The organism is Moorella mulderi DSM 14980, assembly GCF_001594015.1.
Classification (GTDB): domain Bacteria; phylum Bacillota; class DSM-521; order Neomoorellales; family Neomoorellaceae; genus Neomoorella; species Neomoorella mulderi.
This window is the reverse complement of sequence record NZ_LTBC01000001.1, coordinates 229624-287294: the sequence shown is the minus strand read 5'-3', so window position 1 is coordinate 287294 and position 57671 is coordinate 229624. Positions and strand designations below refer to the sequence as shown.

At 56.9% G+C, this 57671-nt stretch carries 57 protein-coding genes and 4 tRNA genes (2 of these 61 only partly in view); 41 read left to right on the top strand and 20 right to left on the bottom strand.

Features of this window, described 5'->3' with window-relative positions; genetic code table 11:
* A protein-coding gene (locus tag MOMUL_RS01400; RefSeq protein WP_084785387.1) for an S-layer homology domain-containing protein crosses the window boundary here: on the bottom strand, positions 1-1404 show its 5' portion. The gene continues 12 nt to the left of window position 1, outside the view; 1404 of the gene's 1416 nt are visible here — the first part of the coding sequence; it begins with the start codon at positions 1402-1404; the stop codon falls past the left edge of the window.
* A 54-nt stretch (positions 1405-1458) separates the two neighbouring features.
* Positions 1459-2655 (bottom strand): outer membrane protein assembly factor BamB family protein, encoded by a 1197-nt coding sequence (locus tag MOMUL_RS01395; RefSeq protein ID WP_062280599.1) that lies wholly within the window; start codon positions 2653-2655, stop codon positions 1459-1461.
* 136 nt (positions 2656-2791) lie between these two features.
* Between MOMUL_RS01395 and MOMUL_RS01390 the strand changes: the two genes are divergently transcribed.
* Together MOMUL_RS01390 and MOMUL_RS01385 are read left to right on the top strand one after the other, a co-directional pair.
* Positions 2792-3109, top strand: coding sequence for a type II toxin-antitoxin system Phd/YefM family antitoxin (locus MOMUL_RS01390; RefSeq protein WP_084785385.1), 318 nt, complete (start codon positions 2792-2794; stop codon positions 3107-3109).
* Positions 3106-3519 carry a putative toxin-antitoxin system toxin component, PIN family gene (locus MOMUL_RS01385; RefSeq protein WP_062280594.1) on the top strand — a complete coding sequence of 138 codons (414 nt, stop codon included), beginning with the start codon at positions 3106-3108 and terminating at the stop codon, positions 3517-3519. Before MOMUL_RS01390 ends, MOMUL_RS01385 begins: the two co-directional genes overlap by 4 nt.
* A gap of 31 nt (positions 3520-3550) precedes the next feature.
* On the opposite strand, the gene MOMUL_RS01380 is transcribed toward MOMUL_RS01385, so the two are convergent.
* From MOMUL_RS01380 to MOMUL_RS01350, 7 genes are all read right to left on the bottom strand, one after another.
* Positions 3551-4162 (bottom strand): TetR/AcrR family transcriptional regulator, encoded by a 612-nt coding sequence (locus MOMUL_RS01380; protein ID WP_236712937.1) that lies wholly within the window; start codon positions 4160-4162, stop codon positions 3551-3553.
* A 77-nt stretch (positions 4163-4239) separates the two neighbouring features.
* Positions 4240-5439, bottom strand: coding sequence for an ABC transporter permease (locus MOMUL_RS01375; protein WP_062280591.1), 1200 nt, complete (start codon positions 5437-5439; stop codon positions 4240-4242).
* A gap of 13 nt (positions 5440-5452) precedes the next feature.
* Positions 5453-6592 (bottom strand): ABC transporter permease, encoded by a 1140-nt coding sequence (locus tag MOMUL_RS01370; protein WP_062280588.1) that lies wholly within the window; start codon positions 6590-6592, stop codon positions 5453-5455.
* Positions 6585-7292, bottom strand: coding sequence for an ATP-binding cassette domain-containing protein (locus MOMUL_RS01365; RefSeq protein ID WP_062280586.1), 708 nt, complete (start codon positions 7290-7292; stop codon positions 6585-6587). Before MOMUL_RS01365 ends, MOMUL_RS01370 begins: the two co-directional genes overlap by 8 nt.
* Positions 7293-8405, bottom strand: a complete 1113-nt coding sequence (locus MOMUL_RS01360; protein ID WP_062280583.1) for an HlyD family secretion protein — start codon at positions 8403-8405, stop codon at positions 7293-7295.
* 507 nt (positions 8406-8912) lie between these two features.
* Entirely contained in the window at positions 8913-9200 is a 288-nt protein-coding gene (locus tag MOMUL_RS01355) for a hypothetical protein (protein ID WP_062280580.1), read from the bottom strand.
* A gap of 27 nt (positions 9201-9227) precedes the next feature.
* Entirely contained in the window at positions 9228-10352 is a 1125-nt protein-coding gene (locus MOMUL_RS01350; protein ID WP_062280578.1) for a FliH/SctL family protein, read from the bottom strand.
* A gap of 162 nt (positions 10353-10514) precedes the next feature.
* On the opposite strand from MOMUL_RS01350, the gene MOMUL_RS01345 reads away from it, so the two are divergent.
* From MOMUL_RS01345 to MOMUL_RS01295, 11 genes are all read left to right on the top strand, one after another.
* On the top strand, positions 10515-10976 hold the full coding sequence (locus MOMUL_RS01345; RefSeq protein WP_062280576.1) for a MarR family winged helix-turn-helix transcriptional regulator: 462 nt from the start codon (positions 10515-10517) through the stop codon (positions 10974-10976).
* Positions 10948-12651, top strand: coding sequence for a DHA2 family efflux MFS transporter permease subunit (locus tag MOMUL_RS01340; protein ID WP_236712935.1), 1704 nt, complete (start codon positions 10948-10950; stop codon positions 12649-12651). The genes MOMUL_RS01345 and MOMUL_RS01340 overlap by 29 nt, the downstream gene beginning before the upstream one ends.
* 63 nt (positions 12652-12714) lie before the next feature.
* Positions 12715-13410 (top strand): HlyD family secretion protein, encoded by a 696-nt coding sequence (locus tag MOMUL_RS01335; protein ID WP_062280565.1) that lies wholly within the window; start codon positions 12715-12717, stop codon positions 13408-13410.
* A 34-nt stretch (positions 13411-13444) separates the two neighbouring features.
* Entirely contained in the window at positions 13445-14641 is a 1197-nt protein-coding gene (locus tag MOMUL_RS01330; protein ID WP_062280563.1) for an efflux RND transporter periplasmic adaptor subunit, read from the top strand.
* A gap of 113 nt (positions 14642-14754) precedes the next feature.
* Positions 14755-15075, top strand: a complete 321-nt coding sequence (locus MOMUL_RS01325; protein ID WP_054937527.1) for a hypothetical protein — start codon at positions 14755-14757, stop codon at positions 15073-15075.
* Complete coding sequence (locus tag MOMUL_RS01320) at positions 15068-15412, top strand: toxin-antitoxin system TumE family protein (protein WP_236712934.1); 345 nt, start codon at positions 15068-15070, stop codon at positions 15410-15412. The genes MOMUL_RS01325 and MOMUL_RS01320 overlap by 8 nt, the downstream gene beginning before the upstream one ends.
* 234 nt (positions 15413-15646) lie before the next feature.
* Positions 15647-15952, top strand: a complete 306-nt coding sequence (locus tag MOMUL_RS01315; RefSeq protein WP_062280557.1) for a nucleotidyltransferase domain-containing protein — start codon at positions 15647-15649, stop codon at positions 15950-15952.
* A gap of 73 nt (positions 15953-16025) precedes the next feature.
* Positions 16026-16343, top strand: a complete 318-nt coding sequence (locus MOMUL_RS15500) for a HEPN domain-containing protein (protein ID WP_201786447.1) — start codon at positions 16026-16028, stop codon at positions 16341-16343.
* Positions 16344-16534: 191 nt separating this feature from the next.
* Positions 16535-16786, top strand: coding sequence for a permuted SH3 domain-containing protein (locus MOMUL_RS01305; RefSeq protein WP_062280554.1), 252 nt, complete (start codon positions 16535-16537; stop codon positions 16784-16786).
* 330 nt (positions 16787-17116) lie between these two features.
* Complete coding sequence (locus MOMUL_RS01300; RefSeq protein WP_062280551.1) at positions 17117-17461, top strand: nucleotidyltransferase family protein; 345 nt, start codon at positions 17117-17119, stop codon at positions 17459-17461.
* Positions 17458-17985: a ribonuclease toxin HepT-like protein gene (locus MOMUL_RS01295; RefSeq protein WP_062280549.1), complete on the top strand. Its 528-nt coding sequence runs from the start codon at positions 17458-17460 to the stop codon at positions 17983-17985. The genes MOMUL_RS01300 and MOMUL_RS01295 overlap by 4 nt, the downstream gene beginning before the upstream one ends.
* A gap of 7 nt (positions 17986-17992) precedes the next feature.
* On the opposite strand, the gene MOMUL_RS17755 is transcribed toward MOMUL_RS01295, so the two are convergent.
* Complete coding sequence (locus tag MOMUL_RS17755; RefSeq protein ID WP_407937683.1) at positions 17993-18205, bottom strand: DUF815 domain-containing protein; 213 nt, start codon at positions 18203-18205, stop codon at positions 17993-17995.
* A gap of 57 nt (positions 18206-18262) precedes the next feature.
* Here MOMUL_RS17755 and mntA point away from each other — a divergent pair, with 57 nt between their 5' ends.
* The 8 genes from mntA (at position 18263) to fdhF (ending at position 28598) form a co-directional block, all read left to right on the top strand.
* A complete protein-coding gene (gene mntA, locus MOMUL_RS01285; protein WP_062280544.1) occupies positions 18263-18712 on the top strand; it encodes a type VII toxin-antitoxin system MntA family adenylyltransferase antitoxin in 450 nt (149 codons plus the stop codon).
* 1 nt (position 18713) lies between these two features.
* Positions 18714-19136, top strand: a complete 423-nt coding sequence (gene hepT / locus MOMUL_RS01280) for a type VII toxin-antitoxin system HepT family RNase toxin (RefSeq protein WP_062280542.1) — start codon at positions 18714-18716, stop codon at positions 19134-19136.
* Positions 19137-19177: 41 nt separating this feature from the next.
* Positions 19178-20929 (top strand): FAD-dependent oxidoreductase, encoded by a 1752-nt coding sequence (locus MOMUL_RS01275; protein ID WP_153018188.1) that lies wholly within the window; start codon positions 19178-19180, stop codon positions 20927-20929.
* A 122-nt stretch (positions 20930-21051) separates the two neighbouring features.
* Positions 21052-22200: a S41 family peptidase gene (locus MOMUL_RS01270; RefSeq protein WP_062280538.1), complete on the top strand. Its 1149-nt coding sequence runs from the start codon at positions 21052-21054 to the stop codon at positions 22198-22200.
* A 44-nt stretch (positions 22201-22244) separates the two neighbouring features.
* Positions 22245-23279 (top strand): alpha-hydroxy-acid oxidizing protein, encoded by a 1035-nt coding sequence (locus MOMUL_RS01265; protein ID WP_062280535.1) that lies wholly within the window; start codon positions 22245-22247, stop codon positions 23277-23279.
* Positions 23280-23414: 135 nt separating this feature from the next.
* Entirely contained in the window at positions 23415-23894 is a 480-nt protein-coding gene (nuoE, locus tag MOMUL_RS01260) for an NADH-quinone oxidoreductase subunit NuoE (protein WP_062281407.1), read from the top strand.
* Positions 23895-23971: 77 nt separating this feature from the next.
* Positions 23972-25825, top strand: coding sequence for an NADH-quinone oxidoreductase subunit NuoF (gene nuoF, locus MOMUL_RS01255; protein ID WP_062280533.1), 1854 nt, complete (start codon positions 23972-23974; stop codon positions 25823-25825).
* Between the two features lie 76 nt (positions 25826-25901).
* Positions 25902-28598: a formate dehydrogenase subunit alpha gene (gene fdhF / locus MOMUL_RS15490; RefSeq protein ID WP_084785382.1), complete on the top strand. Its 2697-nt coding sequence runs from the start codon at positions 25902-25904 to the stop codon at positions 28596-28598.
* A 59-nt stretch (positions 28599-28657) separates the two neighbouring features.
* On the opposite strand, the gene MOMUL_RS01240 is transcribed toward fdhF, so the two are convergent.
* Together MOMUL_RS01240 and MOMUL_RS01235 are read right to left on the bottom strand one after the other, a co-directional pair.
* The gene (locus tag MOMUL_RS01240; RefSeq protein WP_153018187.1) at positions 28658-29455 is read right to left on the bottom strand and encodes a hypothetical protein; all 798 of its coding nucleotides are present in this window, start codon (positions 29453-29455) and stop codon (positions 28658-28660) included.
* 27 nt (positions 29456-29482) lie between these two features.
* A complete protein-coding gene (locus MOMUL_RS01235) occupies positions 29483-30754 on the bottom strand; it encodes a sigma-54 interaction domain-containing protein (protein WP_062280522.1) in 1272 nt (423 codons plus the stop codon).
* A gap of 4 nt (positions 30755-30758) precedes the next feature.
* Between MOMUL_RS01235 and MOMUL_RS01230 the strand changes: the two genes are divergently transcribed.
* From MOMUL_RS01230 to MOMUL_RS01190, 9 genes are all read left to right on the top strand, one after another.
* Positions 30759-31415, top strand: coding sequence for an SLC13 family permease (locus MOMUL_RS01230; RefSeq protein WP_161484947.1), 657 nt, complete (start codon positions 30759-30761; stop codon positions 31413-31415).
* Between the two features lie 132 nt (positions 31416-31547).
* Entirely contained in the window at positions 31548-32546 is a 999-nt protein-coding gene (locus tag MOMUL_RS01225) for a DMT family transporter (RefSeq protein WP_084785380.1), read from the top strand.
* Between the two features lie 198 nt (positions 32547-32744).
* Positions 32745-34133, top strand: coding sequence for an NAD(P)/FAD-dependent oxidoreductase (locus tag MOMUL_RS01220; protein WP_062280513.1), 1389 nt, complete (start codon positions 32745-32747; stop codon positions 34131-34133).
* 100 nt (positions 34134-34233) lie between these two features.
* Entirely contained in the window at positions 34234-35517 is a 1284-nt protein-coding gene (locus tag MOMUL_RS01215; RefSeq protein ID WP_062280511.1) for an adenylosuccinate synthase, read from the top strand.
* A gap of 441 nt (positions 35518-35958) precedes the next feature.
* The gene (locus MOMUL_RS01210) at positions 35959-37734 is read left to right on the top strand and encodes an L-lactate permease (protein WP_062280508.1); all 1776 of its coding nucleotides are present in this window, start codon (positions 35959-35961) and stop codon (positions 37732-37734) included.
* Between the two features lie 229 nt (positions 37735-37963).
* Complete coding sequence (locus tag MOMUL_RS01205; protein WP_236712931.1) at positions 37964-39319, top strand: (Fe-S)-binding protein; 1356 nt, start codon at positions 37964-37966, stop codon at positions 39317-39319.
* A 31-nt stretch (positions 39320-39350) separates the two neighbouring features.
* Positions 39351-39914, top strand: coding sequence for a LutC/YkgG family protein (locus MOMUL_RS01200; RefSeq protein ID WP_062280505.1), 564 nt, complete (start codon positions 39351-39353; stop codon positions 39912-39914).
* Positions 39904-42069 carry an L-lactate dehydrogenase (quinone) large subunit LdhH gene (ldhH, locus tag MOMUL_RS01195; protein WP_062280502.1) on the top strand — a complete coding sequence of 722 codons (2166 nt, stop codon included), beginning with the start codon at positions 39904-39906 and terminating at the stop codon, positions 42067-42069. The genes MOMUL_RS01200 and ldhH overlap by 11 nt, the downstream gene beginning before the upstream one ends.
* 50 nt (positions 42070-42119) lie before the next feature.
* A complete protein-coding gene (locus tag MOMUL_RS01190; RefSeq protein WP_062280499.1) occupies positions 42120-42821 on the top strand; it encodes a FadR/GntR family transcriptional regulator in 702 nt (233 codons plus the stop codon).
* Between the two features lie 70 nt (positions 42822-42891).
* Here MOMUL_RS01190 and MOMUL_RS01185 read toward each other — a convergent pair whose 3' ends face one another.
* The 5 genes from MOMUL_RS01185 to MOMUL_RS01165 all read right to left on the bottom strand — a co-directional run bounded on the left by MOMUL_RS01185 (position 42892) and on the right by MOMUL_RS01165 (position 43846).
* Entirely contained in the window at positions 42892-43176 is a 285-nt protein-coding gene (locus MOMUL_RS01185) for a DUF2442 domain-containing protein (protein WP_054937553.1), read from the bottom strand.
* Between the two features lie 14 nt (positions 43177-43190).
* On the bottom strand, positions 43191-43451 hold the full coding sequence (locus MOMUL_RS01180; RefSeq protein WP_054937554.1) for a DUF4160 domain-containing protein: 261 nt from the start codon (positions 43449-43451) through the stop codon (positions 43191-43193).
* 155 nt (positions 43452-43606) lie between these two features.
* Positions 43607-43683 (bottom strand) — tRNA-Asp (locus tag MOMUL_RS01175).
* Positions 43684-43688: 5 nt separating this feature from the next.
* A tRNA-Glu gene (locus MOMUL_RS01170) sits at positions 43689-43763 on the bottom strand.
* A 7-nt stretch (positions 43764-43770) separates the two neighbouring features.
* A tRNA-Lys gene (locus MOMUL_RS01165) sits at positions 43771-43846 on the bottom strand.
* A 268-nt stretch (positions 43847-44114) separates the two neighbouring features.
* On the opposite strand from MOMUL_RS01165, the gene MOMUL_RS01160 reads away from it, so the two are divergent.
* The 8 genes from MOMUL_RS01160 to MOMUL_RS01130 all read left to right on the top strand — a co-directional run bounded on the left by MOMUL_RS01160 (position 44115) and on the right by MOMUL_RS01130 (position 50454).
* Positions 44115-44918, top strand: coding sequence for a DeoR/GlpR family DNA-binding transcription regulator (locus MOMUL_RS01160; protein ID WP_062280496.1), 804 nt, complete (start codon positions 44115-44117; stop codon positions 44916-44918).
* Entirely contained in the window at positions 44911-45057 is a 147-nt protein-coding gene (locus MOMUL_RS16500) for a hypothetical protein (RefSeq protein WP_161484946.1), read from the top strand. The genes MOMUL_RS01160 and MOMUL_RS16500 overlap by 8 nt, the downstream gene beginning before the upstream one ends.
* Before the next feature lie 70 nt (positions 45058-45127).
* The gene (locus MOMUL_RS01155; RefSeq protein ID WP_084785378.1) at positions 45128-45805 is read left to right on the top strand and encodes a class II aldolase/adducin family protein; all 678 of its coding nucleotides are present in this window, start codon (positions 45128-45130) and stop codon (positions 45803-45805) included.
* Between the two features lie 25 nt (positions 45806-45830).
* The gene (locus tag MOMUL_RS01150; RefSeq protein WP_062280490.1) at positions 45831-46220 is read left to right on the top strand and encodes an SLBB domain-containing protein; all 390 of its coding nucleotides are present in this window, start codon (positions 45831-45833) and stop codon (positions 46218-46220) included.
* Between the two features lie 46 nt (positions 46221-46266).
* Positions 46267-46341: transfer RNA gene (locus MOMUL_RS01145), tRNA-Gly, on the top strand.
* A gap of 117 nt (positions 46342-46458) precedes the next feature.
* On the top strand, positions 46459-47973 hold the full coding sequence (gene zwf / locus MOMUL_RS01140) for a glucose-6-phosphate dehydrogenase (protein WP_062280488.1): 1515 nt from the start codon (positions 46459-46461) through the stop codon (positions 47971-47973).
* A 35-nt stretch (positions 47974-48008) separates the two neighbouring features.
* A complete protein-coding gene (locus tag MOMUL_RS01135; protein ID WP_062280486.1) occupies positions 48009-48626 on the top strand; it encodes a cyclase family protein in 618 nt (205 codons plus the stop codon).
* A gap of 103 nt (positions 48627-48729) precedes the next feature.
* Positions 48730-50454 carry an aldehyde ferredoxin oxidoreductase family protein gene (locus MOMUL_RS01130; RefSeq protein WP_062280483.1) on the top strand — a complete coding sequence of 575 codons (1725 nt, stop codon included), beginning with the start codon at positions 48730-48732 and terminating at the stop codon, positions 50452-50454.
* Between the two features lie 300 nt (positions 50455-50754).
* Here the strand turns inward: MOMUL_RS01130 and MOMUL_RS01125 are convergent, their stop codons facing one another.
* Positions 50755-50964, bottom strand: a complete 210-nt coding sequence (locus tag MOMUL_RS01125; RefSeq protein ID WP_054935980.1) for a 2-oxoisovalerate dehydrogenase — start codon at positions 50962-50964, stop codon at positions 50755-50757.
* Between the two features lie 339 nt (positions 50965-51303).
* On the opposite strand from MOMUL_RS01125, the gene MOMUL_RS01120 reads away from it, so the two are divergent.
* From MOMUL_RS01120 to MOMUL_RS01110, 3 genes are all read left to right on the top strand, one after another.
* Positions 51304-53400, top strand: coding sequence for a sigma-54-dependent Fis family transcriptional regulator (locus MOMUL_RS01120; RefSeq protein ID WP_062280477.1), 2097 nt, complete (start codon positions 51304-51306; stop codon positions 53398-53400).
* A gap of 226 nt (positions 53401-53626) precedes the next feature.
* Positions 53627-54085 carry an OsmC family protein gene (locus tag MOMUL_RS01115; protein ID WP_062280471.1) on the top strand — a complete coding sequence of 153 codons (459 nt, stop codon included), beginning with the start codon at positions 53627-53629 and terminating at the stop codon, positions 54083-54085.
* 69 nt (positions 54086-54154) lie between these two features.
* Positions 54155-55798 carry a sodium:solute symporter family protein gene (locus MOMUL_RS01110; RefSeq protein ID WP_062280469.1) on the top strand — a complete coding sequence of 548 codons (1644 nt, stop codon included), beginning with the start codon at positions 54155-54157 and terminating at the stop codon, positions 55796-55798.
* Between the two features lie 104 nt (positions 55799-55902).
* Here MOMUL_RS01110 and MOMUL_RS01105 read toward each other — a convergent pair whose 3' ends face one another.
* On the bottom strand, positions 55903-56697 hold the full coding sequence (locus MOMUL_RS01105; protein ID WP_062280466.1) for an ABC transporter permease: 795 nt from the start codon (positions 56695-56697) through the stop codon (positions 55903-55905).
* 13 nt (positions 56698-56710) lie between these two features.
* Positions 56711-57671: the 3' portion of an ATP-binding cassette domain-containing protein gene (locus MOMUL_RS01100; RefSeq protein WP_062280460.1), read on the bottom strand. 17 nt of this gene lie beyond the right edge of the window; the window shows 961 of its 978 coding nt (coding positions 18-978); its start codon lies beyond the right edge, outside the window; the stop codon is at positions 56711-56713.

Sequence of the window (57671 nt, the reverse complement as noted above, 5' to 3'; positions counted from 1 at the left end):
TATCTCCAGCACTTTATCCCAGTCCAGACAGGTTATCTCGACTTTGGCGCCTGCCTGCAGCCCGCCGCTGCCGGTGTACTCGGTGCCGTCCTTATCGGAGAGGCGGGCGCGCTCCCAGTCAAGGAAGACATTCCCCAGTTCTTTGTCGAATTTGTCCAGGTAAAGCTTGCGGCCTTCGACAGCTTCGATGGTGCCGCTGGCCTTCTTCACCTTCAGGGGTTCGACGTTCCAGACCGCCGCACCGTTCAATTCCACCTTTACCCACTGGCCCTGCTTCAGGGCAGATAGGCCGCTGGGCACTGTTGTCGCCCAGGTAGCTTCATAGGTCTTCAGGTCGTGGTCCAGGTCCCGCAGTACCAGTTGCAGGCCACGGCCTTGGACTACTTTTTCCACCGTGCCTGTGGTCACGGTGAGCTGCCCCGCCAGGCGGGGCTCGTAAGCTTTGACAAAGGCCAGCTCGTTACGCCGGTTCAGGACGGCCAGGATGTGCAGGTTGTTTAAAGCGAAGGGAGTCGGCAGAGAAACATTGAAGACGGCGGCGGAGGCGGCCATTGGGTAATCCTTGCTGCCGCTGGTTGGCGTGCTAATGGTCACTAAATAGCGGGCCGTCGCAGTTCCAGGGCTGGTACCGCGGCTCCCAGCTGGTCCTGAAAGATTTCCGGCACGCCCGGTGTCCTGTTTGACCTCCTGCACCCAGCCTTCCAGGCGGCGTTCCGGCGCTGGGTTGAGCCAGCCGTCCTCCACCATCCGGGCCAGCAGGGCCAGCATTTCGGCGCGGGTAATGGTATCCAGGGGGCGCAGGGTGCCGTCGGGGAAGCCCCGGATTACCTGCAGGGCCGTCAGGGTGGCGGCGGCCGGGCGGGCCTCTTCCGGCACCAGGGAGGCATCGCTGAAGTCCAGGAGCGCGTTCTGCTGCAGGGGCGTCTTCAGGCTGCGGGCCAGGAGCTGCCACACCAGGTAACGCGGCGCCGGCCCCATGAGCAGGCCTTCCTGCAGTTCGTCCGGCAGGAGGATTTTTTGCTCTACGGCCAGGGCCAGGTCGTCTGCGGCCCAGGCGACTCCCGCCGGTACGGCCGGGGCCGTGCCCCGGTTGGCGCTGACTGAAGGACGGGCCGTAGGTATGGGCATCTGGCCGCCGGGGCGGGCAGGGAGGTTCCCGGCGCTGCTGTAGCCGGTGGAGCGCAGCAGCAGGGAAACCGCCTCCACCGCCGTCAGGGGCTGGTCCGGGCGGCAGGTGCCATCCGGGTAGCCGTGGACGATGTCCAGTGCCCCGAGAAAGTTGATGGGCTCTGCGGCCCAGTGGCCGGCGGCGTCGGGAAAGAGCCCATCGCCCCACGCTGCCAGGGCCGGGCGGGGTAAGGCCAGGACCAGGGCCGTTAAGATAGCAAGCAAGAAGTGTCGCACAGGGAAATACCTACCTCCAGGATATGTTCAGGTTCAGATTTAGCCGCGGCAAGTTTATTGCGCCGCTCTTGCCAGATTGCCCGGTGTAGATACTGCGCCCACGGCTGCGCCGGCGGTTCGTGGCGAGGTATTCGCGTAGGCGGTCTGCAGAGCGTAGAGGATGCCTTTACCGCCGGTAAAATAGACCGTCAGGCCGTCAGGGCCCAGTGCGGGAGTAGCCTGTACGCCGCCGTCCACCTCCATATCCCACAGGAGTCGACCGTCCCGGCCGTCGACGGCGTAAAGGCGTTCCCGGCCGGGTACATAGATGGTTCCCTGCCGGTCCACGGCCGGGGCCGCCCCGGAAAGGTCGAGGAGGCGGGTGGAGAGCCGTTCTTCTCCTGTAGCGCCGTCCAGGGTATAGAGGCGTTCCTTGCCGGCTACCAGGTATACCAGGCCGTCGGGAGCCGCATTGATGTTGCCTATTTCCGCCTGGCTGAAGCGGTGGGACCAGGCAATGGCGCCGCTGGCCGCGTCCAGGGCGTACAAGGCGCATTTATTTATCGCGCTCGCTGTTTTTGGCACGCCGGCGACGTAGAGGTATCTCCCGCCAGGCTCCAGGGCCAGATAGATCTGCTTCTGCTCGGCGAAGCCCCGCCGCCAGGCGGTCGCGCCGCTGCCGTCCAGGGCTTCCACCGTGGTGCCGGCGTCTTTTGCAGTGCGGGCCACAAAAACATATTGCCGGTCCGCGTCCACAGCCACGGGGTAATCGCTCTGCCCTACGTACCAGAGCATGTCGCGCCGCGGCGCCACGGCGTATAGGCTCTTGCCCAGGAGCAGGTAAAAGCTTTCCCCCGGTCCCCGGGCTAGGGTGGGCGAAGATGTATTGCCGCCGCCGCTTTCCCCGGTGGCGACGCTGAAGCTCCAGCCGGGGCGGCCGTAGGGCTTGATCTCGTACAGGGCCCTGGCCGTGGGGACGAAGGTGCTGCCGTCGGGGAAGAAGACCGGCGCGCCGGTGGGCCTCTCCCCTGTCTTAAAGTCCCAGATCTGCTCGCCCCGGTCATTGAGGCGTAGGATGCTGCTGCCCGTTACCAGGAAGATATCGCCCCAGGGGCTTATTACTGGAGACAGGCCGGAATTGCCGGTGCCGCCGGCGATTTGCCGCTGCCAGAGGATGGTGTAGGGTGTGCCGGCCCGGGCCGGCTGGAGCGTGGTCAAGCAGAGGAATAATGCCAGGAGCATTGTTATCAAGGTGTACTTGAGGCGGTGCATGACATGACACCTTGTTCTTCTTCCCGTGTTAAATACGCGGTTGCGAGCCGGGTTGCGGCTGGCAACTCTTGCCTGATCTATTCGGCAGGCGGGCGTTATTTCCTGCTGGAAGGGGTCCAAAATCTTCTTGACAATTATGCATTTCAACCTTAAGATTGAACTTGAGGTGAACATTATGGAAGAGATCCTTGGCGTTGAAGAAGCTAGGCGGAAATTAGGAAGGTTGGTTACCCAGGTTGCGCAAAAAAGGGAACCGGTAATCATAATTCACAAAGCAAAGGAAAAAGCTGTTTTATTGAGTTATGAAGAATACAAACAATTACAAAAGCTATCGGCTGCCAATGCCGCACAAACAGTAAGTAAGGCTATGAAAAATATTCAGGAAGCGGTAAAAAAAGCCAACCTGGAACAGGATGTCATCGAGAGCGCCATCCTTGAGGTGCGTACCACTTGAAAAAAGTCGTTTTTGATACGAATGTTTTGGTATCAGCCATCGGGTGGGAGGGTCCTCCCCATAGACTTTTAGAAGCCTGCCTGCACGGCAGGTTAAAATTATATACCAGCAATGCTTTGCTGGAAGAATTGAGTAAAGTGTTAGCCCGGCCTAAACTTAAGGTTATTGCCGGGCATCCCGATTTGCCGGTCATTCTTACATGGTTGGCTTCACCAGAGCATATAGTCATCCCCGAATTTGAGCCGGGCGTAATAACCAGGGATCCAGCTGATAATAAAGTGCTGGCCTGTGCCCTGGCGGCTAAAGCCGACGCCATTATTTCAGGAGATGAGCATTTATTAGATCTTCGGGTTTATAATGAGATAAAAATTTTAAGGGCTGCAGAGGCGTGTAAGATGTGGAATATATAAGAAAATTGGTGGGGGACAGCTAGAATACCCTTTATATTACGATGTTGCGTAAAATGAGATCGATAATATGTGCTAACCTTTTTTCCATATTGCCGGGGCTCAAGGGGTCCTCTTCCCAGAGGATGGCCAGAATATCCTTGTTGGTGAAATAGCCGGAACAGAGAGTGGTGATGCTGGCCAGCACCTGTTTGAGGTCCAGGTCGGGACGGAAGACGCCCCGGGAAATGCCTTCGGCGAGGATGGCTTTGAGGCTGGGCAGCCCCTGTTCCCACACCTCCGGCAAAACTTTACGGGCGTACTTTCCGCCCTGGAGGGCTTCCCAGGCCATAAGGCGGGGGTAGTTGGGGTTGGCGGCCAGGAAATAAAAGTAATTGCGGATGGCCGCCGCGACCTGATGCTTCAGGTCCCCCTTCTCGTGGAAGGCCTTTTTCCCGGCGGAGAGGCTTTTTTCGAAATTCACCTTGAGGACGTAAGTATAAAGTTCTTCTTTGCTGTTGAAGTAGTGATAGAGCATGCGTTTATTTACCCTCGCCAGGGCGGCGATTTCATCCACCCGCGCTCCGTCGATGCCTTTGGCGGCGAAGACTTCTTCGGCGGCAGCCAGGATGCGTTCCCGGCTTCCTTTTGCGCTCCTTTCCATCATTTGCTCACGCCTTACCTGTTATAGGTTTACAGACTAAATTTTACCCCATTTTTTCCGGTCCAGCCAGGGTTCTGGGGTTATTTCCAGCGGGAGGGATACGAGGGGCCGCTGTTTATCGCCGGCCCGGCGTCGGGGGGCGGGTTGAGCCGCTTGGGAAAAGTGACGGCGGCCAGCACCGCCAGGAAGGCCATCAGGATTAAGGCCCAGATGTGCGGCAGGACATAACTCATCTCTAGCTCCTTCAGGGCGACCTGGCGAAAGCCCAGCATCATCCAGGTGGAGGGCAGCAGCCGGGCCAGGAAATTGATATAAGCCGGTATATGGGTCCAGGGCCAGGTAAAGCCGGAGATCATGAACAAGGGGACGGACAAAAGCATCACGTACCTGGTAACCTGCAGAGAGTTGGGTGCACGGGTGGAAATGAAAAAACCGGCAGCGGTGATAATGACGTCGTAGAGCAGGCCGAGCAAAAGGATCAGGGGCAGGGAGCCGCCTATCTTTACCTGGATGAAGCGGGCCGCGAACCATAGCAGGAGGGCATAATTGAAAAAGCCGGCGACGAAATAAGGCAGGGCCTTGCCGGCGAAGATTTTCCACGCCGGCACGGGTGCGCTCAAGAACTGCAGCCAGGTCCGGCGCTCTTTCTCCCGGGTTACAGTCAGGCTGACGCTGAGGAGGCCGATCTGGTGCAGGATAATCATGATTAACCCCATGTATAAAAAGTTGGTGTAGCTGAAAGTAGGGTTGTACCAGACCTCGGTGTTCAGGGAGACCGTGTCCATAATGGCGCGGACCTCGTTTTTAGTATAACCCAGCCCCGCCAGGTAGGATGCCGCCCTGCCGGCAATGAAATCGTTAAACACCTCGCGGATGTACTTGCGGGTATTGTAGCCCCAGATTAAATTGGAGCCGTCGTAAATAGTCAGTACCCGGGTCAAGGCGTGCCGGGATATGTCCTGCTCAAAGTGTTCCGGGATGATCACGCCGGCCCGTACCCGGCCGTTTTTCATCCCCTCCTGAAGCTCGGCATAGGTCTTTATGCCGTCTATTACCTTGAAGTGGGGGCTGTTGGCGAAGGCGGCGGCTATTTCCCGGCTGAGCTTCGAGTCATCCAGGTCGACGATGGCTACAGGCACGTTGTTAAGGACAGCGCTGACATAGGCGGCGCCGAAAAGGGCGGCGTAGCCGAGGGGTACCAGGAAAACCATTAAAAAAAGGATTTTCTCTTTAAAAATATGGAGCATTTCGTAGTGGGCGATGTTGAGGATCTGCCGCATGAGCCTCTTCCCCCTAACTCCGCGCGATAAAGACGGCCGCTGCGCCGTAGCAGACGGCGGCGATAGCCAGCATGGCTAGTATATAATGGGCCATCAAATTCCAGCCGGCGTTTTTGAAGGCGAAGTAGTTTATCCCCTGGAAGAACCACGTCTGGGGCAGTATCCAGGCAACCTTCTGCAGGTAAACCGGCATGGCTTCCAGGGGCCAGGTGTAGCCCGACAGCACAAAAGAAGGCAGGGCGATAATCATACCGAACCTGGCGGCGTCGACGGCGTTGCGGGCGAAACTGGATGCCAGGGTACCTATGCTGTGGACGGCTATGGCAAACGCCAGGGTGAAGAGGAGCAAGGCCGCCCAGCTGCAGTTGAGGGGCAGTTTCAGAGCGCCGAAACCCAGGATATAGAGGGGCAAGACGACGGCCATAAAAATAAATATCTGGGCTATCGACTTGCTGGCGAAGAATCTAAATTTGGAAATGCCGCAGGCCCTGATCTGCAACCAGCTTTTCATCCCTCTTTCGCCGATGACGTTCAAGCACGCCGCCAGGGTGCAGCACTGCTGCCAGATGTTTAACGCCAGGGCCAGCACCAGGAAGTAGGCGTAGTTGAGGGCCGGGTTGAACCATGCTTCCTCGCTGATGTCGATGGCCTGGTAGGCATCTTTGGCTTGTTGCAATTGAACCCCCCGGGCCACCAGGGCGCTGACGCCGGCCTGGGCGCTGAGGGTGCGGGTGACGGTCAGCAAGGCAGCGGAGGCGTTGGTGGCGTAAATCATGTTGCTGCCGTCGATAACCGCCAGCACCCGCGCCTGCCGGCCGAGGGCCAAATTCCTGCCGTAGTTCTCGGGGATGACGACGCCCACGACGGCTTTCCCCTGCTTGATTAACTCCCGCAAGTCGTCGTAACTCGCGGTCGAGGCGACCAGCTTTAGATACTCAGCCTTGCCGATCTTGTCCACCAGCTCGCGGCTGGCGGCGGAGTTGTCCAGGTCGAAGACCGCGGTGGGGATGTCTTTTAATACCTGGGCGCTGTAGACGGCGTAAAACAGCATCAGCCCCAATAAAGAGCCGAAGAGAAGAATATGGCGCAACCCCCTATCGCGCCAGAGGTAAAACACCTCGCGCCGCATAATGGCCAGGCACTGTCTAAGCATCGCCGTCACCGCCCTGTCCGGCCGGGGACTGGAGCCGGGCGTTCCACCGCGTCAGGGCTTCGGCGGGCGGGTAGAAGGTGATTTTACCTTTCTCCAGCCAGCCTACCCGGTGGACGTGGCGCATAAACTCGGCGTTGCTTAAAGCCCAGATACAAGTCCCGCCCCCGGCGAGAAAAGTTTCTAACTCCCGCAAGATGATGCGGCGGGAATACAGGTCGATGGCGCCGATGAGCTCGTCGGCGATGAGCAGCCGGGGGTTATTGAGGAGGGCGCAGGCCAGGGCCAGCCGCTGGTACGGGCCTGCTTCCATATGTCCTACGGGTTGATTTAACACTTCGCCCAGCTCCAGCCGCTCAATCAGCCGGTCGATATTATCCCGGCCGGCGTTTTTCAGGGCGGCGATAAAGTCGAGGTTTTCTGCGGCGTTTAAATCCTGGAAAAGGCTGCGCTCCTGGGTGACCAGTCCCAGGTATATTTTAAACTTCTCGGTCCTGCGGATATCTATCCCGGCTACCTCTACTTTTCCGGAAGTGAACCTGTCGATGCCGGCCAGGATGTGGAGGAGAGCCGTCTTGCCGCTGCCTTTCATGCCGAAGATGCCCAGGCATTCCCCGGCCCTTACTTCCAGGGTCAGGCCGTCCAGGACGGTTTTTCGGCCGATTTTTTGCGTCAGGTCTTTAACGGCGACGATTGTCTCCATTTATTGCTGCTCCCCTTCCAGGATCTTTACCCTGGCCGTCATGCCGGTTTTTAAGACCAGGTCCGGGTTGGGGACGTCGATTTTGACCTCGAAGCTGCGGATGTCATGCTCGTACTGGTCGTTAATCGCCTTTTTGACGGCAAACTCGCCGGCGTCGTTTATCCACACCACTTTGCCTTTAAAGGTTTTGCCCGGGAAGGCGTCTACCGTTATCTCCGCTTCCTGGCCGAGGCGGACGCGGCCGATCTTCTTTTCGCTTATGTAAACCTTGACGTAGGTATGGAGCAAATCGGTGATTTCAAAGACGGGCGTCCCGGCGTTTACCATTTCGCCCTGCTCGAGGTATTTCTGGGTGATGAAGCCGGCCAGGGGGGCTTTTAAAACGGCGTCGGCCAGGTAGGCTTTTGCTTCCTCTACCGCACCGCCGGCTTGCCTGGCCTGGCCGGCGGCGGCTTCCTGCTGGGCCTGGGCCACCGCCACGCCTGTCCGGGCCGATATAGCCTGGTCGAGGAGGGCCCGGGCCTCTTGCAGCTTCTTTTGCGCGGCGTTATAGGCGTTCTGGGCGCGCTCGTAACCGTTTTTGGCTTCTTCCAGCTTGCGGTCGTCCACGGCGCCCTGCTCGTGTAGCAGGCGGAGGCGGTCGTACAGGTCTCTGGCGTTGTTCAACTGGTCCTGGGCGTCTTTTACGCCGACTTCGGCTGCGGCGACACCTGCCTCGGCCTGCTTGATCTTGGCTTCAATTTGCTGGCTCTGGTAGATGACGTTATGGCTGGCCTGGTTTACCTGCGCCTGGGCGGCGGCATAGGCCCCTTCGGCCTGGGCCAGCTTGGCATTGAGCTCGCTGCTGTCCAGGCGGGCCAGCTCCTGGCCCTGCTCCACCCTGGCGCCCTCGTCGACGAGAATGGTTTCGATCCTGCCGGGTATTTTAAAGGCCGCCACGGCTGTCCTGGCTTCTATGGTTCCGGTGGCGGTGAGGCTGTCGCGCTCTTCGGCGATTGCCATTTGTTGCTTGTAAAAGTAGTTGTGAAAGATAAAGACGGCTGCGGTGAAGATACCTGCCAGTAAGACGGTTACTGCTGTTTTTTTGAGTTTTATGGCAGTTATAGCGTGCATATTATAGACCACCTCTTTATTGGGTTTTAATGTATACTAACTAGTTAGTTACTAAAACCACTTATCTATATATCTTCTATTTAATAAAGAGTCAAATGCACGCTTAACTATCCTGGTCAATTAGGGGTTCTTGATATTAGGTTTTCTCATTTATTCTTATTTGCTTTTATTATTGCTTTGGGAAAATAAAACCAGGATGGCCAGAATGTCGTTGAAGATAGCTTTGCGGCCGGGCGGCCCTTCATCACAAAACTCCGGGAGCACCTTGCAGGCGTATTTACCCCCCCTGGAGGGCTTCCCAGGCCATGAGGCGGGGAAGCTAGAAGTTATTCTCCATTATCTTTAAAATTGCAGTTAACGTGGGTTCTATAGCAGGGTTTAATTTGATCTTCTTCGTGCATATGATGTGGCCTGATAAACTTGATGAAACCTCTATTAAGAGCAATCACTTCCTTAATAAGCCGGAATTCCTGGCGATTTTCTTTAGGAAGTCGAAGTATTCCTGGATCATTTTAATACCCCGAGCAAGGCTTCTTTTTCTATTTTTAGTTCATCCAGCATATCTTTTGTTGCTTTCCACTCAAAAAAATCCATATTATCATCCAGAGTACCTTGAATAAAATCTTGATAAAATGCTTCGGTAACCATTCCATATTTCCTTTCAAAGTAGCCAAGGCTTTTTTTAAGTTCTTCAACAGTGCGGTTTTTTTCTTCTACCTTGGCGAGTAAAGTTTTCAGAACAACTTTTTTAACCATTTGCTCAGTAGCGTTTATTTTATCTGCCTCCAGTCCCATTTGCATCACCCTTTTTGGTAAAATACTTTATCTGGAAGAAGACTCGTTCGCTTTTTCCAGCGCCTGCTGGATAATCGCCTGAGCTTCCTCTTTGGAAGCGGCCTGGAAAAGTTGAACCATTATGGAATCAAGTAGTTCCAGGTCGTTAACTTTCCTGACTTTGGCAAGCCATTTAGGAGCTATGGGAGCATATTTTATTTTTAAATAGGTGCAAATGGCCTCCTGGGCCTTTTTGATTTTACCTTCCCGGGCGCCTTCCGCCCGGCCTTTGGCCAGGCCTTTGGCCAGGCCTTTGGCCAGGCCTTTGGCTAGGCCCTCTGCCCGGCCTTTGGCCAGGCCCTCTGCCCGGCCTTTGGCCAGCCCTTCCGCCCGGCCTTTGGCCAGGCCCTCAATCCTGGCCTGCTCGGACCATTCCTTGAGCCATTCCTGCATTATAGGAGATTTATTAAAGATCTCTTTAATCCTCTGCCTTTCTTCAGGCGAATACATAAGTTGCTGCACCTCCTCCATTTCCTCGGGCAATACCAGTTCATTCTTTATGGTGAATTCCGCCAGGTCCTTCCTGTACGGGTTAGACGGGTCCTGGAGGAACTTTTTTAGCAAAAGGACGGTTGCCTGCGTCTCTTTACGCCGCCGACCGGTTATAAAGGGGGCGAAGGGATAAAGGGCTTCCGGGTCCTCCAGTTCGTTAATGACCACAACTTGAACGACAAACATTTCGCCTTTAACCTGATAGATACCGGTCGCTGGGACGTCCGCCTGTACCTTGAGTTTCCTGGCCTTGAGCATCTCCATCATGGCCCGGGGGTAGCTGCTGCTGACCAGGGTGAGGGTGAAGTCATCCAGCACCAGCGCTCCAGGATGCTCGATTACTTTATACAGCCGGGCCAGGGCCAGGCCTTTGTCGAAGTCGTTGGCTTCCAGGTAATCTACAGGCGACTTAAACTCAAAGAGGTTATACCTGCGGAACACCCTGGCCACTGGATGGGCGAGGACAATGTCGGCTTTCTTCTTTATAACGATTACGTCGACATCCAACGGCTTGGAGGAAAGGGCTACCTCTGCCTGGATTTCTACCTGGCCCGGCGGGGCGTCGGACAGCGCCTCCTTTAAAGCCGTCACAAAAACCGGGTGCCATTGCTTGTTGGGCAATTCTCCACTCCCTCTCGCTAAAAATATTATATCACGCCCGGGGAGATGGGAAGAAGTCTTTATCGAAATTTGTAACAGTTGACAGGGCACCATGGTGGTGCTATTATTTTTATCGTTATTACTTCGATATCGTAATATTCGGTTTCAAAGCAGGTGGTGGGATTGCAGGAAATCCTGCTATTAGAGCTTTTCAGCCGGGTGTACCGGCGGCTGGTGCGGCGGCTGGCGCCGCTGTTCCAGGCGGAAGGTTTTTCCGGGACGGAGATCCTTGTTCTCTGGAAGGTGCATAAAAAGGGTTCTTTGCGGGCGACGGAGCTGGCCGGGCACATTGGCATCCCGCCCAGCACCTTTACCGGCATCTTTGACCGCCTGGTGGCCCGGGGGCTCCTGAAGCGGGTGCCGGACCCGGAGGACCGCCGCAGCGTCCTGGTGCGGGGTACGCCGGCTTTAAAGGACTTTATGGGCCGTTTTACCGTAGCCGTAGAAAATGAATTGCGAAGCATTTTCAAATCCCTGCCGGCAGAAAGCAGCAGGCGCATACTTGCTGATTTACAGCTAATCCTGCAATACCTGGACCGGGAAGAAGGTGATGGCTGTGGCCGGGTTCAAAAGGAAACAAATTAATCACACACTCGGGCCGGAAGGGGTCGCGCCCGGCAGCGAACAGAGAGAAAACGAGCCGGCAACCCCCGGCGGCGGGATGACGGCGGGAAACCACCCGGCCAGTGCTAGTATAAGTAGCGCCGGTTCCCCAGACGGCGGCCCGGGCCGGCACGCCTGGGTCATTGCCGTCCTGGTGGCCCTCATCGGCGCTTTTATGGCTATCCTGGATTCCAGCATTGTCAACGTAGCGCTGCCGACCATGATGCGCGTTTTCAACACCGATACCGCCACCATTGAGTGGGTAGTCACTATTTACATGCTGGCCCTGGGTGTAGTTGTTCCCTTGAGCGGCTGGCTGGGTGACCGGCTAGGTTTTAAACTGCTTTATATTCTTTCCCTGGGCGTTTTTACCCTGGGGTCGCTTTTGTGTACCTTGAGCTGGAACGTCGATTCCATGATCGCCGCCCGGGTGGTCCAGGCCCTGGGCGGGGGGATGATTATGCCCACCACCATGTCTATTATCTACCGCCTGGTGCCCCGGGAAAAGCAGGGCAGCGCCATGGGCATTTTCGGCATGGCGATGATTGTTGCCCCGGCCATAGGCCCCACCCTAGGAGGTTACCTGGTGGAGTACGTGGACTGGCGCTGGATTTTCACCATCAACCTGCCGGTGGGCGTCCTGGGGGTTATCCTCTCCTGGTTTTACTTACCTGGATTTCCCCGCCGTGAGGCCGGGCGCCTGGACATTGGCGGCGCCCTGACGGCTGCCGTTGGCCTCTTCTGCCTGCTGCTGGCCCTGAGCAAGGGCGGCGACTGGGGCTGGTCATCTGAATCTATCGTGCTGCTTTTATATACCAGCGCGGTTTCCCTGGGGCTGTTTATATACCTGGAGCTGACCCAGGAAAATCCTCTCCTGGACCTACGCGTTTTTCGTTATCCCACTTTTACGCTGGGAAACGTTATTGTTATCGTTACTTCCATCGGCCTTTTTGCCGGGGTATTTTACATCTCCTTTTTCTTACAGGTAGCCCGGGGCCTTGGGGCCATGGAGACGGGCCTGATAACCATGCCTGGTGCCCTGGCCTCCGGGCTGGTGATGCCCCTTACGGGATGGCTTTACGACCGCCTGGGGCCCAGGCCGCTGGCTGTAGTGGGAATGCTGTGGCTTGGCTGGACTACCTATATTTTCCATCATCTTGATGTTATTACTCCGACTGCCATCCTTTACCTGTGGGTCATCCTGCGCGGCCTGGGGATGTCCCTGGCCATGATGCCGGCCCAGACGGCGGCCCTCTCAGTTGTTCCTGCCGAACTGGTAGGCCGCGCGTCGGCCATTACCAATATCATCAACCGGGTATCCTCCTCTTTTGGCATCGCCGTGCTGACTACCATTTTGAACAACCGCACCGCCATGCATGCCGCCCACCTGGGGAGCAGGATCACGGCGGACAGCCCGGCGGCCAACGAGTTTTTCCGGCAGGCGGGCCTTTTCCTGGGCGGCGGGGGGACGGCGGGCGACCAGGCCAGGACCCTGGCGACAGCTTACCTGCAGGGGGTAATCGCCAAAATGGCTTTTGTCCAGGCCATTGACGACCTTTTTATTATCGCCGCGCTGATCGTCCTGGTGGGCTTGATCCCTGCCTTTTTCCTGCAGAAAGGGTCGGGCGCTGCCAGGGCCACCTTTGGTGGCGAATGATGCGAGCAGGCGGCAGGGTTATTTTCAAATACAACGGGACTTAGCGGGGAGAGGATAGTATCCATGAAAAGGCGATTGATTATCACGCTGGTATTAATTTTAGCCCTGGCCGGAGCGGGAGGTATTGCCTACTACTACCACTACCAGGCCGTCAACTATGCCAGCACTGACGACGCCCGGGTGGCGGCGGATACGGTGACGGTCAGCCCTGAAATTCCAGGCAAGCTGCTGACCTGGCTGGTGCAGGAAGGAGACCTGGTCAAAGCCGGCCAGGTGCTGGGACGCCAGGACCTGGGATCGGCGCTGACCTCCAGTGCCATCAATCCCCAGGCCCTAGGTAGCACGGCGGGAGTGCTGGCCCAGAAGGCAGAAATCACAGCTCCGGTCAGCGGCCAGGTGATCCAGTCCAGGGCGGTGGCCGGGGAAATGGTTACGCCCGGGATGCCCCTGGCTATCATTGCTGATACCAGTCATTTATATATCAGCGCCAACATCAAGGAAACAGTGATTGAAAAGGTCAAGCCCGGCCAGGTAGTGGATGTCAGCATTGACGCCTATCCTGGCCGGACCTTCGGCGGCCGCGTGGCCAGCATCAGCGGCGCAACGACATCGGTCTTTTCCCTGCTGCCGGCCCAGAACGCCAGCGGCAACTACACCAAGGTGACCCAGGTCATCCCGGTGAAGATCCAGCTTGTTGACGCCGGCGATGTGCAGCTGATGCCGGGGATGAACGCGACGGTGCGTATCCATATCAGGTAAAACATAGAGCGAAAGGCAAAGAGGGGAGCAAACCATGAGGACGTGGATAAAGAAAGCTATGGCACTCCTGGCGGCGGGAGCCCTGGCCCTGGCCGCCGGTTGCGGCTCCGGGGCCGGCGCCGGCGACCGGGTGACGGTAAAAGCCATGGCCGCCGGCAGGGGGAAGCTGGCGGCTACGGTAGAGATAAGCGGTGCCCTGGTGCCGGTGCGGGTGGCCAGTGTGGCCAGCAAGCTGGCGGGACAGGTGCTGGCTGTGAAGGCTGATGTCGGCGACCGGGTACAGGCCGGGCAGGTCCTGGTGGAAATCGACACCAGGGAGCTCCAGGCCCAGCTCCGGCAGGCGGAGGCGGCCGTCCGCGGCGTGCAGGACCAGGCGGAACAGGCCCGCATCGGCATGGAGACGGCCCGGTTGGGTATTGATACGGCGCTGATCAAGCTGGAGGCGGCCAGAAAAGATTATGAACGAGTTAAAGCTCTGGCCGCGGCCGGGGCTGCGTCCCAGAAACAACTGGACGATGCCCAGGCTGCTGTGGACCAGCTTCAGAAGGCCTATGAAGCTGCTCGCCAACAGTACGAGGTAGCGAAGAAGCAGTACGAGACCACTTCCGGTTCCGGTATGGCCCAGGCCCAGGCGGCGGTGAACACCATTAAAGTGAATATGAGTAACGCCGTCATAACCAGCCCGATCACCGGCGTGGTCACCAACAGGAATATCAATCCTGGCGAGATGGCCGCACCGGCGAGCTCCCTGCCCCTGCTGACCATCGCCGACACTTCGACGTTGAAGCTCCAGGGTACTATCGGGCAGGAGGCAGTTACCCTGCTGGCTATCGGGCAAAAAGTGACAGTCACCCTGGACGCCATTCCCGGCCGGGAGTTCACCGGCACGGTGACCCAGGTGGGCCCGGTGGCGGCGGCCACTGGCCAGCGTTTCCCGGTAGAGATCAGCCTGGCCAACCCGGGCGAGCTGAAGGCCGGCATGACGGCCCGCGCCGCATTTAAACTGGCGGCCCCGGAGGGCGTAGTTGTGCCCCTTGCTGCCGTGCGTACGGACGGCGGCCAGGATTATGTCTTTGTGGTCAAAAACGGTACGGTAGAGCGGCGGCCGGTAACCCTGGGTTTAAAGAACGAGGAGCAGGTGATGGTACTTAAGGGCTTGCAGGACGGCGAGCAGGTGGCCGTAACCAACGTGGGCGTGCTGCAGGACGGCATGGCCGTGACGGTGGAATGACGCATTGGCCCGGCCAGGATTGACGGGACAATTGGCTAATGATAGGATGTAAAATAAAGGCATACTAATAATATATAGAGATATTTTCGGTCAAGAGAGGGGATGGTGATTTTATGTATGAGGAAAGGGCTAATCTTGATGCCGATTTTTTACGCAAGGTAGGTCCTGTGCTTAGGAATATGGGGTTTGCCAATGAGAGGGAAGCCTTAAAGGAGCAGGCTTTACTCCTAATTTTAAGCAAGATAAACCGCTATCGAGCCGAATGCTCATACTACGAAAAAAAGTATGGTATGACTTTTGAAAAGTTTGCTGCCATGGTTCATGAAAATAGTGGCGAGGATTTCGAACATGAGGACGATCTCCTGGACTGGCGGTTTGCAAAGGAAACACTGGAAGATTTAATGCGCCAGAAAAAGGAGATTGAGGATGCTTAATGTCCTTAAAGCCTTTCGGAGCATTATTAAGACTTATGTGGTTGAACTTTTTGAACGGGAAACCAATCGTAAGCGTTTAAAAGCAACCATTACTTTTATCGATGGGAGCAAGCTTTTTATAAAAGATTATAGTTTTGGCTCTGAACGGAAGTATTCATATCACTGGGTAGATAGATATGGAAAACTTATTATTCGCTGGGACAATGCCCCGCACTGGCACCAGTTTGCCACCTTTCCTCATCATAAGCATATAGGTTCACCAGAAAGAGTAAAACCATCATTAGAGATAGATCTCAGTGCGGTATTGATGTTCATTAAGAGACAAATAAGTGATTAGGTATCTTTCAGGCCCCCCCCGGAGAGGACAATATGACACAAGAATCTTGTTCCGTCCCTGCCGGCGAGCAATGGCATAAAGAGTTGCCTTCAGGCACGTTTTCCGTAACATTTATGGTTTTAGCCTCGACCCGGATAAAATCCGCCAGCTCATGGAGGGATTGCCGGATCTGGCCGGTATTTTAAGAAGGACCTGCATTGAAGAGTAAAGTTTGAACAAGGGGAGGAAAATTCCTTGGAAGAAGTTCTTAAGGACGTAGTAGACAGAATAGTGAAGACCGTAAATCCCGACAAAATAATCCTTTTTGGGTCCAGAAGTAAAGGGAAAGCAGGATTTAATAGTGATTATGATCTCCTGGTGCTGAAGAGCGGAATAAATAATCGCCGCGCTTTGGCTCAACAGCTTTATAAAAACCTGGTCGATGTTCCTGCGGCTGTAGATATACTTGTAGATACTCCGGAAAAAATAGAAAGGTACCAGACTTCACAGGGGTTGGTTTATGCTGAGGCTGCCAAAGGGTTGGTAGTTTATGAGCGATGAATTATGGCGGCTGTGGTTAAAAAAAGCAAAAAGCAATCTCGCCAGGGCAAAACTGGGCAGGTAAACACCTGATATTCTATACGAAGATCTTTGTTTTGACGCCCAGCAAGCAGCCGAGAAAGCTCTTAAAGGTATAATGGCCTTTTTTAAGATTGATATCCCAAAAACACATTCTATTGGATACCTTTTAAAGTTAATTGAAGAAGCGGGGGTAGGGCAAGTTACTGAAAGCCTTAAGGAAGCTGCAATACTAACTGATTACGCTGTAACGACCCGTTACCCGGGAGACTGGGAACCAATAGATGAAGCAGAATACAAACAGGCAGTCTCTCTCGCCCAGGAAGTTTACCAATGGGCTTTATCCCTTACCGAACAGCATGAAGAAAAATAAACATTTGAGCATATTTTCCCTCCCGTCCAGGAAGGCGATGAGGCTAAAGCCGGGCAGGTCCTGGGCCGGCTGAACCTGGAATCTACCCTACTTCAAGCGCCATCAACCCCCAGGCCCTGGGAGCGGCGGCTACGGGACAGCGTTTCCCGGTAGAGATCAGCCTGGCCAACCCGGGCGAGCTGAAGGCCGGCATGACGGCCCGCGCCGCATTTAAACTGGCGGCCCCGGAGGGCGTAGTTGTGCCCCTTGCTGCCGTGCGTACGGACGGCGGCCAGGATTATGTCTTTGTGGTCAAAAACGGTACGGTAGAGCGGCGGCCGGTAACCCTGGGTTTAAAGAACGAGGAGCAGGTGATGGTACTTAAGGGCCTGCAGGCCGGCGAGCAGGGGGCCGTAACCAACGTGGGCGTGCTGCAGGACGGCATGGCCGTAAAGGTGGAGTAAGGTTAGTACGGGCAGGGCTTAAACGGTGCCCAGCGGGAGCGGGTGGCGACGATTCTAATGCCGACCCGGGTGAGATGGGGAACCTCTTTCTCAGTCCGCCCCGGCGATTTCCCAAGGGGACAATCCCGGCCCGGTTTGAGGCCGCACCAATAAAAAGGCGCGGCCTTTACTTTTTTTGGTTGACTGCTGCTCTGGAAATTTGGTAGCATCAGATATAGATCATTCTTTCATGATATCATTCTTTCATGCCGAATCCATGTGCCTGGGTATAGATTTTAAGCCTGTGAAGGGGATGCCATTATCTTTCAGGAACTCGCTGGAGAGGATAGTATGACACAAGAATTTGTCCGGTTAAAGCGGCTTCTTGACATGAAACGCCAGGAAGAGTTAGATAAGCGCCGGGCCCTGGCCTGGCAGAAGGCCCGGGAAGTAGCCTCCTTTTTGCGAGACGTTTACGGTGTGCAGGAGGTTATCCTCTATGGCTCCCTGGCGCGGGGTGATTTTCGGGAAACGTCCGATATTGATCTCTTTATCAAGGGCTTTACAGGCTCCTACTGGCAGATGCTGGCCCGGGCCGGGCGCCTGGCAGCGCCCTTTGAGGTCAGCATAGTGTGCGCGGAGGACGCCCTGCCATCTTTACAGGAAGAAGTCGCCCGGGAAGGGGTGGAAATTTGATCCCTGAAAAATACCTCCTGCTGGAAGCCCGTATTCATAAAGAAGTAGCCAACCTGGAAAGGCTGGAAAGGGAACTGGCGCGGCACAATTTATTCCCCAGGATTCAAGCCGATTCCCTGGGAGGTTTCAGCCTCGCCGATGAAGCCTCCCTGCGGATTATAGGTTCCATCTTGCATGACTACTATACGGCTATAGAAAAGATTTTTAGAATAATAGCCAGGGATATTGACTGTTCCGTCCCTGCCGGCGAGCAATGGCATAAAGAGTTGTTGGACCAAATGACCCTGGAAGTGCCGGGCTTACGCCCGGCGTTGCTTGCCGGTAAGACAGCCCGGAGCCTGGATGAACTCCGGGCTTTCAGGCACGCTTTCCGTAACATTTATGGTTTTAGCCTGGACCCGGCAAAAATTCGCCAGCTCCTGGAGGGATTGCCGGAGCTGGCCGGTGATTTTAAGAAGGACCTCCATCTTTTTACCCTTAGAATGCGCCGGATCCTCGGGCTTGACAGTAGCAGCGAGGTATAACCAATTCTTATTCCAGCTCTCCCCGGAGGTAATCGACGAACTGCCGGGCGGTGCGGCCGGATGTGCCGTTCTGGTAGAGGGCCCACTGCAGGGCGCGGCGGCGCAGCTCGGCTGGTTCTATTTGCAGGCCGGCTTTGCGGGCCAGCTCGCCTACAATGGCCAGGTACTGCTCTTGGTCCGGGCTGGGGAAGATGACGGTAAGGGCGAAGCGCTCCGCCAGAGAGAGCTTCTCCTGGTCAAGGTGATGTAAGTGTGTGGCTGCAGGAAGGTGGAGATTTTGACTTCCCCCAAATATTTGCCGGCCGAAGCGCGCTTAAATAAAGCGGTAGCTGATGCTCTAACCGGGTATCTCAATCGCTGCCAGGATGTGGTGGCGGCCTACCTTTTTGGATCCCGTGCCCGGGGGACCGGTCGGGAGCGCAGTGATATCGACGTGGCCGTGTTATTTGCCGGCAGTGAAGAGAAATTGCAGCGTTTTGACCGCCGGCTGGAAATAATTATTGATCTGGAAAGGGTAACGGGAAAAAAGGTAGATGTCATTGACATTCAGGCGGCACCTTTACTGCTGCAACACCAGATCTTAAAGGACGGAATTTTACTGGTCGATAAAGATCCCCGTTACAGGGTGGCGTTTGAAGTTTGGTCCAGGCGCACTTATTTTGACCTGCAACCCCTTCTTCAGAGACGACATAAAAAAATTATCGCTAAAATCCTGGAGAGTGGCTAATATGGTTGATATCGAAGTTATAAGACACCGCCTGGCTTTGTTAAGTGAGTATATAGCCGACCTGGAGGCAGAAAAGGAAATCGGCTTAAAAGACTTCCTGGCCGATAAACGGCTGCGCCGGTATGTTGAACGGACTTTACATCTGGCTGTAGAAAGCTGCATTGATATTGCCAGCCACATTATTTCCGATGAGGGATTAAGGGAGCCACGGGATAATAAAGATATTTTTGCTGTTTTAGGTGAAGCCGGCTACCTGCCCGAGGAACTGGCTAAAAAACTTATGAAGATGGCCCAATTTCGTAACATTATTGTCCATGATTATGCTCGACTTGATGCTGAGATCATCTGGGGAATATTAAAACGTGATCACGGTGATTTAAAGCATTTTATGTTAACCATAAAAAAACTATTGGGTATTAGCTAATGGGGCAAAGGTTACTGTTATTTTTTTTCGCTTTATGTTTTATGTTAACTCTAACCGGTACGGGGAGCCGGCCGGAAGGCTGGCCCCTGGCGGCGCCTGCGGTCCGTACGGATATCGTCGTTTACGGCGGGGGCCTGGCCGGCTGCGCGGCGGCCTGGAAGGCGGCGGCAACGGCACCGGATAGAACGGTGGTCCTGGTGGTTCCCTACCCCGAGGGCGAGTATGGCGGGCTGGCCACGGTGGGCGGCCAGAACTTCTGGGACGTGCGCTACTGGCTCCGGGATGGAAGGCTTGCGCAGGGGGGCTCTTTTGCCCACTGGTTTAAAGCTGTGGGACCATTTTACCGCACGGCTGACCTGGCGGCACGGATTGCCGCCGACCTGGGCAAACAGCCTAATCTCCATACTTACTGGGCCATGGATATAACTGCCGTCAGGAAGGACGGGCGCGGGCGGCTCCAGGCCCTGGCCCTGCGAAGCCTGCAAAGGGATGCCGCCGGGACGGTAATCTGGGGTGAAGAGCGCCTAATACTGGCCGCGCCCATCTTTGTCGACGCTTCGGAAGACGGGCGGCTCAGCCGCCTGAGCCAGGCCGGGGTGACGGTGGGCCGGGAAGACTGGCCCGTTGAATTTTTGGCGGCGGACCTGGTCAGCAAGGAAGAGGTGCGGCGTCTTAAGAGCCTGCGGCTGCAAGGCGGTACTGCCGGCGCCGGAGGAATAGCGGCTGGCCGGCCGGGGCCCGGCGACGATGGGGATATCCTGCTGCCCCGCCAGCAGGTGGCTACCCTCATGTTTAAGGTGCGCGGGGTGCAGCCCGGCCGTTACCGGGATATGACTTTCCGCCAGGAGCGGGGTGCCTGGGGGGCCTATGGCGGCAGGGAAGTTTACATAAGCGACCCGGTGGTTACCGCCTTTAACGACAAGTACGGGCCCCTGGGCTTTGCCTTAAAGCCCCTTAATGCCGCCCAGGACGGCCCGGGGAGCCCGGAGTGGTGGGTCAATGCCCTCCTCATCTTTAATGTCGACGGCCGGGCGAATGCCCGCGACCGCGGGCATGACCCTTACCCTCGCGATATGGCTCCGGGCGCTCTGGATACCGATACGGCCTGGCATAAGGCGCGGGAGATTTTGGATAACCCTGATTTTATCCGGGCGCTGCGCCGTTTTGAGGGTTTTGATAAGGTAGAACTGGTACGCGATGGACAGGGCCGGCCGGTCACCGGGGGGATGCTATACTTACGGGAAACCGTGCATACGGTGGTCGACCCCCGGGAAGCGGGACCGGGGACGGAGAACAGCAACTATGCCCTGACCGCGGCGGCCACCCAGGGCGCCGGGCCAGGCCCGGCGGAAGGCAACGATCTTGGCAATTATGTAAACCGCATTGGCCTGGGCTTCTACTGGCAGGATATCAATGCCTATCATTTCAGCGACCTTAAAGGCAGCAATGGCCGCTACCGCTGGCCGGTGACGCCTTTTTTGCGCCCCGATTATCCCCGGACCACGCCGGGGCCGGGCGGATGGCCGCAGAACCCGGTCTATATCCCCTTTAACACCCTCCTCAGCCGGCCGGTGCCCAATTTGCTCATCCCCGGCTACGCGACCAGCATTTCCTCCCTGGCCTGGGCCGAGCTGCGGGTCCTGCCCAATAGTTGCGTCCTGGGAGATGCCGCCGGGGTGGCGGCGGCCTACGCCCTGACGAAGGAGCGCGATCCCGGTACCTTCACCGACGCCGACGTGGCGGCCGTCCGGGAGATCCTCGTGCAGCGCTTCGGCGCCAGGGTGGATAAGTAAATTTTACTTGATGTTAGCATTTTCTGGGAAAAAGATCAATGCAATAAGGAATAGGAGCAGGAAAAACGTTTACTCTACCGAAATAGTTAACAACATCAAACCGGGAGAGGGGAAATGACGGGATGATGCCGAAAGTGCGGCGGTGGGTTTTCTTTCTGGTGACGTTTTTTGCCCTTTTCTTGGGGGATCTGGCTGTAGCCCGGGCTGCGGCGCCGGGGTGGTCCCTCCTGGACGAGGTGCGTTCTCTCACGGAAAAAAATTATGCCGGTCCTTTAAACTGGGCAGCCCTGGAAGCAGGGGCCGTTCAGGGCCTGGTGGAATCCCTGGGCGATCCTTACAGTGAATACATAGCCCCGGAAGATATACCTGATTTTGCTTCTTCCCTGAATGATGAGTATACAGGTGTGGGGATTATTTTCCAGGATCTTGAGGGTCAGGCGGTAATCAGCAACACTGTCCCCGGCTCGCCGGCCGCCCGGTTGGGGGTCGTGCCCGGCTCGGTGCTATTGGCCGTGGACGGCCGGCCGGTCAAGGGTTTGCCCCTGGAGGAGATAGGCCGGCTGTTGAGCGGTAAGCCGGGAACCTATGTGGACCTGACTGTTACCCTGCCCGGCAGTGGCAGTCGCCGGAGCTATTACCTGCGCCGGGAGGTAATCCGGCCACCGGTGGTCAGCAGCCGCCTGCTCGCCGGGCCGGTAGGCTACCTTTACCTGCGCTCCTTCCCCTACTGGGCGCCTGGGGAGGTGGAAACGGCGCTGGCGGAGCTGGAAGCCCGGGGTGCCCGGGGAATTATCCTGGATCTCCGGGGCAACCCCGGCGGCTACCTGGACGCTGCCCTGGAGATTGCTTCCCTGTTTTTGCTCCCGGATAAACCTGTGGTACAGGTGGTGGGCCGGGATAAAAAGGTTACCATTCTCCGTTCCCGGGGACCGGGCCAGGACCTGCCCCTGGTGGTCCTGGTGGACCGTGGTACGGCCAGCGCGGCGGAGATCCTGGCCGGGGCCCTGCAGGCCAATCACGCTGCCATTCTGATAGGAACCCGGACCTACGGGAAAGGGGCACTGCAGACCATCTTTCCTTTGAGCAACGGCGGCGCTTTAAAATTAACTACTGCATATTATCGTACTCCTGCCGGTCAAGCTATTGACGGGGAAGGGCTAATACCTGATATTGAAGTGACGGAGGGCCGGGAGCAGTTGGACCGCGCCCTGAAGGTCCTGCGGGCGCAAATTGCCCCGCCCCTGGTGGCGGGCAACCTGGCTTGCAGGTAATTTACTTCACCTTGGCAAGAAGTATCAGGAAGGAGAAGCTGCTTATGCCGGCGACTCTTGCATCTATTCGCGAGCGGGCCAGGGTGATCTTGGAAGGCATCTGCCATGCCTGCCCGGTATGCGACGGCCGGCGCTGTCCTACCGGCGTGCCGGGGATGGGCGGCATTGGCACGGGGGCGTCATTCCGCAATAATGTTACGGCCCTGGCGGCCTGGCAGGTCAACATGCGGGTTCTCCACGACCGCAAGGACCAGGACCTGGGGTTAAGGCTTTTCGGCCAGAAGCTGGCCTTTCCCATCCTGGGCGCGGCCGTAGCCGGGGCCAGGGTCAACTTCCAGGGACGTGTTAGCGAAGAAGAACTGGCGCGGGCCTTTGTCCTGGGAGCGGCCGAGGCCGGCAGTCTCTCCTTCACCGGGGACGGTCCCCTGCCGGAACTCATGGACGCCGGTCTCAAGGCCATCAAAGCTGCCGGGGGGCGGGGTATCCCGGTCATCAAACCCCGGGAAGATGGGGAAATAGTGAGCCTCATCCACCGGGCCGAGGATGCCGGCGCCGTGGCCGTAGGTATCGATGTCGACGCTGCCGGGCTGGTGAATATGACCCGCGCCGGCCAGCTGGTGGAACCCAAGACGGTGGAGCAGGTGGCCGGGATCGCGGCGGCGACCTCTCTTCCCCTAATTTTGAAGGGCGTTATGACGGTGGCCGACGCGGAGGCCGCCGTGGCCGGCGGGGCGGCGGCCATTGTGGTTTCCAATCACGGCGGCCGCGCCCTGGACCACACGCCGGGGACGGCGGCGGTGCTGCCGGAGATTGCGGCGGCGGTGGGAGATAAAATAACGGTCCTGGCCGACGGCGGCGTGCGCTCGGGTGTGGATGTCCTGAAGATGCTGGCCCTGGGCGCCCGGGCGGTCCTGGTGGGCCGGCCCCTGGCCATTGCCGCCATCGGCGGCGGCGCCGCCGGCGTGAGGCTGCAGCTGGAGGCCCTGGCCGACGACCTGGCCGTTGCCATGCGCCTTACTGCTTGCGGCGATTTAGGGGATATAGGACCGGGGATATTAAGCCCTATCCGAATTTCTTGATTTTGCCCGTTCAAAGTTAAATATGCAAAATAGTAAAATTTAGAGCAAAAAAAGTTACTGACTGGTGCGTAGATTTAGTGTTATAATAACACTAAATTGGCGGAAAGCGTTTGATGGGAGGGTTGGCTAGATTTGATGGATCTTGGTAGCAATAATGATGCGAACATTAAGGCAAAAGCCCTGGCGGAGGTCCTGGAACGCTATGCTGGAACTGAAGGAGCCCTGATCCCCATTCTCCAGGAAGCCCAGGAGATTTACGGCTACCTGCCGGGGGAGGTCATGCGGGAGATTGCAAGAAAGCTGAAAATACCCTTCAGCCAGGTTTACGGTGTGGCTACTTTTTATACCCAGTTTCACCTGAAACCCCGGGGACGGAACATCATCCGTGTCTGCCAGGGTACGGCCTGCCACGTGCGGGGGGGTGCCCGGCTGCTGGAGGCTATTTCTGCAGCCCTGGGTATTGGCAAAAATGAAACTACCGCCGACGGCCGCTTTACCCTGGAAACGGTGGCCTGCCTGGGTTCCTGCGGGCTGGCCCCGGTGATGATGATTAACGAAGAAACCTACGGGCGGCTGGCGCCTGAGAAGATCCCGGCCATTCTGGAAAAATACTAGCTATACGACTATGACGTCGCGAGCTTCCACAGCATGGATATAAAAAGACTTCTATTTTAGGTGGGGGTGAAACTGAATTGCAGGACTTGAAGGAATGGCGGGAAACTTTGCAGCAGCAATCTCACCGGGGGGACAGGCCCTCCCTTACCGTGGGCATGAGCACCTGCGGCCAGGCGGCCGGGGGAGCGAAGGTAATGGCGGCCCTGGAAGAAGAGATAGCCAGGCGGGGTTTGCAGGTAGATATAAGCCAGACGAGCTGTATCGGCATGTGTTATGCTGAGCCCATTGTGGAAGTAGCCCTGCCGGGGAAACCGCGGGTGTTTTACGGCGACGTAACGCCGGAGCGGGTCCCCACCCTGGTGGAAAAACATGTGCTCCAGGGGGAGCCTGTCAGGGAATGGGCCCTTATCCAGTTGTCCGGTGAGGCAACTCCCTATGAAGGCATCCCGGTGATGCCGGGAAGCACTTACTATGGGCGGCAGGTACGGGTGGTAACTTCCCGCCTGGGGCTTACCAACCCGGAAAGCCTGGAAGAATATATCGCCACCGGCGGCTATGAGGCCCTGGAAAAGGTCCTGGGCCAGATGACCCCGGAACAGGTTATCGAAGAAATCAAGATCTCGGGCCTGCGCGGCCGGGGCGGCGCCGGCTTTCCTACGGGCCTGAAGTGGAGTTTTACCCGGCAGGCCCCGGGGGACAAAAAGTATGTGGTCTGCAACGCCGATGAGGGTGATCCCGGCGCCTTTATGGATCGCAGCGTCCTGGAAGGCGACCCCTTTTCCGTTATTGAGGGCATGACCATCGCCGCTTATGCCATTGGCGCCGATGAGGGCTATATTTACTGCCGCGCCGAGTACCCCCTGGCCATCAAGCGTCTGAAAATGGCCATTGCCGCGGCGGGAGAAAAGGGCTTGCTGGGCCGGGATATCCTGGGGACGGGCTTTAATTTTGACCTGCATATCAAGGCCGGCGCCGGCGCCTTCGTCTGCGGCGAGGAGACGGCTTTACTCGCTTCCATCGAGGGCAGGCAGGGCATGCCCCGGGTGCGGCCGCCCTTCCCGGCGCAGCAGGGGTTATGGGGTAAGCCTACCAATATCAATAATGTCGAAACCTACGCCAACGTCCCCTTTATTATCAAGAACGGCGGCCAGTGGTTTGCCTCTATGGGCACGGAAAAGAGCAAGGGGACCAAGGTCTTCTGCCTGACGGGCAAGATCAAGAAGACCGGGCTCATCGAAGTGCCTATGGGGATAACCCTGCGGGAAATTATCTTTGATATCGCCGGCGGTATCCAGGATGATAAGCAGTTCAAGGCCGTCCAGATCGGCGGCCCGTCGGGCGGCTGCCTGCCGGAAGACAAGCTGGACCTGCCGGTGGATTACGAATCCCTCACTGCCGCGGGGGCCATCATGGGTTCCGGCGGCATGGTGGTCATGGATGAGAATACCTGCATGGTGGATGTGGCCCGCTTTTTCTTGAACTTTACCCAGGCGGAATCCTGCGGCAAGTGTACCCCCTGCCGGGAAGGCACCAAACGGATGCTGGAGATCCTCACCCGCATCTGTGAGGGTGAGGGGCGCATGGAGGATCTGGATACCCTGGAAACGCTGGCGCGGGTAGTCAAGAACACGGCCCTCTGCGGCCTGGGGCAGACCTGTCCCAACCCCATCCTCTCCACCCTCCAGTACTTCCGCCACGAATATGAGGCCCACATCAAAGATAAACGCTGCCCGGCCCATGTTTGCCAGGCCTTGCTGGTCTATACCATTGACGCCGGCAAGTGTACCGGTTGCGGCGCCTGTGCCCGGGCCTGCCCGGCGGGGGCCATCAGCGGCGAGAAAAAGCAGCCGCACCGGATTGATCCCGCCCTGTGCATTAAGTGCGGTAGTTGTATGGAGAAGTGCAAGTTCGGGGCCATATCCAGGTTGTAGCGAAGAACGAAAATGGTGGGTTTTAGAGACTTTAAGCTTCAACTTCCCACATCTATTTACGTAGGGGGGAAAACAGATGGCTGATGTCACCTTGACCATAGATGGCAAGAGAATTACCGTACCGGCCGGGACAACGGTCTTGCAGGCCGCCCGGGATAACGGCATCTTTATCCCTACCCTTTGTCATGACCCGAAGCTCACGCCCTGGGGCGGCTGCCGCCTGTGTGTGGTGGAAATCGAGGGTATGCGCGGCCTGCCGGCCTCCTGCGTGACCACCGTCGCCGAAGGCATGGTGGTGCAGACGGCTTCGCCGCAAGTAGTTGAAGCCCGCAAAATGATGCTGGAACTACTGCTGGCCAACCATCCCCGGGACTGCCTCACCTGCAGCAAGAGCGGCGCCTGCAGCCTGCAGGATTACGCCTACTATTACGGCGTAAGGGGAGACAAATTCCACGGGGAAAAACACGACTATCCCCTGGAGGATGACAACCCCTTCATCGTGCGGGATATGAACAAGTGCATCCTGTGCGGCAAGTGCATCCGCGTTTGCGCGGAAGTCCAGGTTAACAACGTCATCGACTTTGCCCACCGCGGTTTCAATACCAGGGTAACCCCGGCCATGGATCTAACCTTAAGGGAATCGGAGGAATGTGTCTTTTGCGGCAACTGTGTCCAGGTCTGCCCGGTGGGGGCCCTGGCGGAGAAGGCGAGTTTATGGCAGGGCCGCGAGTGGGAGCTGACGAAAGTACGGACCACCTGCACCTTCTGCGGCGTGGGCTGCAACCTGGAGGTCAGCGTGAAGGACGACCATGTGGTACGCGTCCGCGGCTATGACAACCCCCTGGTCAACAGCGGCTGGCTCTGCGTCAAGGGCCGCTTTGGCGCCGACTTTGCCGAAAGCCCGGACCGCATTACCCGGCCCCTCATCCGCGTGGGCGAGCGGGGCGAGGGCCGCTTCCGGGAAGCTACCTGGGACGAGGCCCTAGACTATACCGCCCGGCGCTTGCAGGAAATCAAGGAACAGTACGGCAGCCGGGCCATTGCTGCTTTGAGTTCGGCCCGGTGTACCAACGAAGAAAACTACCTTATGCAGAAGTTCATGCGGGCGGTGATCGGCACCAACAACGTCGATCACTGCGCCCGGACCTGACACGCCCCTACCGTGGCCGGTCTGGCCATAGCATTCGGTAGCGGCGCTATGACGAACTCCATCGCCGAAATTGAGCATAACGACGTCCTTCTTATTATCGGTTCTAACACCACCGAGGCCCACCCGGTCATCGGCCAGAAGATGAAACAAGCCGCCCGGCGGGGAGCAAAGCTCATCGTTGTTGACCCGCGCCGGATCGAGCTGGTGGAGCACGCCTACCTGTGGCTGCCCATCAGGCCGGGGACCAATGTGGCTTTGATAAACGGCTTAATGTACGTCATCATCACGGAAGGCCTGGTGGATAAAAAGTTTATCGAGGAACGGACGGAAGGTTTTGAAAACCTCTGGGCTGTGGTCCAGAACTACCCGCCGGAGCGGGTGGCGGGGATTACCGGCGTGCCGGCGGAGAAGATCTACGCCGCGGCGCGGCTTTACGCCACGACTGAAAGGGCGGGGATCTTCTATACCCTGGGCATCACTGAGCATACCAGCGGTACCAGCAACGTCATGAACCTGGCCAACCTGGCCATGATTACCGGCCATGTGGGTAAAGAGTTCAGCGGCGTCAATCCCTTACGCGGCCAGAACAACGTCCAGGGGGCCTGCGACATGGGCGCCCTGCCCGATGTCTTCCCCGGCTACCAGAAGGTGGCCAACCCGGAGGTGCGGGAGCGCTTTGCCGCCGCCTGGAACTGCCAGCTGGACGCCACCCCGGGCCTCCGTATCCCGGAGATGATCGACCTGGCGGCCGGGGGCTATATCAGGGCCATGTACATCATGGGCGAAGACCCGGCCCTGACGGACCCGGATATCACCCACGTGCGCAAAGCCCTGGCCAACCTGGACTTCCTGGTAATGCAGGATCTCTTTATCTCCGAGACGGCGAAGTTTGCCGACGTCATCCTGCCCGGCGCCAGTTTCCTGGAGAAGGACGGCACCTTCACCAGCACCGAGCGCCGGGTGCAAAGGGTGCGCCGGGCCTTAAGCCCCAGGGGCGAGTGCCGGCCCGACTGGCAGATTATCTGCGACCTGGCGGCGCGCCTGGGCTACCCCATGCACTACGACTCCCCGGAGCAGATTTTCGCCGAGATGGCGAGTCTCACCCCCAGCTATGCCGGTATGAGCTACGCCCGCCTGGAGGGTAACGGCCTGCAGTGGCCCTGCCCAACGCCGGAACACCCGGGGACTAAATTCCTCCATGCCGGCAGGTTCCCGCGGGGCAAGGGCCTGCTCCAGGGTATTGAGTACCAGCCGCCGGCCGAGCTGACGGATGAGGAATATCCCATTTTGCTGACTACCGGCCGCATGCTGTATCACTATGGCATCACCACCCGCCATTCGCCTTCCCTGGAAAGCTACCGGCCGGAAGAGCTGGCGGAGATTAACCCCGCCCAGGCGGCCGAGCTAGGTGTCCGGACGGGGGACAGGGTAACGGTAGTCTCCCGCCGCGGCCGGCTGGTGACGAAAGTTAAAGTGACGGACCGGGTGCCGCCGGGGATAATGTTCATGACCTACCACTACAAAGAGTCCCCGGTGAACATCCTGACCAACGCCGCCTTTGACCCCATCGCCAAGACGGCGGAATATAAGGTGACCGCGGTACGGTTGGAACCGGCGAGTTGAAAACCGTCCAGCCTTAAAAACTAAGGGGTGCTGTTATGCACCCCTTAGCCATTTTTCTATTACTTTGCGAAATATATGGAGTAAGCAATTGCCAGGGAACCTAACAGGACAGCAAAGAATGTGGCTACGCTCCACCACCGTGTATTATCCAGTTTGCCATCAAGACGGTTGATATCATTTTTTACTTCCTGGCGTAGGGCTTCAATTTTATTGTCAAACCTGGCTTCTTGGGCTTCTTTAGTATCACTTATTTGCTTTTGTAGATCGTTTTTTACATTACTTATCTTGGCCCCAAGGTCATCCTTGGTGTCGCTGATTTGTTTTTGTAGATCGCTATTGACATTACTTATCTTGGCCTCAAGGCCCTCTTTAGTGTCGCTGATTTGCTTCTGCAGGTCGCTTTTGACGTTATTTATCTTGGCTTCAAGGCCATCCTTGGTGTCGCTGATTTGCTTTTGTAGATCGCTATTGACATTACTTATCTTGGCCTCAAGGCCCTCTTTAGTGTCGCTGATTTGCTTCTGCAGGTCGCTTTTGACGTTATTTATCTTGGCTTCAAGGCCATCCTTGGTGTCGCTGATTTGCTTTTGTAGATCGCTATTGACATTACTTATCTTGGCCTCGAGGCCCTCTTTAGTGTCGCTGATTTGTTTTTGTAGATCGTTTTTGACATTATTTATCCTGTCTGCCAGGGTGTCTTTAGTGTCAACGAGCTGCTTTTGCAGATCGCCTTTGACATTACTTATTCTATCCACCAGCAGGTAAAAGCCAAAGTCCGCCAGTTTTTCCTCTCCTGCAGCAGCTTCCCGCCTTCCAGAAACTATCTCCTGCCGGGCTTCTTCAGCCATAGCTGCCACCCCTTTCACTCCCCTGATAACATCTTACTATGATTTACCTGTTTTGTCTATCTCATTTTCCCCTTTCAGCTTCCGCCACAGGGTGGTGCGGCTGACCCCCAAGCGGCGGGCGGCTTCGGCCTTGTTGCCTCCCGTTTCGGCCAGGACGCGCATGATCAGGCCGCGTTCCAGGATGTTTACCTGGCCTGCCAGTCTTTCTAGCCGGCCTTCTCCAGCTGCACCTTCGCCGGGGATCCCGGCCTCCGGCGTTGTTGCCAGCCCCAGGGCCTGGCGTACATCGGCGGCGCTGATGTTAGTGTCATGACAGCGCAAGGATAAGCGCTCCATGCAGTTGCGCAATTCCCGGACGTTGCCCGGCCACCGGTACTGGAGCAATTCCCTGGCCGCCTCCGGGGTGAGGTTCACTGCCGGCCGCTGCAGCTGGCGGCAGAATTCTTGGAGGAAATGTTCGGCCAGGAGGAGCACATCGGCCCCGCGCTCACGTAAAGGCGGGATTTCCAGGTTCAGGACGTTGATGCGGTAGTAAAGGTCTTCCCGGAAGGATTGCTCCTTGACCATCTGCGCGAGATTGCGGTGGGTGGCCGCTATAACCCTTACGTTGACTGGGATGATGCGGTCATCCCCCAGGCGCATGATCTCCCCCTCTTCCAGGACCCGCAGCACCCGGGCCTGGAGCCGGGGCGACATTTCCCCGATTTCGTCCAGGAAGATTGTTCCTTCGTGGGCCAGCTCGAAAAGGCCGGGCTTGCCGCCTTTGCGGGCGCCGGTAAAGGCCCCCTCGGCGTAGCCAAAAAGCTCGCTTTCCAGGAGATTTTCCGGCAGGGCGGCGCAGTTGACGGCTACAAAGGGACCGTCCTGCCGGGGGCCGGCCAGGTGGATGGCATGGGCAAACATTTCCTTGCCTGAACCTGTCTCCCCGTGGATGAGGACCGTGGACTGGACGGAAGCGTACTCCCGGGCCAGGCGCACGGCTTCCTTCAAGGCCGGGCTTTCGCCAAGGATGTCGGCAAAAGTATACTTGGCCACGTGGCCGCGCCCGGCCAGGCGGCGCCGGACTTTGTGCTCCAGGCTTTGCAGGCTGGAAATGTTCTGGAAAGTAGTCACCACTCCTACGGTGCGGCCGTCGACAATGATGGGTACCCGGTTGGCCACCACCCGGGTATTGCCAATGTCCAGCAACTCCCCCAGTTCCGGTTTTCCTGTCTTTAACAAAGTATGGCACTGGGCGTTGGGGATAACCTCCGTTACCGGGCGGCCGATAGCATCCCCGGCGCGCCAGCCGGAGAGTTTTTCCGCCACGGGGTTGAAGACGGTTATGCGGCCTTCTTCATCCAGGGCGATCCAGGTAGAACCCTTTACCCAGGCTCAACTTTTAACCCTTGGCGGCATTGGCGTTCTCATCATTGGCGCCCTCTTCTTTAAGCTGGACATTGGCCTGGGGGCCTTCCTCATCGGCGCTATTTTATCCCTGCTGAAGGTTGTCGATGAAGGGAAAGCCATTAAGGCCATGCCCTGGGGAACCATTGTTATGGTCACCGGCGTGACGGTACTGGTTAAGCTGATGGAAAAAATCGGCGGTATGGATCTGTTTGCTTCCATTATAGCCCAGATCTCCAACGCCTGGACGGTAACCCTGATAGCCGGTTTTATTGCCGGGTTGCTTTCCGCCTATGCCAGTACCACCGGCGTTATTTTGCCGGCCTTTATCCCCCTGGCGCCAGTTTTACTGGAAAAAGTCGGTGGCACAGCCCTCATGCCCTTACTGTCGGCCATCATTGTCTGCGGCTTCCTCACTGACCTGAGCCCCTTGTCAACAACTGGTGCCGTTTTCCTGGCCAATGCCGGGGAGAAGACTAACAAGACCAAACTTTTCCGGGATATGCTCATCTGGGGCCTGTCCATGTCAGTAATTGGTGCAATCATCAGCTGGCTGGCCTTTACCGTCCTGCGCCTGCCCTGATACTTCCTCCCGCGACCGGCGGTACGTTGACTCTCTCCACCCTATTCTTTGCCAGGCAAGCCGTCCACCTTTTACAGGTGGGCGGTTTTTATTTCCTCCGGGAGGCTGGCCGGATTTACCTGGTCAAAGTAATTGCTTTATGGAAACAAGGGGCGTATAATTAAAAAGTGCGACGGCGGGCTACCGTCACCCCCTGGCTCCATAAGGGAAGTGGTTATCTTGAAGGCCAAACATATTTATCTCTTGCTCCTGGTTACCCTGATCTGGGGGCTGACGTTTCCAATTATGAAGATAGGGAGCAGGTATATCCCGCCCGTATCCTTCGGCGCCTGGCGTTTTTTCCTGGGGGCAGCCTGCCTCTGTGCCTTGGCAGCCAGGCGACAGGGTAAGATATGGCATGCCAGGCAGGATTTCTGGCCCTTAATGCTCCTGGGTCTTTTGCAGACGACTATTATGGGTGGGGCCCTCCATTTGGGCATCAGCCTGGTAAAAAGCGGTATAACTTCCGTGGTATTGTACAGTTATCCTTTCTTCTTCACTTTTTTGGCCTTTTTACTATTAAAGGAAAACCTGACCTGGAAACAGGTAACCGGTCTAATCATTGGTTTTGCGGGACTTATCCTGGTGGTGAATCCCTGGCAGGTACATTTAACGCGGTCTGAATTCCTTGGCATCCTTGTTCTCCTGGGCGGTTCCGCCAGCTGGGGCCTGGCTAGCGTTTACCTGAAAGCAGCCTTTAAAAACCAGGACAAGCTGGTGGTAACTGCTTACCAGATGCTTTATGGTTCCCTGGTGTTACTCCCTGTAGCCGCCCTGGCTGATCATGGCCTGCGTTTCTCCTGGACGCTGCCGGCTATAGGGATCATCCTTTACACTTCTATCTTCACCTCGGCCCTGGGCTTTGCCATCCTTTTAACTATCCAGGCCCGCTACCCGGCCAGCCAGACGAGCGTATACCTCTTCCTGGTCCCGGTTTTTGGCGTTACCTTCAGCACCCTGCTGCTAGGTGAGAAATTGACCCTGAACTTGCTCCTGGGGCTGGCCCTGGTGGCCCTGGGGATTATCACCGTGAACCTGGGGGCTACGGCACCGGCCAGGGGAAAAGATGGATCTGTTTTGGTCGGTAAATAAGCAGGCCCTGGCAGCAACTGTCTACCTTTCATCCTGTGGTGATGCTGCCTGGTGACATGGAGTTGACCGGGACAAAAGCCGGTCCGTAATTTTCCTTGACGCCCCGTAAACGGTCTGGTAAAATTATAATGTTGTTCTGGCTAATCCCGGTGAAGGGGCTATTTTTTTGCCCGGAAACAGGTTGAGGAGGGGAGACGGATGGCTGGAAAATATGATGTGGTCATCGTTGGCGCTGGCCCGGCAGGGATTTTCACCGCCCTGGAGCTAGTGCGGCAGAGAAGCGGGCTCAAAGTGCTGATCCTGGAGAAGGGTCACGGCTTGCAACGCCGGGTGTGCCCGTCCAAGGAGACGCGTTCCAGCTGCTTGCACTGCAACCCCTGCTCGGTAGTATCTGGCTGGGGAGGAGCCGGAGCCTTCAGTGATGGTAAGTTAACCCTGTCGCCGGAAGTGGGCGGCTGGCTGAGTGAATATATACCGGAGCGGGAAGTTATGGCTTTAATCGATTATGTCGATGGCGTTTACCGCCATTTCGGGGCGCCAGAAAAGGTCTACGGCAGTCTCGAGGATGAGCGGATTGCAGATATCCAGCGCCAGGCAATACTCGCGGACTTGAAGTTGATTCCGGCTCCCATCCGCCACCTGGGTACCGGGCGCACCCAGGAGATCCTCCAGGCCATGAAGGATTACCTGGAGGAGCACGGCGTAGAGGTGCGCACGGATACGATGGTGGAGGAAATCCTGGTAGATAATAACCGGGTTAGCGGGGTGGTTACCCGGCAGGGGGAAGAGATCAGCGCCCGTTATGTGGTCCTGGCCCCGGGCCGGGAAGGCGCCGACTGGCTGCGCCGGGTGGCTGCCCGGCTGAACCTGAAGCTGGCCGTCAATCCTGTGGACATTGGCGTGCGGGTGGAAGTACCGGCGGCCGTCATGGAGCACCTGACCAGCGTCATCTACGAATCCAAATTTATCTTCTACTCGCGGAAATTTGACGATCGAGTACGGACCTTCTGCATGAACCCCTATGGGGAAGTAGTGCTGGAAAATAATGAGGGCCTGGTGACGGTGAACGGCCATTCCTATGCTGACAAAAAGACTAACAATACCAACTTTGCCCTGCTGGTTAGCAAGACCTTTACCGAGCCATTCAAGGAACCCATTGCCTACGGCCGTTATGTGGCCCGGCTGGCCAACCTCCTGGGCGGCGGTGTCCTGGTCCAGCGCCTGGGAGATCTCCTGTCGGGGCGGCGGACCACAGCCGATCGTCTGGAAAAGGGTCTGGTGACACCGACCCTGACCGAGGCGACGCCAGGCGACCTGTCCCTGGTTTTCCCGTACCGCCACCTGACAGCCATTGTAGAGATGCTGGCGGCCATGGATAAGATCGCACCGGGGGTTTACTCCCGGCACACCCTGCTTTATGGCGTGGAGGTTAAATTTTACTCTTCCCGGTTAAATTTAAGCCAGGAATTGGAAACAAATATCCGCGGCCTGTACGCTGCCGGTGATGGTGCCGGCGTTACCCGCGGCCTGGCCCAGGCTTCGGCGGCCGGCGTCATTGCCGCCCGGGCCATTATGGCCAGCGCTTAACTTGGGGGGCCGTGGCTTGCGCCCGGCTCCCATACCGGGCGAGGATTGAAATAAAGAAACAAACACATAAACAACAAATAAATTGAAAGGCGGTGCTTGCATGGCAGCGGTAGTCCTGGTGGGAGCCCAGTGGGGCGACGAGGGCAAGGGCAAAATTACAGATTACCTGGCGGAAAAGGCTGAAGTGGTGGTTCGTTATCAGGGAGGAAGCAACGCCGGTCATACGGTCATGGTCGGGGAACAGGAGTTCAAACTGCACCTGGTACCTTCCGGTATCCTCTACCCCGGCAAGCTCTGCCTTATTGGCAATGGTGTAGTGGTCGACCCTGCCGTCCTGGTACAGGAACTAGACGGCCTGGCGGAGCGGGGTATAGATACCTCCAGTTTGAGGATCAGCGACCGGGCCCACCTCATTTTACCTTACCATAAGGGCCTGGATGCTGCCGAGGAAGAGCGCCGGGGCCAAGCCCAGATTGGCACCACCAAACGGGGCATTGGCCCGGCCTATGTTGATAAAACGGCCCGGACGGGCATCCGGGTAGGGGATCTCCTGGATTGGGAGGAATTCCGCGGGAAGCTGGCCCGCAACCTGGCGGCAGTCAATGAGATGCTGGCTAAAATTTACGACCGGCCGGGTTACGTCCTGGAGGCCATCCTGGACGAATATGCCGGCTATGCCAGGCGCCTGAGGCCCCTCATTGCCGATACCGTCCACCTGGTTAATGAGGCTTTAAAGAATGGTCGCAGGGTCCTCTTTGAAGGTGCCCAGGGGACCCTCCTGGACCTGGATCAGGGGACTTATCCCTTTGTTACTTCTTCCTACCCAACGGCTGGCGGGGCCTGCATTGGTGCCGGTATCGGCCCGACGAAGATTAATAAGGTCCTGGGGGTGGTCAAGGCTTATACCACCCGGGTGGGAGGCGGGCCCTTCCCGGCTGAAATAACGGGGAGTATCGGCGATACTTTGAGGGAGCAGGGAAGGGAATATGGTACCACCACCGGGCGGCCGCGCCGCTGCGGCTGGCTGGATACGGTCATCTTGCGCCATGCCGCCGAGGTCAACGGCCTGACGGGCCTCGCCCTGACCAAGCTGGATGTCCTGACGGGAATTGATCCTTTACGCATTTGTACCGGCTACCGTTACGGCGGCGAGATAATCCGGGATTTCCCAGCCAGCCTGAAGGTCCTGCAGCAGTGTGAGCCCGTTTATGAAGAAGTCCCCGGCTGGCAGGAAGATATCACTGCAGCTAGGTCCCTGGCGGACTTGCCTGCTGCGTGCCGCAGCTACATCCGGCGGCTGGAAGAACTGGCCGGGGTGCCCGTTCATCTCATTGCCGTCGGCCCGCGCCGGGACCAGACCATTGTGGTGGAAGATGTTTTCTAGCCTTGCTTGCAGCAACACGCCGGTGCCTGGCCCTGAAGACCAGTCGCCGGCGTTTTTTCTTTGCTTTGGGCAACCCGGAGAAGCTTTTTACCCGGCGAAACCAGAGTGAATGAAAAAATTAACGGATCTTTTTTAATTAAGGGTAATAGATGTTTGTGAAAAGGATGGCATGCATTAAATATATCAGGTATTGAAATTCCCATAAAAAAGGTTTATCATAAAAATTGCCTGACAGCCACGCCGGAGAGGGGAATACCGCCACGATGAAGCAGGAGGGAGGGCGTGAGCCTTTCTCTGGTCAGGTAATTTAATAGGGAAGGGGGGGTTAGCGGAAGCAACATTTTTGCGACGAAGGGGACACTTGGCAAGTATCTGGTCTGATCACCTGAATGTCATAACAGTATATTCGGAATTTAATGATGACAAGGAGGCGCTGAAATAATGCCCTGGACCCAAGTCTATGATCCGGCCAATAATCTTGCGGTTTCAGCCCTGCTGGCTGCTATTCCCATTATATTCCTTTTTTATGCCCTGGCCGTTCGGAAAATGAAAGGCCATATTGCCGGCCTTCTAACAGTGGTGGCGGCTATTGCTGTCGCTGTTTTCGGCTACCGCATGCCGGCTGGCCTGGCCATTCTTTCCTTTGTCAACGGCGGACTGTACGGTCTGTTTCCCATTGGCTGGATTGTAGTTGCCGCCGTCTTTTTGTACCAGATAACTGTAAAAACGGGGCAGTTTGAAATTATCAAGGATTCTATTGCCGGTATTACTGAAGATCGGCGCCTGCAGGCATTGCTGATTGCTTTTTCCTTTGGTGCTTTCCTTGAAGGTTCGGCTGGTTTTGGCGCTCCGGTAGCCATTACCGCAGCTATGCTGGCAGGCCTGGGCTTCAACCCCGTGTATGCCGCCAGTATTTGCCTGCTGGCCAACACGGCGCCGGTGGCCTTCGGTGCTATTGGTGTTCCTGTGCTCACCCTCGGCCAGGTGGCAGGGATTGATTCCATGCTCCTGAGCAAAATGATCGGCCGCCAGTTGCCTTTCCTCTCTGTCCTATTGCCTTTCTGGCTGGTGGCAATCATGTCGGGCTGGAAAGGTGTCAAAGAGACCTGGCCGGCTTGTCTTGTCAGCGGTGGTTCTTTTGCCGTCAGCCAGTGGTTTTCCTCCAACTATTTAAGTCCTATGCTGCCCGATATTATCTCCGCTCTCTTTTCTCTAATCTGCCTGATATTGTTTCTGCGCGTCTGGCAACCCGGACATATCTGGCGTTTCTCCAACGAGCCTGCCTCAAGGGGGCCCCGATCCCACCATGCGCCTGGAACTATTCTGAAGGCGTGGACGCCTTTTATCATCCTCACGTTGATGGTAGCTGACTGGGGTATCGGTCCGGTAAAGGCTGTACTGGATCTGGTTACTATCAAATTCGCCATACCTGGCCTGCATCAGGCCATTATCAAGGCCGGTACTTCCGAACCCATGAACGCTATCTTTACCTTTAACTGGCTTGCAGCCCCGGGTACAGGGATCCTAATTGCTGCTTTCATATCGATGCTGATTCTAGATATGCGCTTTAGCGACTGGCTGCGCCTCTTCGGCGAGACTTTACATGATTTGCGCTATGCTGTCCTTACGATATTTTTAGTTCTGGGTTTTGCTTATACAGCAAACTATTCCGGGATGAGTACCACCCTGGGACAGGCCCTGACAGTTACCGGTAAGGCTTTTCCTTTTGTAGCACCCTTTCTGGGTTGGCTGGGTGTCTTCATTACGGGTAGCGATACGTCCGCCAATGCCCTTTTCGGTAAATTGCAGTATATTACCGCTCAAAATATCGGCGTCGATCCGGTGCTGACGGTAGCTGCCAACTCCTCCGGCGGTGTCACTGGAAAAATGATTTCCCCTCAGAGCATTGCTGTTGCCACGGCGGCTACCGGTCAGGTGGGCCAGGAGGGTGTCCTCTTCCGTTTCGCTATCGTGCCCAGCATCTTGATGACGGTTTTTATCAGCGTCATAACAACCCTTCAGGCCTATTTCTTTACATGGATGATCCCGGCCCACGGCGACCTGGCTCGGCCAGCGGCCAACAACGCCGTGGCCAGCCTGTCCGGCGGGTTATGGATCCTTGCCGGGACACTGGGCGCTATTGTCATCCTGGCGGTTATCGTTGCTTCAAGCAACCGCCATGCCGGCCGGCGGGAAGTTTATACACCGGGCAAATAGGCTGCAGGAAATGGCAAAAGCCCCGTTGAGCGGGGCTTTTTTTAATGAGCGCTGCAGTCCAGCAAGACACGACCCCTAAGCCGTCCTGAAATAGCAGGGGCTGGACTGTAAAATACTTATTGAATTGCCGCAAAAAAATGTTATAATGTAACCATCAGGTGGTCAGGCCGGACAAAATTGCCTGACCATTAAGACGGCGATCCGGCGGAGCAAGCAGGCCGTGGCCTCTGTGGAGGCGTTAATTCCGGGGAAGCTGGTAGGTCCCTTGCCGGCAAAGGAGCGAACTGCCGTGAGTCCTTTCGATGATTTAGCCCTGGTAGAAGAGGAAATGGCCAGATGCATGAAGTGCGGCAACTGCCAGGCGGTATGCCCTTTATACAAAGAAACCCTGCAGGAAGGGGCGGTAGCCCGGGGTAAGATCCAGCTGGCCTATGCCTACCTGAAGGGCGAGATCCCGGCCACCCACATCCTGGCGGAAAAGCTGCTTTTTTGCCTTACCTGCATGGCCTGCGTTGCCAACTGCCCCAGTGGTGTCCGGGTCGATACGGTAGTCCTGGCTGCCCGGGCGGCCATGGTGCGGGAAAAGGGCCTGCCCTGGGTAAAAAAAGTAATCTTCCAGGGCTTGAAGCGCCCCCGGCTCTTTGACACGGTCCTCAAAACCGGCCGCCGTCTCCAGCCCCTGGTCCTGCGTTACCGGCCGGAAATCCAGCGCTGTCACCCCCGCTTCCCCATCGGGCTGGAACTGCGGCGGGTGTTGCCGCCCCTGGCTAAAAGGACTCTGAAAGAAGAGTTCCCCGAGGTAATCCGCCCGGTAAAACCCCGGGCCAGGGTGGTCTTTTTCACCGGTTGCCTGGAAAATTATATCTACACCGACATCGGCCGGGCGGTGGTCAACGTCCTGCTGGTCAATGATATCGAGGTCATAATCCCCAGGGACCAGCACTGCTGCGGTATCCCGGTCCTGGTACACGGCGACGTCCCGGCGGCCAGGGAAATGGCCGCTTCCAACCTGCAGATTTTCCAGCGTTATAAATTTGACTACCTGGTGGTGGCCTGCGCCACCTGCGGCGAGGCCTGGAAGCATTTTTACCCGCAACTCCTCGAGAACAGCTTCCAGGGAGAGGCGGCCCGGGTCACGGCCGCCAGGGCCCGGGATATCAACGAACTGCTGCTGGAGATTGATTACCGCCGGCCTGCCGCCGGCCTGCCCCTCAAGGTGACCTACCATGATCCCTGTCACCTGGTGCGCGGCCAGGGTATTAGCAATGAACCGCGGCAGGTTTTGCGCTCCATCCCCGGCCTTGAGTTACGGGAAATGAAAAATGCCGGCCGCTGCTGCGGCGGCGCCGGTTCCTTCAGCCTGACCAATTACGACACGTCCATGCAGGTCCAGGCCCACAAGGTGGCGGCCATCAAGGCCACCGGGGCTGATACGGTGGTTACCAGTTGCCCTGCCTGCCGCATGCAGCTGGAAGACGGCCTGACCCAGGCGGGGCTTTCGCCGCGGGTCCTCCACGTCGTCCAGTTGCTGGAACAGGCCTACGCCAGGGGTGAAGTGAGAAGTGAGAGGCAAGAGGTGGGATAAAGAATATATAATCACGGGGAGGGTTTTATTCTTGAACCAAAATGATTTAATTGCTTTCTTTACCCGGCAGGCTGAGGCCATGGGAGCGCAGGTCATACCAGTGGACGGCGCGGGGGGGATCGGGCCGAAACTGGTCGAGGTTTTAAGGCCCTTTGGGCAACGGGTAGCCCTGGTAGAATCCTCTATGTGCAGGGAAGCTGGGCTGGAGGCGTCCCTGACGGCAGCCGGTTTCCATATTGAGAAGGACGGCGCCGGTTTTGCCCGCCAGGCCGATACTGGTATTGTTGAGTTTGATTATGGCATTGCCGAGACGGGAACCCTGGCCATGGACGCCACCGGCTTGAAGGCGCGCCTGGCAACAATGTTGCCCCTGACCTGCGTCGCCCTGGTGCGGGCGGAGCGAGTCCGGGCCAATTTAACCGAGGTAATCGACGCCTACCTGGAGCGGGGGAACTGGCCGGGGTATTTCACCCTGGTCACGGGTCCCAGCCGTACGGCTGACATTGAACGCAGCCTGACCATTGGTGTTCACGGCCCGGAAAGGCTGCTGATTATCCTGGTGGGAAATAACGGAGGTGACTGCCATGGCCGGTAAAGAATTCAAGCAACGTATTCACCGGGCATTGAATAATGCCAGCCTGCGCGGGGCGCTGGGGCGTTTTGCCGACTCTTACATCGTTTCCCGGGAACAGGTCTATGCCGGCCGGGATTTTGAATCCTTAAGGCAGAGGATTGCCGCTATCAAGGCCGATGCCGCCGGACGTTACGAGGAACTGGCAGAACGGTTCACCCGGGCGGTGGAGGCCCGTGGCGGCAAGGTATTCCGTGCTCACGACGCAGCGGCCGCTAGGGAATATATCTACCAGGTAGCTAAAGAACATGGCGTAACCGATATCGTCAAGTCCAAGTCCTTTGCTTCGGAAGAGATCCACCTGAACGAATTCCTCCAGGAGCGGGGCATCAACCCCCATGAGACCGACCTGGCCGAGTGGATACTGCAGCTCATGCCGGGAGAAAGGCCTTCCCACATGGTTATGCCGGCCATTCACCTACCCAAGGAAGAGGTGGCCCGGGTCTTCAGCCGTTACCTTGGTCAACCGGTGGAACCGGATATTAAAAACCTGGTCCGCATCGCCCGCCGGGAGCTGAGGAAAAAGTTTCTTACCGCCGGCATGGGCATCAGCGGCGCCAACATTGCTGTGGCTGAAACGGGGACCATTGTCATCTGCACCAATGAGGGCAACGCCCGCCTGGCTACGACTGTACCGCCGGTCCACGTGGCCATTGTCGGCTACGAGAAGCTGGTGCCGGAGCTCAAAGATATCGTTCCCATCCTTGAGGCCCTGCCCCGCAGCGGCACGGCCCAGCCCATTACCAGCTATGTGACCATGATTACCGGCCCGGTCCCGGCCTGGCGGGATGATAGCGAGGGGATTAAAGAGCTGCACGTCGTTCTCCTGGACAACGGCCGTACCCGGATGGCCGCCGATCCGGTCTTCAAGGAAGCCCTGCAGTGCATCCGTTGTGCTTCCTGCACCAACGTCTGCCCCGTCTTTCAGCTGGTCAGCGGCCAGGTCTACGGCTATATTTACAACGGCGGCATTGGCAGCATTCTGACGGCTTTCTTTAACTCCCTGGAAGACGCTGCCGAGCCCCAGAGCCTTTGTATCGGCTGCCGGCGTTGCGCCGAGGTCTGCCCGGCGAAGATCAACATCCCCGACCTGGTCTTGAAGCTGCGGGAGCGGGTCGTCACGAAACAGGGCCTCTCCAGCGGCTACCGCATCGCCCTCCACGGGGTGGTGGCCAGGCCTAAGCTCATGCACACCCTGCTGCGGGCCGCTGCCCGTCTCCAGGGCCCGGTGACCCATGGCCGGCCCCTCATCCGGCACCTGCCCATCTTCTTCAGCAGTCTCACGGAAGGGCGCAGCCTCCCGGCCATTGCCCGGGCGCCCCTGCGGGACCGGGTGAAGGACCTGGAACGTCCCTTGAGCCGGCCCCGCCTGCGGGCTGCTTTTTACAGCGGCTGCGTCATTGACTTTGTCTACCCGGAGATCGGCGAGGCCGTTTATAAGGTGCTGGGGCGGGAAGGGGTGCAGGTAGTCTTCCCCCAGGAACAGGCCTGCTGCGGCGCGCCGGCAGCATACGCCGGCGACCGGGAGACGGCGGTTAAACTGGCTAAACAAAATATTGCCGCCCTGGAAGGCACCGGTGCCGGGGTTATCGTTACCGCCTGCCCCACCTGCGCCGTGGCCCTGAAGAAGGACTTTCCCGAGCTCCTGACCGGAGACCCGGCTTGGGAAGCGCGGGCGCGGATTGTAGCGGCAAAGGTCAAGGACTTTACCGAACTCGTCCATGAACTGACACGGGATCGCCAGGGATCTTCCGGCCAGCCGCTTAAAGAAAGCGGGCGGGCCCTTAAAGTTACCTACCACGATTCCTGCCACTTCAAGCGGCACCTGGGCCTGGACCGGGTGGCGCGGGAGGTGTTAAACGGCCAGCCGGGGTTAGAACTGGTTGAGATGCAGGAAAGCGACCGCTGCTGCGGCTTTGGCGGCTCCTACAGCATCAAGTACCCGGAAATCAGCAGGCCTATCCTGGAGCGCAAGCTAAAAAATATTGCGGCGAGCGGGGCGGAATTGGTGGCGGTGGACTGCCCGGGCTGCGTCCTCCAGCTCCGCGGCGGTCTGGACCAGATGGGAAGTGCTGTACAGGTTAAGCATACGGCCGAGATACTTGCGATTGAAGATTGAAAAACCGTAAACAGGGCTGTAGTGACATTGCTTTAGGGGTGAGGACAAAGGTGGACCTGAGGCCTATCCGCCCTAAAAAAATATATGAAGAAATTGTCCGGCAGATCAAGGACCTTATTGGTGAGGGCAACCTGAAACCCGGGGACCGCCTGCCTCCGGAGCGGGAACTGTCCGAACGCCTGGGTGTAAGCCGCGCCTCCGTGCGGGAAGCCCTGAGCGCCCTGGCGGCCATGGGGGTTATCGACATCCGGCCGGGGGAGGGCACCTTTGTCCAGAATATCCGTCACGGGGCCATTGTAGAACCCCTGGCAATGGCCCTGCTTCTGGACCGCCAGGTAGCCATGGAACTTCTGGAGGCGCGCCAGGCCCTGGAAGGCGAGGCTGCGTATCTCGCGGCCCGCCGCGCCGGGCCGCAAGATTTAGAAAAAATGGCCGGGATTTTAAAGGAAATGGAGCGCGACCTGCAGAAGGGCACCCTGGGGGAAGAAGCCGACCTGCGTTTTCACCTGGCCATAGCCGAAGCGGCCCGCAATTCCGTCCTGGCCAGGCTCATGCATACGGTTTCCGACACCATGCGCCAGGCCCTGCGTACCAGCCGCCAGCGCCTCTATACCACCCCTGGCAACCAGGAACTGCTCTTTGAGCAGCATAAACGTATTTACGAGGCCCTCAAAGCCCACAACCCCCGCGCCGCCCGGAGGGCCATCTGCGAGCACCTGCGTTTTGTCGAGCGAGAATTGCAAAAGGAATAGGAGAACTGCCGCCCGGACCTTCTTTAGCGGGATAATATGCATTAGACCCACCGGGGACATCCAGGTGGGTCTAATGAATCATATCGCCGGTTATATCTTCGGCATTATATAATGTCCAGGGATCAATGGTCAGGCAGTTTGTTTCATCCCTTTTTCCTGCTAAATCCCATGCAGCCGTATTATCCAGGATCGTTAAAGTGTTTTTAAACACATCTTTGTTTTTCAGGGGTTCAAAAACCCCATATAAGAGATTTTTCATATCGTAGCGGGTCACTTTGCCGTCAACGAACTGGCAGATAATGGCGTAATCCCTTTCTTTATCAGCATATACCTGTATTAATGCCGGTGGAATCATGTTTATCAACGCTCCTATCTGAGGGGATCAATTTTAAACAGCTCTTTCTTATGATAAGCATTATGCCAGTTATCCATTAATTCATCCTGGTGCAATAAAGTCCATGCTATAACCAAACTTGCCTGTTTTTTTGGAAGCTGGCCTTTAATAATTACCGCCTTTTGAATATCAACAATTGCATGGTATTCTCCGTATTCTACGTGGAAATGAGGTGGTAAATGTTCGTCATAAAACATTGAAATCTTGATGCCATAGAACCAGCTAATTTGTACCATAGAAAACACCTTCCCGCATTGCCTGCAAACCCCGCCGGTACATTCTCGAAAATTATTACAGTCTCATCATACCCTAAAAACTGCTTATACCTCTATATTTATTATACCATGCTATACGTATCAAAAAAGCCCCTGTCCGGGGCTTTTATCTTTCCTGGCGGAGCCGACGGGAATTGAACCCGCGATCTCCGGCGTGACAGGCCGGCATGTTAGACCGCTACACTACGGCTCCTGGTTTGGTGACCCGTGGGGGAATCGAACCCCCGTTACGAGCGTGAAAGGCTCGTGTCTTAACCTCTTGACCAACGGGCCATATGTCTGGTGAGCCATGGTGGATTCGAACCACCGACACCCTGATTAAAAGTCAGGTGCTCTACCGCCTGAGCTAATGGCCCACAGGTCAGTATATTACATGCTTATTTCATCCCTGTCAAGAGGGAAACATTTGCTTAATTATTGCTAATAGCCATGATTTTCACCTTAGCATTGAGAAGCAAGTATGGCGGCAGGATTATTTTTTGGGAAAACACAGGGTACAAATTTGTAAACCCAAATTTTAAACAAAAAAATATGTGTAACCAGAAGGAATTTCCGGGTATATGGCGAATTAATTAAGCAAAACAAAGATAAAGATGTTTGTTTCCGGAAGGGAGGGTTGAGGGCTTGCGGGCTGAAGACCGGCGGCGAGAAATTATCAGGCATTTAGATGACCAGGGTATCGTCAAAGTTACCGAACTCAGCAGTATTTTTCAAGTCACGGAAGAAACCATCCGCCGCGATTTGGAACGCCTGGAAAGCGAAGGCTATTTGAAGCGTACCCACGGCGGCGCCGTAAAAATAGCCTCTAACCAGGAAGAAACCGCCTTCCACATCCGCAATATGCGCAATCGCTACGAAAAGCAGCTGATAGGCAGGAGGGCGGCTGAACTGGTCCAGCCCGGTGACGTTATCGCCGTTGACGCCAGCACCACCGCTCTGCAGTTTGTTCATTTTCTTAAAGATAAAAAGGACCTGGTGGTAATTACCCATGCCTTGAAGGTCGTCATGGCCCTGGCGGGCAATCCTGACGTTACGGTCATCTGCACCGGTGGCACCTTGCATCCCCGTACCCTTTCCTTCGTGGGTCCGCTGGTGGAAAACGCCCTGGCGAGCTACAACATTAAAAAGGCTTTTATCTCCTGCAATGGGGTTACCCTGGAGGAAGGCATCACCGAATCCACCGAGGTGCAGGCCAGGGTGAAAGCAGAAATGGTGCGCGGGGCCAAGGAGATCATTCTCCTGGCTGATCACGATAAATTTGGCACCGCCACCCTGGCTACGGTGGCGCCGGTGACGGTTGTGCATACTCTTATAACCGACAGCGGTACGCCGGAGGGAGAAATAGAAAGAATCCGCTCTACAGGCATAAAAGTGATCGTCGTAGGGGAAGGGTTGAAAGCAGAAATGGAGGCGGGAGCTGGTGGTTAAAGAATATCTCAAGGGATTACCCCCTCCGCCTGGGAGGCGGGGAAAAGGGAAGGTCAGAGCAACAGGCGTTCTCGATACTTCAGAACAGTATACAAACTTAAAATTAGATTTTTATTTCGGTGGTATAAAAATGTGTTAACTCGAGTTTTTTATCCGGCAGCACCTCTGCCTTGAATGCAGAGGCGGCCGGTAAGAAAGGAGAATTCATAGTGGCTTCCGAATATCAAATCAGGCAGGATATTTGTGAAGTAGGCCGGCGTATTTACGCCAAAGGATTTGTCGCCTCCAATGACGGTAATATCAGCGTCCGCATCGGGGAAAATGAGGTTTTAACCACCCCTACCGGAGTAAGCAAGGGCTTTATGACTCCCGACATGATCATCAAGGTGGATCTGGAAGGGCGAAAAATCGCCGGCAACCTCAAACCTTCTTCGGAAATAAAAATGCACCTGGATGTTTACAGGCACCGGCCGGATGTGCGGGCGGTAGTCCACGCCCACCCGCCTGTGGCCACCGCCTTTGCCGTGGCCGGTATCCCCCTGGACAAGCCGGTACTGCCGGAAATCATCATCACCCTGGGGGCTGTCCCTCTTGCCAGATACGGCACCCCATCTACCGAAGAAATACCCCTGGCGGTCAGGGAGTACCTGGATAAATACGACGCCGTCCTGCTGGAAAACCACGGCGCCCTTACCTTGGGGACGGATGTCTACAACGCCTTTTACAAGATGGAATCCATTGAGCACTTTGCTAAGATCAGCCTGGTGGCCCGGCAGCTGGGCGGGGAACGTGTACTGCCCTGTGAGGAAGTAGAGAAGCTGCTGCAGATTCGGGAAAAGCTCGGCGTCAGCGGCCGTCACCCTGGATGCACGGGGTACGGCGGCTAGTGCAAGTCAATTTCGGAGGCACACCATGAACAATCAAGGCGTGGGTATAATTGAAGTTCGCGGCCTGGCCGCCGCCGTTGCCGCCGCAGACACGGCCACCTGCAGAACTACGGCGCCTATCTGGTGCGGGATGAAGGAGATAAAGAAAAAACCCGTAACCCATAAGTTCCTGACCATCACCGGCGCAGTTAGACAGCCGCAAACATTGACTGTCCCCCTGGGTACCCCGGTGCGAGAACTCCTGACCCTGGCCGGCGGCCCGGCCCTGCCCCTTAAAGAAGAAGGGGAACTCGTGGATGTCATCGTGATCCCCTCTCCCCATCCAGCACTGCAGCCCATTCCACCCCGGCAGCCAGGCGTGTTCCCGCAGCCGTCTCTCCCTGCCACGTCCACCTGGCACAAGCGGTTGATATGATTAAACTTGACAAAAGAAAAGGAAGGGGGTAAAATAAATTACACATGCGGAAGTAGCTCAGTGGTAGAGCATCGGCTTCCCAAGCCGAGGGTCGCGGGTTCGAATCCCGTTTTCCGCTCCAGTAATGTCAACGCAAAAGGGATGCGGTGTATAATCGCATCCCTTTTTGATTCTTTCTATAAAAACCCGGCTGGGAGCGCAAAATAGGAGGGAAGATGGGTAGAAAGGCGGGTAGGATATGGGCCTGGAAAGGCCGTACAACTGCTTGCTGGTGATCTTTGGCGGCACGGGAGATCTCGCCCGGCGCAAGCTTTACCCGGCTTTATTCAACCTTTTTGTCGATGGTTTCCTGCCGCCTGCTCTGCGGGTAATAGCTGTGGGCCGGCGCAATTTTACCCAGGATAGCTTCCGGCAGGAGATACTTCTGCCGTCCCTGCAGACCTTTTCCCGCCGCGCCTCTGACCTGGACGCCCATTTTGAGCCCTTTGCCACCCGCTTGCACTATTTCCGGACCGACATTTATGACCCGGAGGGGTATACCCGCCTGGGACGGTTCCTGGTGGAATTGGAGGAGGCGGCTGACTGCCAGGGCAACCGTATTTTTTACCTGGCCGTGGCCCCGGATCACTTTGGCCCCGTGGTCCGGAGCTTAAAGGAAACAGGCCTGGTACCGGCGCGGGGCTGGCAGCGGGTTGTTATTGAGAAACCCTTCGGCCATGACCTGCCTTCGGCGGCAGAATTAAACCGCCAGCTCCGGGCGGCTTTCAGCGAGGTAGAGATTTACCGCATTGACCATTACCTGGGGAAAGAAATGATCCAGAACATCATGGTCATCCGCTTTGCCAATACCTTTTTTGAACCGGTATGGAATAATAAATATATCGACCACGTCCAGATTACTTCGGCGGAAACGGTGGGCGTGGAGGACCGGGGCGGCTATTACGACCGCGCCGGGGCCCTGCGGGACATGGTCCAGAACCACCTCCTGCAGCTGGTGACCCTGGTGGCCATGGAACCGCCGGCCAGCCTGGCCACTGAAGCTGTCCGCGACGAAAAGGTAAAGGTGCTGCGCTCATTACGGCCCCTGGACGCGGCGGCAGTCAACAGGAACGTCATCCGCGGCCAGTACGGTGCCGGGGAGATAGATAGGCAAACGGTACCGCCTTACCGCCGGGAAAAGGAAGTGGCTCCTGATTCCACGACGGAAACTTTTGTCGCTTTAAAGCTTTTCATCGAAAACTTCCGCTGGGCCGGCGTGCCCTTTTACCTGCGTACGGGCAAGCGCCTGCCGGTGAAAGTGACGGAAATTATCCTCCAGTTCAAATCCCTGCCGGATATCCTGTATTTTAAGGAATACGGCGAATTACGCCCCAATCTCCTGGTCATCCGCGTCCAGCCCCTGGAGGGTGTCTACGTCCAGCTCAATGCCAAGCGGCCGGGGAATAATAATTACATCGTACCCATCCGCCTGGACTTTTGCCAGAATTGTGAGGTGGGCGTTAATTCCCCCGAGGCCTACGAGCGCCTGCTTTATGACGTAATGAGGGGGGACCCCACCCTTTTCACCCGCTGGGATGAGGTGGAGGCGGCCTGGCAGTTCGTGGACCCCATTGCCGCTGCCTGGATGGCGAGGCCGCCCCTCTTTCCCAATTACGCCGCCGGCCAGTGGGGACCACCGGCGGCACAGGAGCTTTTAATCCGGGACGGCCGCCACTGGTGGCAGGAAGATGAATTGCTGCCGGAACGTGGGTAGTTAGAAATAAAATAAATGAATGGACTGGTGAAAGCTTGCGTATCTACGACATATCCATGCCCATATACCACGGCATGCCCGTCTATAAAAACAGGGCGGAGAAGCAGCCGCAAACGGAAATCACCCGCGACTATGAAAACGGCGTGCGGGAAACGCGCTGGCTCCTGGATACCCACACCGGGACCCATATCGATGCCCCCGCCCATGTAATCCCCGGCGGGGCCACCACCGCCGACCTGGACCTGTCGCTTTTAATCGGCTCCTGCCGGGTGCTGGACCTGACGGCAGTCAACGACCGGATTACAGCCAGGGACCTGGAAGGCCAGCCCGTCCGGCCCGGCGACTTTATTCTCCTGAAGACTAAAAACTCATGGGCTGCCGGAAATGAAGCCGGCTTTATCTACCTGGATGCCGGGGCCGTCTCCTATCTGGTTCAAAAAGGGGTGCGCGGCGTCGGCCTGGATGCCCTGGGGGTGGAGCGGGACCAGCCCGGTTACCCGACCCACCGGACTTTGCTTGAAAATGGGATTGTTATCATTGAAGGCTTGCGGTTAAAGGGGGTTCCCCCGGGGGTTTACCACATACTGGCTCTTCCCCTCCCCCTCCTGGGGGCTGAAGCGGCACCGGCCCGGGTAGTGCTGCTGGAAAGGTAGAAAAGCACTTTGATCCCTGCCCCAATTATGACGTATATATCCCGGAATAGCTTGGCAGCACCCTGCCGATACTAAAGGAAAAGTAAAGGCGGGGTGTTTTTTTATGGAGCGGCAAATTTTACGGGTAAATTTAAGCGACGGCAGCATCCGCCAGGAGGATATACCGGCAAAGGTATGCCGTGACTTTATCGGCGGCCGGCCCCTGGCGGCCAGATATCTTTATGGCGAACTGGCCGCGGGAGTAGAACCCTTAAGCCCGGAGAATATTTTAATCTTTAGCGCCGGTCCCCTGGCCGGCAGCGGGGCCAGGGGGGTTAACCGCTGGCTGGCGGTGACCAAAAGCCCTTTAAGCGGGGGCTTTATCCGTTCCGTTGGCGGCAGCGACTTCGGTGCCTGGCTCCACGGTGCCGGGTACGAAATACTCTTTTTAACCGGCCAGGCCGCCGAGCCAGTTTACCTCTACCTGGGGCCCCGGGGCCGGGTAGAACTGCGGCCGGCAAATGACCTCTGGGGCCAGGGGACGCAGGCTACCCAGGCCGAACTGCGCCGGCGCCATGGCCGGGAGGCGCGGGTGGCCTGCATCGGCCCGGCGGGGGAAAACCTGGTGCGCTATGCCAGCATAGTGAGCAACCACAGTACGGCCGCTCGCGGCGGGGTGGGTACCGTCATGGGAGCAAAAAAACTTAAAGCCATTGTCGTAGACACCGAAACGGATATACCTGCAGCTAATAGAGAGCTCTGGTCCCGGCTGCTGGAGCGACAGCGGGAATTGATTGACCGCCGGGATCACCGGGCACCTTTGCCGGGGGCTATAAAGGGCGCCATTTTACCTACCCGCAATTTCCAGGGCGCCTGGCAGGCGGACGTTGATACGGTTAACCAGCCTCACCTTCTGGAGCGAGGAGGACCGGAGTTCCAGACCTGCTGGGCCCTGGGAGCCAACCCGGGTCATTTCGAACCGGACCTGGTGGCGGCAGCCAACGAACGCTGCAACGACCTGGGCCTGGACACGGTTTCCACCGGGGGCAGTATTGCCTTTGCCTATGAATTGCAGCAGCGGGGTTTACTTAAAGCTGAGGGTCTTGACCTGGGCTGGGAACGGCCGGAAACCACCCTGGAATTAATCCGCATGATCGCCTACCGGATGGGGCTCGGTGAGCTCCTGGCTGAAGGAGTAAGCTGGGCGGCAGAGCATATCGGTTCCGGGGCGGTGGAATACGCCATGACCATCAAAGGGATTGAGATGCCGGGTTATGACCCGCGGGTGCGCCCCCTTCACGGCCTGGGGATGGTCGTTTCGGCCCTGGGGGGCAGCTACTGCTACGGCAAGGCCCTGCATGCCGGGCTTTTTGCTGCAGACCGACAGGGGGAGGACCTGGCGGACCAGGTCAGCCGCATCCAGGAGACGACAGTAGCCCTGGAAACAGGTATCGGCTGTCTCTTTGCCTACCTGGGCGGCTGGCTGCCCCTGGAACTGATGACTGAAATGTTGACGGCCTTTACCGGTACGGAACTGGCCCTGGAGGACCTCTACATGGCCGCCGAGCGCAGCCTGGCCCTGGAGCGGGCCTTCAACCTGCGGGAGGGCCTGGGCCGGGAAGCCGACACCCTGCCGGAGCGTTTCCTGCGAGAAGGGATTGCAGACGGGGGCATTAAAGCCGGGCCCTTTACCAGGTTACCGGAACTGGTGCAGGCCTATTACCACCACCGCGGTTGGGACGAGGAGGGCCGGCCCACACCGGCCACCCTGGACCGCCTGGGCCTGGAACTGGTGCGCCTGGATCAGCCCCGGGAGTTCAAGGTGGCCTTCAGCCGGGAGTTGATTTAAAATTTAGTACGCATATAGATAAGCATAAAAAGCAACTAAGGGGGCAACCACGTGCCCCCTTAGTTATTAAAAAGGTCTTTTACCAACACTTCCTTGCTGATCTTTAGATGTTTTGCAACATCAATTAGTATGCCATTAAGAGTACCTACTCTTAATGGATTATGGCGGGGAATGGTGATATGATGTTCACCGTTAAACATAGTGGTGAGCGTAGATGGCTCCCAGTCTGCCAGGTTATCTAATAACCGAACTTGGCGAGTAGCCCGGCTAGTTCTTCCCCGCTTATGTCCCTCGGGATTTTCATACGGCGATTACTTCATCCTTTACAAAATGGAGGCGAATCACCCGCGGTAAATCCTTTTCTTCAAAATGGCAGCGAACTGCATCGCGAACAGAATCCTTAAGTTCTTCCACTGATTTACCCTCTGTAAAAATGGAATAACCGAGAGCACGAGCTTCATAACCGCCTTCAGGAGACTCTTCGACAAGGAAGAGAATTTCTTGATCCAAGTTGATGCATACCTCCCCATTTAAGCAAAATTTAAATCAGCTCCGGGTCGAAAAGCAACTTTCTACTTAATATTTTATCACTCTCGAGCTTTTAGCAAAAGCAGTATCTCATCCCATGGTAACCATCTAGGTAAAAATTATCTACTTTTCCTTCCCACCTTTCGCAAGGCTGGTTGCTTATAAAGTTGGCCCAATAGATAGCCGGCCCCAGCTCAATACCAGGCCGGCTGTTTTTGTATCTGGTGCAAAAGCGCACCACCTGTTATAATAGGGATTGGTCTCTTGACGTAGAAAGTAGTACGGGGCCTATCCCTAAATTTTTAAGGGCTGGTGTATCTCATGCAGGTCAAGCAGGTCATGCTCAACAACCCGGAGACGTTATACTACTGGCAGACCCTGGCCGATGCCGTGGCCGTCTACCAGCGGCAGCAGGTCAACTGCGCTCCGGTCCTGGACGCCGACGGCGAAGTGGTGGGCATTATTACCGTCTTTCGCCTCCTGGAAGCCCTGCAGCAGGGGGCTACCATGGCTACGCCTATTGAAGAGGTCATGGATAGGAAACTGGTCTGCATCGATGAGGATACAGGTTTTGAGCAGGTGGCCAATTTACCCATTGATCGCCTCATTGTTTTAAACAAAGAACGGCGCTTGAGCGGTGTCCTGACCCGGATTGGCTTGATCAAGAAGGTGCACCGGGCCCTGGAAAAGGCGGAACGCGAGCTGGCGGCAGTCCTGGAGGCGGTGCCCAACGGTATCATTGCCGTCGACCGGGAAGGGAAAATATGCCACATCAACCCGGCGGCAGCCCGCCTCCTTGACATGCCAGTGGTAGCAGCCCTGGAGCAGCCGGCAGTCACCGTCCTGGCGGCGTCTGGGTTAAGCCAGTTTCTTACCAAAGCAGCCGGTGACCAGTTTCATAAGGCGCGTGCAGGAGATAGAACCCTGGCCATCCGGCGCAGTTCCATTACCAGGGAGGGCCATGAGCAGGGAGTTGTCCTGGTCCTGCAGGATATTTCCGAACTGGAGGCCATCTCCAGCGAACTGAAGGTGGTCAAGTCTTTAAACCAGCAGCTCAAGAGCGTTATTGAGGCCTGCTACGACGGCATGGTGGTCATTGACAGCCAGGGCGTTGTCCTGGGGGTTAACGAAGCCTACGGCCGCATAATGGCGCCGGGCGCCAGGCCGCTCCTGGTGGGCCACAAGTTACAGCCGGATGCCGGCCAGGCAGAAAGTCAACTCCACCAGCTCTGTCGCCTGGTCCGGGACAGCCGCAAGGCGGTGACTGTCATGTACCAGACCCCGGCCAGCCGGGAAGCCATCCTTACCGGCAGCCCTATTTTCAATGAAGAGGGGACCGTTTCCCAGGTGGTCATCAACATCCGCGATATGACGGAACTCCGCCACCTGAAAGAAGAGGCCCAGCGAGCGGCAGCTGAAATCCAGGCCCTGCGGGCCCGGCACCTGGCGGCTCCCGAGGTGATCCGCCAGAGCCCGGCCATGCAACGGGTGGTGGATCAGGCCTTAAGGGTGGCGGCCGTCGATTCTACCGTCCTGATTACCGGGGAATCTGGTGTCGGTAAGGAAGTAATCGCCAGGCTGATTCACCAGCACAGCCGGCGCTGTAACGGTCCCTTTATGGAGATTAATTGCGGTGCCATCCCGGAAAACCTGCTCGAATCAGAACTCTTCGGTTATGAGAAGGGGGCCTTTACCGGGGCCAGTAAAGAAGGAAAAATTGGTCTCCTGGAGGTGGCCGATAACGGCACCCTCTTCCTGGATGAAATAGGCGACCTGCCCCTGGGATTGCAGGTCAAACTGTTGCGTTTTCTCCAGGAGCAGGAGATTTACCGCCTGGGCGGCCGCCGCGCCATCAAGCTCAATGTTCGCATCCTGGCCGCGACCAACAAGGACCTGGCCCGGATGGTCCGGGAAAAGACTTTTCGCGAAGACCTCTATTACCGTTTACATGTGGTGCCCATCAGGATTCCGCCTTTGCGGGAGCGGCGGGAAGATATCCTGCCCCTGGCCAGGCACTTCCTGGAAGGGTTTAATAATAAATACGGTACGGCTAAACGCCTGTCCTTCGCTGCCTGCAAGGTGCTGGAGGCCTATTCCTGGCCGGGCAATGTCCGGGAACTCCAGAATGTCATGGAACGCGTGGTCATTATGGGCGAAGGAGACTTAATCCAGCCGGAACACCTGCCCCTTGAATTCCAGGGGGAACAGGAGGATGCTGGCAAGGACCTGGTCCTCAAGCAGCTTTTACCCCTGCAGGAAGCCAGGGAACAGGTGGAACGGCAGTTAATTACCATGGCCCTGGGACAGTATGGTAGCCTGCGCCAGGCCGCCCGGGCACTGGGGGTATCCCATTCAACTTTATTGCGCAAGGCCCGGTCTTACGGCCTGGTGGTGCAAAATTGCACCGAAACGGTGTAAAACTGTACCGGATTAATTTATGAGGTTAAATTATAATGTGACCACATGAACAAAGTAGATAAACCGGGATTACTGGTGCACAAACAGACCAGAAAAAGTTCTTTTTTATCCCATTCCCTTGTAGCCGGAGATGGTGCAAGGGGATTTTTATACCCTGGCATGATTTTTGCAACCTACAAAATAAGTGATAGCGGTAACAAGAATAACCCCGAGGAGGATGATTTCGATGGCAAAAGTTACAGTCAACTGGGCAGGTAAGATGCAGTTTGTAGGCGAAGACGGTGCCGGCCATCAGGTAGCCATGGACGCCAGCCCTGTTTATGGTGGCGAAAACCAGGGGACCCGGCCTATGGACCTGATGCTTATGGCCCTGGGCGGTTGCACCGGCATCGAGGTAACCCATATCCTGCGAAAAATGCGGGTCAGCTTTGATAAACTAACTATTGCGGTAGAAGGTGAAAGGGCCGCCGACCACCCCAAGATTTTTACGCGGATGCGGGTAGTTTACGATTTCCAGGGTGCCAATATCCCGCCGGAAAAGGTGGCCCAGGCCATCAAGCTGGCCGACGAGGTGTACTGCTCGGCAGCCAACATGATGAAGACGGCCGGTTCCATCGAGTATTCCTTCAAAATTAACGGGGAGGAGTATCCTTACCCTTTCCTGAAAGAGGCCAGTGGTAATTGATAGGAGGGACCGGGGAAGATAATCACCGGTAGAATTAAATATTAACAGGGCTATAGGGGGGGACTGGGAATGAATACCTACGCTTTCTGGATTTTATTTATGGCTGTTATCTATACAGTCGTTCTTATTATTGCCGGCAACATTGCCAGGAGCCGGGCCGCCCGCGGTGAGGACTTCTGGGTGGGCGGCCGTAAGTTCAAACCCTGGATGGTAGCCGTCTGTATCACCGGGCTTTTTTCCGGTTCCTCGTATATCGCTATCCTGGAGCTGGCGTACACGACGGGTATCTCTGCCGGGTGGTACGGCGTGGCGGAATTAATCCACGTGATAATTATCGCCTTGTTTTTTGTGATACCCTTCCGCAAGCGCCTGGTAGTGACCGTATCGGGTTTAATAGGTGATCGCTATGGCCGGACGGCCAAAGCCATCGCCGGCGCTGTCACGGCCTTTACCTTTCCCATGTACGCCACCGCCAATGCCCTGGCCTTTGCCGCCGCCATGAGCGCCTTTACAGGGATGTCGTTATCTACGTGGGTAATCTTCAGCGCCCTGCTCCTGCTAATTTACCTGCAAGCTGGCGGCATGTGGTCGGTGGTCTTTACGCAAACGGCCAATACGATTGCCTTTACTTTGATGTTTATCATCGGCCTTATCGCCTTCTTTATTAAACCCGGTTTCGCCGGCCTGGCCCAGCTGGCAGCGGCCAAACCGGCCATGTTCGGCCTGACTACCGTTGGCCTGCAGACAATACTCGCCTGGTTCGGCACCTTCCTGGTGAACGTTTTCCTGGCCCAGGCGGCCTTCCAGATGGCCCTCTCCTGCCGCACGCCGGAAGAGGGGCAAAAGGGTCTCCTCTGGGCGGCAGGTTTTAATATCGTCTTTATTGTCATGGGTGTTCTCTTTGGTATGGCCGCAGCAGTAGTGGCCCCTGGCGTCGGCCGCGGCCTGGTGGCCGTACCCAAATACCTGGCCCAGGTTTTACCGGCACCCCTGGTGGGCATCTTCTTCATGGGTATCTGGGCCTGCGCCCTGGGGTGGGGGGCTCCCTGCCAGTTCTCCGGGGCTACCAGCCTGGGACGGGATGTGGTTTCGTCCTTGAATCCTAAAGTTAGCGACAAGCAAATGGTTCTCTACACCAAGTGGTCGCTGGTGGTATTGACCGTATTGATGATTATCTTTGGCTTTCTGCGGACGGAACAGGCCGCGTGGTGGAATGTCCTGGCCTGGACGGCCCGAAACGGGGCTACCTTTGCCCCTATTATTGGCGTACTCTTCTGGCCTCTGGCCAGCCGCAAGGGAGCTGTCAGCGCCCTGGTCGCCGGGTTTTTCTCTGGCATAACCTGGTATCACCTGGGTGGCTGGCACCCCGCCAAATTTTACTTGAATATCCACCCGGTGTGGATCGGGATGATTTTTAACGTTTCCGCTTTAACCCTGGTTACCCTGGTTGAAAGGGCGGGCAGCTACCGCTGGGCTATACCTGAGAAAGGGATAGCCAAAAATGTGGGACTAGGGGCCATAGTTGCCGGGCTGGCTCTGGTAATCCTGGCTGTCAACCAGTTTTCCTGGCTTTATTCTAAAGGCGTTTTTGGTATGATCCTTTTCTTGATTTTTATTTGTGCCTTCTGCATGGTAATTACCTTTACTAAAGAAAAGGAAGAGAATGTAGTTGTACCAGAGGTCAGCCCCCAGGCAGGACCGGCGGGCAAATAGCGCCCGCCTCCATGCCGCTTATACGACTGCAGAAACAGTAAAGCGGTATTCTTGCTGTAAGGCAGGGATATTCAAGCAGCGGCTTATCACCAGCCGCTTTTATTTTACTCCTGCCGGCTGAAGGACCAGGAGCCCAGGATGCCCAGGAGGAGGGCCAGGCCGGTGATTACGGCCAGGTCAAACTCCAGGCTGTAATGAACAAGATATTGCAACGCCCGGGGGTCGGTGCCACTGTACACCAGTCGCCTGAGGGCATCAACACCGTAGGTGAGGGGGTCTAGTTTCATCAAAACACTCATCCATCCTGGCAGGTTGGTCATGGGGAACATGGCGCCGCTCAGGAAAAAGAGGGGCATGACCAGGAAGTTCATGAACATCTGGAAGCCTTCCATGGTTGTCATGCGGCTGGCAATGGCGATGCCCAGGAAGGTCAGGCCCAGGGAAATGAGGAACAGGATGCCCAGGAGCTGGAGGATTGTAACTGGAGTAAGGGAGACTTTAATTAAAGGTGCCAGGAGGAGCATGATGGCGGCCTGGATGAGGGCCACGGTGCTACCCCCCAGGGCTTTACCCAGGGCGGTTGCCCAGCGGGGTACGGGGGCTACTAAGACCTCTTTCAAAAAACCAAACTCCCGGTCCCAGATGATGGAGACGCCGGAAAAAATGGAGGTAAAAAGTACGGACATCCCCAGGATGCCGGGATACATGAACTGGACGTAGTTAACGGGGACACCGGCAGGTACACCGCGGAAGCCCATGGCGGCCGCAATGCCCTGGCCGACGATGAGAAGGTAGAGCAGCGGCTGGCCGATCATACCAATGATGCGGCTGCGTTCCCGGATGAAGCGGATAAATTCCCGGTACCAGATGGTGTAAATGGCCCGCAGGGCAGGTTGCATGGGATTTTCCTCCTTAGTGCCGCCGGCGGCCGTGGCGGCGGTTCAGGCGCATGAGCTCGGCGGAAGAGACTTTATCTTCCCGTATGGCCCGGCCGGTGAGGCTTAAGAAAACGTCATCCAGGGTAGGGCGCCGTAAATGTATGCTGTTAATCTGCCCCCGGAAATCGGCGGCCACCCGGGGGATAAAGGTAGCCCCGTCATCCACCTGCAGGCGCAGGCCCTCTTCGTCTTTAATGACTTTGATGCCGTAGCGGGCGGCAATCTCCTGCTGCAGGCGGGAGTCATCAACAGTCATCATGGTAACCACATCGCCTCCCAGCCGGCGTTTCAGGTTATCCGGCGTATCCAGGGCCTGGATGCGGCCATGGTCAATGATGGCGATGCGGTCGCAGTTTTCCGCTTCGTCCATGTAGTGGGTGGTCATAAAGATGGTGATGTTTTTCTCCCGGCGCAGGCGGTGGATGTGCTGCCAGATGGCGCTGCGGGTCTGGGGGTCCAGGCCGACCGTCGGTTCATCCAGGAAAAGGACTTTGGGGTGGTGCAGGAAGCCGCGGGCGATTTCCAGCCGCCGGCGCATGCCGCCGGAAAAGGTGCGGACGATATCCCGCCGGCGCCCGGCCAGATCCACCATGGCCAGGACTTCGTCCATGCGCTCTTTGATGGTCGACCGGGAGAGGCCGTAGAGGAGGCCGTGGAAACGCAAGTTTTCTTCCGCTGTCAGGCGGTCGTCCAGGGAGTTGTCCTGGAAAACCAGGCCGATGGCACGGCGTACGGCATCCGGCTGGCGGGCAACATCAAAGCCGGCCAGGGTGACCCGGCCGCTGGTGGGCTTGAGCAGGGTACAGAGCATTTTGATGGTGGTCGATTTACCGGCGCCGTTAGGCCCCAGAAAGCCGAAGATCTCCCCCTCTTCGACGTTAAAGGTCACCCCGGCGACGGCCACCAGGTCGTTAAAACGCTTGACCAGGTCCTGG

Excerpts from the sequence above, each read along its gene's own strand:
- MOMUL_RS01210 (WP_062280508.1), top strand. The coding sequence starts at position 35,959 with ATGCCCTGGACCCAAGTCTATGATCCGGCCAATAATCTTGCGGTTTCA.
- MOMUL_RS01120 (WP_062280477.1), top strand. The coding sequence starts at position 51,304 with ATGCAGGTCAAGCAGGTCATGCTCAACAACCCGGAGACGTTATACTAC.
- ldhH (WP_062280502.1), top strand. The coding sequence starts at position 39,904 with ATGGCCGGTAAAGAATTCAAGCAACGTATTCACCGGGCATTGAATAAT.
- MOMUL_RS01180 (WP_054937554.1), bottom strand. The coding sequence starts at position 43,451 with ATGGTACAAATTAGCTGGTTCTATGGCATCAAGATTTCAATGTTTTAT.
- MOMUL_RS01320 (WP_236712934.1), top strand. The coding sequence starts at position 15,068 with ATGCTTAATGTCCTTAAAGCCTTTCGGAGCATTATTAAGACTTATGTG.
- zwf (WP_062280488.1), top strand. The coding sequence starts at position 46,459 with ATGGGCCTGGAAAGGCCGTACAACTGCTTGCTGGTGATCTTTGGCGGC.
- MOMUL_RS01375 (WP_062280591.1), bottom strand. The coding sequence starts at position 5,439 with ATGCGGCAGATCCTCAACATCGCCCACTACGAAATGCTCCATATTTTT.
- MOMUL_RS01395 (WP_062280599.1), bottom strand. The coding sequence starts at position 2,655 with ATGCACCGCCTCAAGTACACCTTGATAACAATGCTCCTGGCATTATTC.
- MOMUL_RS01370 (WP_062280588.1), bottom strand. The coding sequence starts at position 6,592 with ATGCTTAGACAGTGCCTGGCCATTATGCGGCGCGAGGTGTTTTACCTC.
- MOMUL_RS01130 (WP_062280483.1), top strand. The coding sequence starts at position 48,730 with ATGGAGCGGCAAATTTTACGGGTAAATTTAAGCGACGGCAGCATCCGC.
- MOMUL_RS01335 (WP_062280565.1), top strand. The coding sequence starts at position 12,715 with ATGAAAAGGCGATTGATTATCACGCTGGTATTAATTTTAGCCCTGGCC.
- MOMUL_RS01325 (WP_054937527.1), top strand. The coding sequence starts at position 14,755 with ATGTATGAGGAAAGGGCTAATCTTGATGCCGATTTTTTACGCAAGGTA.
- MOMUL_RS01380 (WP_236712937.1), bottom strand. The coding sequence starts at position 4,162 with ATGATGGAAAGGAGCGCAAAAGGAAGCCGGGAACGCATCCTGGCTGCC.
- MOMUL_RS01105 (WP_062280466.1), bottom strand. The coding sequence starts at position 56,697 with ATGCAACCTGCCCTGCGGGCCATTTACACCATCTGGTACCGGGAATTT.
- MOMUL_RS01305 (WP_062280554.1), top strand. The coding sequence starts at position 16,535 with ATGACGGCCCGCGCCGCATTTAAACTGGCGGCCCCGGAGGGCGTAGTT.
- MOMUL_RS01300 (WP_062280551.1), top strand. The coding sequence starts at position 17,117 with ATGACACAAGAATTTGTCCGGTTAAAGCGGCTTCTTGACATGAAACGC.
- MOMUL_RS01270 (WP_062280538.1), top strand. The coding sequence starts at position 21,052 with ATGATGCCGAAAGTGCGGCGGTGGGTTTTCTTTCTGGTGACGTTTTTT.
- MOMUL_RS01115 (WP_062280471.1), top strand. The coding sequence starts at position 53,627 with ATGGCAAAAGTTACAGTCAACTGGGCAGGTAAGATGCAGTTTGTAGGC.
- MOMUL_RS01215 (WP_062280511.1), top strand. The coding sequence starts at position 34,234 with ATGGCAGCGGTAGTCCTGGTGGGAGCCCAGTGGGGCGACGAGGGCAAG.
- MOMUL_RS01365 (WP_062280586.1), bottom strand. The coding sequence starts at position 7,292 with ATGGAGACAATCGTCGCCGTTAAAGACCTGACGCAAAAAATCGGCCGA.
- MOMUL_RS01330 (WP_062280563.1), top strand. The coding sequence starts at position 13,445 with ATGAGGACGTGGATAAAGAAAGCTATGGCACTCCTGGCGGCGGGAGCC.
- MOMUL_RS01355 (WP_062280580.1), bottom strand. The coding sequence starts at position 9,200 with ATGGGACTGGAGGCAGATAAAATAAACGCTACTGAGCAAATGGTTAAA.
- MOMUL_RS01220 (WP_062280513.1), top strand. The coding sequence starts at position 32,745 with ATGGCTGGAAAATATGATGTGGTCATCGTTGGCGCTGGCCCGGCAGGG.
- MOMUL_RS01185 (WP_054937553.1), bottom strand. The coding sequence starts at position 43,176 with ATGATTCCACCGGCATTAATACAGGTATATGCTGATAAAGAAAGGGAT.
- MOMUL_RS01110 (WP_062280469.1), top strand. The coding sequence starts at position 54,155 with ATGAATACCTACGCTTTCTGGATTTTATTTATGGCTGTTATCTATACA.
- MOMUL_RS01275 (WP_153018188.1), top strand. The coding sequence starts at position 19,178 with ATGTTAACTCTAACCGGTACGGGGAGCCGGCCGGAAGGCTGGCCCCTG.
- hepT (WP_062280542.1), top strand. The coding sequence starts at position 18,714 with ATGGTTGATATCGAAGTTATAAGACACCGCCTGGCTTTGTTAAGTGAG.
- nuoE (WP_062281407.1), top strand. The coding sequence starts at position 23,415 with ATGGATCTTGGTAGCAATAATGATGCGAACATTAAGGCAAAAGCCCTG.
- MOMUL_RS01265 (WP_062280535.1), top strand. The coding sequence starts at position 22,245 with ATGCCGGCGACTCTTGCATCTATTCGCGAGCGGGCCAGGGTGATCTTG.
- MOMUL_RS01390 (WP_084785385.1), top strand. The coding sequence starts at position 2,792 with ATGCATTTCAACCTTAAGATTGAACTTGAGGTGAACATTATGGAAGAG.
- MOMUL_RS01150 (WP_062280490.1), top strand. The coding sequence starts at position 45,831 with ATGAACAATCAAGGCGTGGGTATAATTGAAGTTCGCGGCCTGGCCGCC.
- MOMUL_RS01360 (WP_062280583.1), bottom strand. The coding sequence starts at position 8,405 with ATGCACGCTATAACTGCCATAAAACTCAAAAAAACAGCAGTAACCGTC.